The organism is Methylosinus sp. Ce-a6 (genome assembly GCF_009811655.1).
Classification (GTDB): Bacteria; Pseudomonadota; Alphaproteobacteria; order Rhizobiales; family Beijerinckiaceae; genus Methylosinus.
The window spans coordinates 1-55895 of sequence record NZ_BGJX01000020.1 but is presented as its reverse complement, the minus strand read 5'-3'; the positions used below and the strand labels follow the sequence as shown (position 1 = coordinate 55895).

Genomic DNA, 55895 nt, shown 5'->3' with positions numbered 1-55895 from the left:
GTTTCTCTCGTGAGGGCGCCCAGGCTTGAGCTTCCGATCCGACATTTCCGCGCGCGATTCCGGTGGATCCGGCCTGCTGGCCCGGATCGCGGAACGGCTGCGCCTGCGTCGGCGCGCCGCGCAAGCTGGGTCTGCGGCCCGCCTCGAGGCCGAAATCGACGTCTGGAAAGGAGACGGCGCCGAAAATTTAGGCGCCGAGGAGACCCCGGCGGGTTTCGCGGCGCGCGAGGCGTCCGAGGCGGTCGAGAACGGCGTGTCGGCGCATGAGGGCGTGCTGTCGGTCCAGCACCTCGCCAAATCCTACAAGTCCCGCCGCGTCGTCGAGGATGTGAGCCTGCATGTCGCGCGCGGCGAGGCGGTGGGGCTGCTCGGCCCCAATGGCGCCGGCAAGACCACGGTTTTCTACATGATCACCGGGCTGGTGAAGCCGGACCGCGGCATAATCGCGCTCGACGGCTATGACGTCACCGGCCTGCCCATGTATCGCCGCGCGCGACTCGGCATCGGCTATCTGCCGCAAGAGGCGTCGATTTTCCGGGGCCTCAGCGTCGAGGACAATATTCGCGCCGTGCTGGAGATCACCCAGCCGGACAAGAAGCTGCGCGAGCAGGAGCTCGACGCGCTGCTGGAAGAGTTCCGCCTCGAGCGGCTGCGCCGCACGCCGGCGATCGCGCTCTCGGGCGGCGAGCGGCGGCGCTGCGAGATCGCCCGCGCGCTCGCCGGCCGCCCCTCTTTCATGCTGCTGGACGAACCCTTCGCCGGCATCGACCCGATCGCCGTCGGCGGCATTCAGGATCTCGTGCGCCATCTGAAGGCGCGCGGCATCGGCGTGCTGATCACCGACCACAGCGTGCGCGAGACATTGGGTCTGACCGACCGCGCCTACATCATCTACAACGGCCATGTGCTGACCGAGGGAACGCCCGAAGAGATCGTCGCGCATGCGGACGTGCGGCGCATCTATCTCGGCGAAGATTTCCGCATGTGATTGCGGAGCGGGAGCGTCGCAGCGATTAACCGCTAGGCGGTTTTCCCCGTGGGCGCCGAATAAATGGTCCTGCGCCGGTTCCCACCCCGTGCTATAAGCAAGAAACAGGCCGAGAACGGCCGCTGCGCGGACCTTCGCGCCGCGCGCAACGGCGGGCAGTTTCGAGTAGGCGGAAAATGGCGATTTCCACCAAACTGATGATGCGTCAGGGCCAAGCCCTGGTGATGACGCCCCAGCTCTTGCAGGCGATCAAGCTCCTGCAATTCTCCAATCTCGAGCTTTCCGCCTTTCTGCACGAGGAACTGGAGCGCAATCCGCTGCTCGAGGCGGTCGAATCGGACGATTTCCCGGACGCGCCTCAGGAGCGCGGCGAGGGCGACGGCGGAGAAACGGGCTTCGACGGCGTCGGCGAGCCGCGCGAGGGCGACTGGGCGCAGGACAGCCTCGCCGTCGACGCCGGCCAGCTCGCCGCCGAGCTCGGCACGGAGATCGGAAACGCCTTCGAGCTCGAGGGCCAGCGCGGCGCGTCCGCCGACGCCTCCGGCTCGCTCGAGGGCGCGGGCCTCTCGGCCAATTCCTGGACCGGCGCGAGCGGCGTCGGCGGGGACGGAGAGACGCCCAACCTCGAGGCCTATGTCGCCGCCGATGCGAGCCTGCACGACCATCTCGCCGAGCAGCTCGCGCTCGCCTCCTCCGACCCGCGCGACAGGCTGATCGGCCACGCCATCATCGACGCGATCGACGAGACCGGCTATCTGCGCGAGGACATAAACGAGATCGCCGCGCGTCTCGAGGCCGATTTCGAACGCGCCGCCGCCGTGCTGGCGACGATCCAGACCTTCGACCCCTCCGGCGTCGGCGCGCGCGACCTGCGGGAATGTCTCGCGATACAGCTGCGCGAGCGCGATCGTCTCGATCCGGCGATGCAGATCTTCATCGCCAATCTGCCGCTGCTCGCCAAGCGCGACTTCCCCGCTCTCGCACGTCTCTGCGGCGTCGACGAGGAAGACATTGCCGATATGGCGGCGGAGGTTCGCCGCCTCGATCCCAAGCCCGGCCGCGCCTTCGGCGGCGCGCCCATCCAGCCGCTCGTCGCCGACGTCATCGTGCGCCCGGCGACCGACGGAAGCTGGATGGTGGAATTGAACTCCGACGCGCTGCCGCGCGTGCTGGTGAACCATTCCTACGCCGCGCGGGTGAGCGCCGGCGCCAAGCGCGACGGCGACAAGACCTTCATCTCGAGCTGCCTGCAGAACGCCAATTGGCTGACCAAGAGCCTCGAGCAGCGCTCCCGCACAATTCTCAAGGTCGCCTCCGAGATCGTGCGGCTGCAGGACGCTTTCCTCGCCAAAGGCGTCGAGCATCTGCGCCCGCTCAATCTGCGCACCATCGCCGACGCCATCGGCATGCACGAATCGACGGTTTCGCGCGTTACCTCCAACAAATATATGATGACGCCGCGCGGCATATTCGAGCTCAAATATTTCTTCTCGGCCTCCATCGCCACGACGAGCGGCGGCGAAGCGCATTCGGCGGAGGCGGTGCGCTACAAGATCAAGCAGATGATCGACAAGGAGAGCCCGCTCGACGTGCTGTCCGACGACGCCATCGTCGCGCGCCTCAAGGAGATCGACATAGACATCGCCCGGCGCACCGTCGCCAAATATCGCGACAGCCTGCGCATTCCCTCCTCCGTGGACCGCCGCCGCGCCAAGCAGGCGATGATGCGCGAAAATGCGCCGGCGCTCTGAAGGCGCGAGCGCCACGCCGATGCAGAGGCGCCTGGGCGCCGCAGGATTGAGCAATTCGCTCGCCCATTGACTTCATTGGCAGGGACACTTAGAGCCTGTCGCCGAAACGGGGCGGACGCTCAAAGTGTCGTCGGCCCGTCTTCCGCCATGTTCGAAGGGCAAGAATGACGCTCGGACGCTGGACCGACGGTTCGATGCTCACGAGACCATCCCGCGAGATTTTTTGAGCAACGCGCTTCCGCGCCCCGCCGCGAGCGCTCGAATGGACGAGGCAAACCTCACATGTCGTTGCGCGTGTCGGGCAAGAACATAAATATCGGCGAAGCCTTGCGGACCCATGTCGCCGAGCGGTTAAAGACGGCCGCAGGCAAATTCTTCGACGGCGAGATCAGCGGTCATGTGACGATCTCGCCGGAAGGATCTGGTTTTCGGACCGATTGCAGCCTTCATCTGGTCTCTGGCGTCGATGTTCAAGCCGACGGCCGCGCCCAGGAGCCCTACGCCTCCTTCGACCAGGCCGCCGACCGCATCGAGAAGCGCCTGCGGCGCTACAAGAGCCGCCTGAAGGATCATCACCCGATCGTCGCCCGCGAGGGCGAGGGCGAGGTCGCCCTGAGCTATGTGCTGGAGGCGCCGGATCAGGAGCAGGACGCGCCCAAGGACTTTGCGCCGACCATCGTCGCCGAAGCGACATCGCGGCTGCGCCGGCTAGCGCTTTCGGCCGCGGTGCTCGATCTCGATCTGACCGGCGCGCCAGTGGTGGTTTTCCGCAACGCCGACACGGGCCGGCTCAATGTTGTCTATCGGCGCAGCGACGACCATATCGGATGGATCGACGCGCCGGGCGGCGAATAGGACGGCATATATCTTGCCTTTCGAATGGATGCGACAGCTGTGAGGGCTGCTATGCTCATTATGCGCGAGCGAGGTTCGCCCGGGGCCCCCGAGAACGGCGCTAACCGCCGCAAAGGGTCGCGGCGCAGCGGCGGAACGCGACGCATTCTTTAAAAGAAATCGAACTCGCGCGCGCGACACGCGCGGCGGCGGAGCTCGGCCCGGACAAGGCTCGAATGGGATAGACGCCACATGCGGCTCGCGGATTTGCTCTCCACCGAAGCGGTCATTCCCGCGCTCAAGGCGAACAACAAGAAGCAGGCGCTCCAGGAGCTGAGCGAGAAGGCGGCCGAGATATCCGGCCTGCCCGCCCGCGAGATATTCGACGCGCTGCTGCAGCGCGAGCGCCTCGGCTCCACGGGCATAGGCGACGGCGTCGCCATTCCGCACGGCAAGCTCGCGCGAATCAAGACGATTTTCGGGATTTTCGCGCGGCTCGAGCGGCCGATCGACTTCGACGCGCTCGACGGCGCGCCGGTCGACCTCGTTTTTCTCCTGATCACGCCGGAGGCGTCGGGCGCCGATCATCTGAAAGCGCTGGCCTGCGCGGCGCGCGTGCTGCGCGACCCTGCGATCGTCGCGACGATTCGCGCGACGCGGGACTCTTCGGCCCTCTATTCGATCATCGCGCAGACCTCCACGCCCCACGCCGCCTGAGGCGTCCGGGTCGGCGACGCTCGGCGGCCGCGCCGCGACGAGCGAACGGGCCGCGGATTACTCCGCGGCTGTTCTCGGCTTGCTGTGCGAGGCGTGACCGCCCTTGCGTCCGGCTTCGGAGGCGAGCTGGTGATCGCGGGAAAAGCTCCGCTTCGTCGGATCGACGCTCTGCCCGCCCTTGCGTCCGGCCTTGGCCGCGAGCTCGGGGTTCTGGGAGAAGCTGCGCTTTTCGTCGGGGACGTTCTGGCCGCCCTTGCGCGCGATCGCCCGCTGCTTCTCCGGATCCATCGAAGCAAAGCCACGGTTCGACTTTTTCTGTTCCTGGATCGCCGTCATCTTTTCTACCTTCTCTTATCCCCCGGGAGTCAACGCCCGAGTCAAGACAAGGTTGCGCTCTATTCGCGCTCGATAGAAGTTTTTTTTGCCGCAATTTGGCCTGTGGTCTTTACGTACGAAATCGAGCTATTACCTAAGCTATGGTCTATTTATTCACTTGTGCTTATCATTGTATTTGAGATGCGAGCGTCTATCGAAAAACAAAGCTTGGCTGATGATGGCTTTCAAGCTGTCGACACTGAATGGCTTGGCGATCAGAAAGGCCGGCTCCGGCGGCTCGCCGGTCAAGAATCGCTCCGGATAAGCGGTGACGAAGATCACGGGCGTCGAGAGCGAGCCCAATATTTCATTGACCGCCTCGAGGCCCGAGCTGCCGTCCGCCAATTGAATATCGGCCAGAATGAGGCCGGGGGGAGTCCTGGAAATGGCCTCGACCGCCTCTTTATGGGTGCGCGCCACCGCGACGACGCGATGGCCGAGCTCCTCGACGAGGCCGCGCAGATCGAGGGCGATCAGCGGCTCGTCCTCTATGATCAGCACATCGGTCGCCAATTGGCCCGCGATCTCCGAGCTCGCCGTGTCGATCAGCGCCGCCGCGCGCGTCTCGGAGATGGAGAGCGCGCGGGCGATCTCGCCGAGCGAGAAGCCCTCGAGCGCGCCGAGCAGAAAAGCGATGCGCGGCTGCAGGGAAATGGCGTCGAGGTTCCGCCGCGCGCCCGCCTCGTCGCCGGGCGCGACGCCGGAGGTGTCCGTATGGGCGTTGATCGGGCTCGACGTCCAGATTTCCAGAAACAAGCGATAGAGGGAGATTTTCAAATCCTCGTCCGCGACGAGGCGGGTCGGATCGGCAATGGCCGTCTCGAGCGTCGCCAGAACATAGGCGTCGCCCCCTTCCTGGCTGCCGGACAGGGCGCGCGAGAAGCGCCGCAGATAAGGCATGTGCCTTAGAATCGCCTGAGAAATGGACATGATGTCCCTCGTTTCGCGTTGCGAAAATCACGCCGTCATGGCGCGCCCCTGCTGCGTCAAATCGCCGCCATGAATATAGGAACCATAGATACGGGAACTATTTGGTAAAATTAACGTTGTGAGTTGGTCGGCGCAATGCAGTACTAGCGCGGCCGCGTCCGCTCGCCAGAGTTGGGCCTCACGATAATTCTCGAGGAGCAGATGGTAAAAAGCAGCCGGAAGTCCACTGCCGCCGCCTTGAGCACAACCGAAACCCGAAACACAGAGGACGAGACCACGGACGACATCGCTCCGCCGCCGGCGGAAAGCGGCGCCGAGGGGCTCGTGGTCTTGAACTCCCGCCGCCCATTGCGGAGCCTTCGCTCCAACCAGACGCGCAACGACGTCGGCGAGCAGATCGGCGAGCAGCTTCGCAGCCTCTATGAAGACGTTCTCAACCAGCCCATTCCGGATCGATTTCTCGAACTCTTGAACCGGCTGGAGAGCGACCCGATATCCCCGACACGGTCGAAAACGCCCGGGGAGGGATAGTGTCGACGTACGAAGCGGCGAAAGCCGGAGGAAAGGGGACGAAAGCCGACCTGGTCGCGGCGATCCCCAATCTGCGCGCATTCGCTGTTTCGCTCTGCGGCAACGCGGACCGCGCCGACGACCTCGTCCAGGAGACCTTGGTCAAGGCCTGGAGCAGCCTCGCCTCCTTCACCGAAGGCACCAATCTCACGGCCTGGCTGTTCACCATTCTGCGCAACATCCATTACAGCGACTATCGCAAGCGGCGCCGTGAGGCGCCGGATCCCGACGGCGCCATCGCCGCGCGGCTCGTCTCGCTGCCGGCGCAGAACGCCCATATGGATTTTCTCGACTTCCGCTCGGCGCTGCAGAAGCTTCCGCTCGACCAGCGCGAGGCGCTGATTCTGGTCGCGGCGTCGGGCCTCTCCTATGAGGAGGCGGCGTCGATCTGCAATTGCGCGCCCGGCACGATGAAGAGCCGCGTCAACCGCGCCCGCAACCGGCTCGCCGAGGTTCTCTCGCTCAGCTCGACGAGCGACATAGGCGATTGCTATTTCATCGGCGAGCAATCGATTCTGCCGCGCACGGGCAATGATTGATAGACGGGACGAAATGCCCCATAGGGAAGCTCGAGCCTGAATTTTTCAAGCGAGCGAGACCCGGGCGAGACCAATGACCGAAAAGACGACCGAATTTCGAACCGAGCGCGATTCCTTCGGCGACATAGAGGTTCCCGCCTCCGCCTATTGGGGCGCGCAGACGGAGCGGTCGCGGCGGAATTTCCCGATCGGCGTGGGCCATATGCCGATCGAGATCGTCCATGCTCTGGCGCGGGTCAAGCTCGCCGCCGCCGAGGCCAATCTCGAGAAGGGTCTGCTGAAGGGCGAAGTCGCGGCCGCGATTTCCGCCGCGGCGCGCGACGTGATCGACGGGAAGCTGGACGAGCATTTTCCGCTCGTCGTCTGGCAGACCGGCTCCGGCACGCAGTCCAATATGAACGTCAACGAGGTCATCGCCAATCGCGCCAACGAGGCGCTGGGGGCCGGCCGCGGGGCCAAGTCGCCGGTTCATCCGAACGACCACGTCAATCTCGGCCAATCCTCCAACGACAGCTTCCCGACCGCGATTCACGTCGCCGCGGCCATCGCCATCTCGCAGCGGCTGCTGCCGGCGGTGGAGCGGCTGCGCGCCGCGCTCGCGGCCAAGTCCGAGGCCTTCGCGCATATCGTGAAAATCGGCCGCACCCATTTGCAGGACGCGACCCCGGTCACGCTCGGCCAGGAGTTTTCCGGCTACGCCGCTCAGGCGGAGTTCGGCGCCAAGCGCCTTCGCCAGGGGCTCGAGGATTTGTTCCTGCTCGCCCAGGGCGGCACCGCCGTCGGCACCGGCGTCAACACCTATAAGGGTTTCGCCGAGGCCGTCGCGGCCAGGATCGCGGCGCAGACGGGGCTGCCGTTCAAGACGGCGCCGAATAAATTCGAGGCGCTCGCGGCGCATGACGCGGCGGTCTTCGCCCATGGCGCGCTGAACGCCCTCGCCGCCGGCCTCTATAAGATCGCCTGCGACATTCGCCTGCTCGGCTGCGGCCCGCGCGCGGGGCTTGCCGAGCTGAAGCTGCCGGAGAACGAGCCCGGCTCCTCCATCATGCCGGGCAAGGTCAATCCGACCCAGGTCGAATCGCTGACCATGGTCTGCGCGCGCGTCTTCGGCAATCATGCGACGATCACCTTCGCCGCGTCGCAGGGCCATCTCGAGCTGAACGTCCTGAAGCCGGTCATTGCCGCGGCGCTGCTCGAATCGACGATCCTGCTCGCCGACGGCATAGACAGCTTCATCACCCGCTGCATCGACGGCATCGAGCCGGATGAGGCGAACATAAAGAATTTCCTCGATCGCTCGCTGATGCTGGTGACGGCGCTCGCGCCCAAGATCGGCTATGACGCCGCCTCCAAGATCGCCCGCGCCGCGCATCACAATGGCACGACCCTGCGCGAGGAGGCGCTGAGGTCCGGCAAGGTGACGGAAGCGGAGTTCGACGCGCTGGTGCGGCCGGAGAATATGCTCGCGCCCAACGATTGAGCATCATTGCGAGCGCGACCCGCACTTTCAATCTTCCAATCATCTTTCCGTCATTGCGAGGAGCGCAGCGACGAAGCAATCCAGGGGGCCGCCCCGCGGCTCTGGATCGCTTCGCTCCGCTCGCAATGACGGCCCTGAACAAAAACTATTTTATCACGCAGGCGCGCGCGATTCTCTCGAGACGCGCGCGTCCTTCGTCTGTCGTCGCATCTGGAAGAGCGTCTTGCCGCGCCGCTTCGCGCGCCGCGCAATCGCAAGCCGTCGCGCATCTTCGAGCGTCGGCCCCCGAGGCGACGCATTGCCCGCGGCAGGCCTCCTCGAATCGCGAAGCCTGCGTCGGCGCCGCCAGCATCGCCACGGCAGTGAAGCCCGCGAAGAACACGGGCTGGTGGAGGAGATAGAGGGCGAGACTGCGCCGCCCGAGAAAGGCGAGGCCCCGCGTGACCGCGCCGGCGCGCAAGTCCATGGGGGCCGTCAGGCGCAAGCACGCGAGCTTCCCCGCGCCGACGCCGAAGAGCAGCGCGCCCGCCCATGGCGCGAGCGGCCGATAGTCATTGGTCAACGGCTCGAAGGTGGAAAGCCCCGTCCACCAGAAGACGGGCGCATCGAAGCAAGACGCCCGCGCGAAGAAGGACGCAGCGATCAGCGCGAAGCCCGCGACGAAAGCGGCCGGCCAGGGCCAGAACAAAAACGGCAGAGCGAGAAGGCTCGCCGCCGCGATGCAATGCAGAATGCCGAAGAAGACGAAGCTCGCCGGGAAAGCGACATAGGTCGCGCCGCTCACCAGCAGCGCCGCGCCGAGGACGAGCGCGAGCCTGCGCCAATAGGCCCGCGCGCCAAAGACGGCTCCATGCGCGAGCGCCAGCGAAACGCCGGCGATGAAGAGAAAGCTCGCCGCGATCGCATGGCCGAAAGCCTTATAGGCTTGCGTATAGGGAATATCCGGATCGATATGGCCGAAATGGCCGAGATCCCAGCCGAAGTGATAGGCGAACATGGCCAGCACGGCCAGGCCGCGCGCCACGTCGAGCCATAAGAGCCGCGCGGTCATTTGACCGCCGTCGTCGCCGCCGACTGGAATTTGCCGAACACCATATCCGGCGCCGAGAGATTATGCCGCGAGGGCGTATGGCGGCCGACCCATATTTCCGTCGCCGGCGCGCCGGGAAAGCCGATGACGGGCGATTCCTGCCAGCCGACGCCGCGCTTCGTCCGCCAGGCGACGAGCGCGGCGTCGCTCATCGATTGCGTCGTATACATGGACCGCAGCGATGCGAAGGGCAGGCCTTTCGGCATGGCTTCGGCATAGGAGACGTCGAGCACGATGCGATCCTGATCGATGGAGGCGATGCGCAGCTTCGCCTCGCCGCCGCGCCGAAAACGCAGGGTGAAGCTGCGCGTGTCGGGATCGAAGACGATGTCCTCGAACGCCACGATGGGGCGCTCCTGCACCTCCACCGGGCCGATGAGGAAGGACGAGCCATAGGCCGTCCAGCGCATGTCCTCGAAGGGCAGGGGGCGCGCGCGCCAATAGCCGTCCGGCGGATAGAAGACGAGAATTTCTTCGGCGCGCTCGCGATAGCTCATCCAGAGCTGCACGAGATGAATGCCCTTCTCCACGCGGTCGCCGACGCGCACGGGCACGTCATTGGGCCGCCAGAAAGAGGGGAAGGTGTAGCCGACCAGCCAGAATTCCGGGGTCTCCCAGAAGGTGACCCGGCGCGCGTCGGCGGCGAATTTCGGATCATGCGAGAGATCGCAGCTCGTCCAATCCGGCGCCCAGCGATCCGAGCCGATCATGCCGATGTAGGACGGATGAACCGCCTGCACGCGCATCCGCCGAACGTGCGGCGAGACGAAATCGAGCTCGATATTGTCCTTCTCGGCGCAGAGCTCGGGCACGGATTTGTTCTCGATCCGCACTTGCAGATCCTCCTCCGCCTCCAGCGGCTGCTGCGCGAAGGACCGCCCGGCGAAGGGCAGGCTCGAGGCGGCGAGGAGAAGCCGGCGGCGGTCGATGAGCAAAGCGGACATGGCGGGTCGGGGTTTCCTGTTGCGGCGGGCGCCGCAGATATTATTGCGCAGGGCGCAGGGCGAAAACATGGAAAGGCGAGTGCTCGAGTGGGATTTTCTCGAGGAAGGGAAAGCGCTCGCCGCGCGACAGCGCCGCCGCGAGCCCGTCAGGCGCGCGTTCGACGAGAGCGTTTCCGGTCTCCCCGCCGGAACACCAGAGCACGAGCTCCGCGCCCGCCGCGCGCAGCAGGCGCTCGGCCGCGGCGGGCTCGGCGAGAAAGACCTCCACCGCGAGGCGATTGCCGCGATTGTCGCGATGATAGGGCGCGGCATAGACGCTATGCGGCGTGAAGGCGAGAATATGCGCGCCCATGTCGATGGGCGCGACGATGCGGGCCGGCGGCAAGGCGGCGAGGGACGAAAAGGCGGAAGCCTCGAGGCAGGCGCGGCGCGTCTCCTCAGGCGCGGCGCCGCCTTCCGATCGCAGCGCCAGCGCGAGGCCCATGGGCGAGACGCAAAGGCAGAAGAGGCCGACGGCGAGCCCGCGCAACAGCGGCGTGACGCCGGCGAGCCGCGCGGAAATCGCGGCCGCCGCGCCGGCGAGCCCCATCATGGCGAGCGGCATGACGGAAGAAAAGACGCGGATCTGCCAGAGCGCCGCGCAAAAGCCGACGAGGATCGCCGCCGCGAGCAGCGCCCAGCGCCCCCGTGCGACGCCCTTTTCACGCCAGGCGAGGACGAGCGCCGCGAGCAGTCCCAGCAGCGCCGGCGCCGCGGTGGAGACGACCAGGGTCGTATCGGTGAGAAAGGCCTTCAGCGGCTTCGCTTCCGTGACATGGGCGAGCCAGAGATCGCGCAGCAGCGGATCGAGCCCGACGAGCGGATCGCCGAGACATTGCGGCGCGCTGGCGACAAAGGCGCCGAGCGCCGCCGCGCCGACGAGGCCGAGACCGACGATGCGGCGCGAAAGCGTGTCGAGACGCGGCGCGAAGGCGGCCAATGCCGCTAGGCCGAGCGCGCCGACGAGGATCGCGCGAATATGGACCGCCGAATAGGCGTCGCAAGCGGAGAGCCCATAGCGCGACGGCGCGACGGTCGCCGCAAAGGCGAGCGGCGCGAAAAGCAGCAGGCCCAGAGCGAATGAGCGCAGGCGCCGCGACGCGGCTTCGCCTTCGAAGAGAAAGAGGACCGCCGGCGCCGGCAGCAGCACGACGAAAAAAGGGAGGTTTTCGAGGCTGATCGAAAGCGACAGAGCGAGAGGCGCGGCGGCGGCCGCGAGCGCCGAGGGACGCTCCGCGTCGAGGCCGAGCGCGACGAGGCCGAATGTCGCCATCAGCAGAACGATCTGCGGCGCATGATGGTCGATGCGTCCCGGCGAGAATTGCATGAGCATCGGCGCCGAGAGAAAGACGAGCCAGACGGCGACGACGCGTGCGGAACGATCGGCGAGAACGCGCGCGACAAAAGCCGCGAGCGCGAAGAGAAGAGCGAGGCAGAGGAAGGGAAAGACGAGCCGCGTCGCCCGCTCCGCCATCTCCGGAGCGAGAAAGACGCGGAACGCGAGCTCCAGCCCGGCGAGCGGCGCATCGACGACGCGCGACCAATGCATGAACAGCCCGTCCGGCGGATCGAGCCGGGGCGCCGTCATATCGAACCAGGACTGGCCGGCGATGAGATCGCGGACCTGCGCCGCGCGCATGGCGTCGTCGGAATCGTAGAACTCGCCCGCGCCCCATACGGCGCGCGCACGGGGCGACGAGAGCAGAGCGGCGCCGGCGAGCGCTGGAAGAATGGCGCCGAGAAGTGGAAATTCGCCGCGGGTCCCCGTGCGAATCTCCGCCGTCCGGCCGGCGAGCGTCGTCACGCCGAGCCTCTAGAGCGTTTCCAGCCGAAGTGGAGGCCGGTTCGGCGTTGGAAACGCGTCAAAATCGAAACCATAGAGTCTTTCCATGTTTCAATGAAACATGGAAAGACTCTCGCGACGGGCGTCGGCGCGGCGAACAAAAGAGCGCGACGCGCAGTGAAGTTGAACAGGAAGACGAGCGCCGCCGTCGGGATTTTCGCGAAGGCGGGATCGACGCCGAAACGGCCGACGAGAAGGAGCATCAGCGCCTCGGTGAGCAGCAGGCCGAGAAGGCCGATCGCGCAAAAGACGGAAAATTCCGACGCCGGCCGCACGCTGCGCCGATCGCGGAACACGATCGAGACGCTGAGCGCATAGATGAGCGCGAGCCCGCTCGAAAAGCCGATCGCCGCCGCGACGAGATAGGGAAGCCCGAGCGTCTTGTGACAGAGCAGCAGCAGGCCATAGTCGAGCGCCAGCGCCGCGCCGCTCGCGAGCCCATAGGCGATGAGATCGCGCAGCAGGCGCGCGGCGGCGAAGACGCGGCGCGGCGACACCTCAGGCGACACGCTTGGGCGCGAGCCGCTCGCTCGCGAGCGCCTGCCGCGCGCCGGAGACGCCGGCCTCCGAATATTCGGCGTCCTCGTTCACGCCCCAGACGTCATAGATCGCGCGGCCGGCGACGATGTTGAGCGCGGTCAACATGCCGGTCATCATCGCATGATCCTGATTATTGTATTTGTGCATTCCGTTGCGGCCGACGAGATGCAGACCTGGATAGCGCGTCGAAAGCTCGAGGCGGATCGCCTGCACATTGGCGGCGTAGCAATCGTCATAGACGGGATAGGCCTTGGGCTGGCGCACGACGCAGGCGTCGCGCACATCCTCGGCCTTCATCAGCCCGATCTTCTCGATTTCCCGCGTGGCGAGCGCGACGAGCTCCGCGTCGGCGCAATTCCACAGCCCGTCGCCCTCGAAGCAGAAATATTCGAGCCCGAGACAAGTGGAAACGCCGTCGGCGATCATTTCCGGCGACCAGGATTTGAAATTCTGCACGCGGCCGACCTTCACCGACGGATCGTGAATATAGACCCAATTGTCGGGGAATTCGTTTTGCGGCCGGCCGATCAGCACGACGGTGAGAAAATCGCGATAGGCGAGCGAGCGCGCATTGAAGAGGCTCAAAGGCGTCGGCGTCAGCGCATTCATCACTTCGCGCAGCGGCGCGGAGGAGAGCACATTGCGCGCACGATAGGTCTCGGTCGCGCCATTGGCGTCGCGCGCGGTGATCGTCCACAGCCCGCTCGCTTCGTCGAAGGCCAGCGCCTCGACCTCGCGTCCCATTTGCAGCCGGCCGCCGAGCTTCTGCATCTTGCGCGCGGCGGCCTCCCACATCATGCCGGGGCCGCGGCGCGGATAGCGGAAGGATTCGATCAGCGTCTTCGCCGTCTCGCCCGATTTGCCGAGCTTCAACGAACGGCGCAAGCCGTCGACGATGGCGGCGCCGAGGCTGAGACCCTTGATGCGCTGCGCCGCCCAATCGGCGGAAATCTGGTCACAGCCCATGCCCCAGACCTTTTCCGTATAGGTCTTGAAGAAAATGCCGAAGAGGCGCTCGCCGAATTGATTGCGCACCCATTGATGGAAGCTGCGCGGCTCCTTCACCGGAAAGGCCTTGGCGAAGGCGAAGGACGCCATGCACAGAGCGCTTTCGACGAGGCCGAGATTTTTCAGCGCCTCGAAGGCTCTGAGCGGATAGGCGTAGAATTTGTCGCGATAATAGATGCGCGAGAGCCGCGGCCGCTCGATGAAATCATGCGGGAGAAGCTCATCCCAGAGATCGACGATCTCCTTCGACTTGGAAAAGAATCGATGGCCGCCGATATCGAAGAGAAAGCCCTTGTAGCTCGCGGTGCGGCTGATGCCGCCGACATATTTCTCGTCCTGCTCGAGGACGAGAACCTCGTGTCCCTGCTTGGCCAGGACATAAGCGGCGGTGAGGCCGGCGGGCCCCGCGCCGATCACTATCGATTCGATGATCTCGCCCATGACGGCCCTGAAATGCGTGGCGCGCGCCGGCCGGCCGCGTCACACGGCGAGGCTCACGGCGCATAGGGGACTATGGATGCGCTTTGGTTAATGCGCTGTTACGCTCGCGTTGCCTGGGGGAGGCGCAAGCGGGCGCTGCGGTCGACCGGGAGACCATCATTCTCTGTGTGCATTGGCGCTCTAGAGTCTTTCCATGTTTCAATGAAGCATGGAAAGACTCTAAGCTTTTGTTTTAACGCGCTTCCAACGCCGAACCGGCGTCCACTTCGGCTGGAAGCGCTCTCGAGCGCATTCAGACATGATTTGTCCGAATGCGCTCTAGATAGGAAACGGCGAAGCCAAAAGGGAACCGAGACGGAGCGACGCAGTGGACCTTCCTTCGCCGACACTCTTTTTCGCGCCTCCCCGAACGCATTTCGCGATGATGGACGCGCAGCGCCGCGCCCTAGGCCGACTCCTGGAATTGTGCGGGTTCGGCCCCGATGAATGCGCCTATCGCGTTGTTCTCGAGGGCCGCCATTGGCGGCTGCGCGAATACGCCTCCGTCGACTGCCATGCCGCTGTGCTCATCGTCCCTGCGCCGATCAAACGGCCCTATGTGTGGGACTTGTCGCCTTCGACGAGCGCCGTGCGCGAGTGCCTCGATCGCGGTTACGAGGTCTACCTCGTCGAGTGGACGCCGGCCTCGGATGATTGTCCTCCGCTCGGCATTCTCGATTATGCGGGCGAAGCCGTCTCGCGATGCGTCGCGAAAGTGCGGGAACGCACGTCGGACGATCCGTCGCTCTTCGGCCATTCGCTCGGCGGAACATTCGCGGCGATCTACTGCGCTCTCGAGGGAAACATTCGAAGCCTCGTGCTCCTGTCGGCGCCGCTGTGCTTCGAGGTCGGATCCAGCCGCTTCCGAGACTCCCTCGTGACGTTGTTTCCGCAAGTCATGTCCGACTCGGGCGCAACGTCAGGCTCGTTTCTCTCGCAAGTGAGCGCTCTCGCCTGTCCCCAGGCTTTCGTATGGGACAAGCTCGCAGATGCGGCTCTGAGCGCTTTCGATCCTGCTTCGCTCGAGATCGAGGGGCGTGTCGAACGTTGGATACTCGACGAGTCGTCGCTTCCGGCGAAGCTCGTCTCGGAGATCGTTCAGCTCCTGTATCGGGAAGACCGTTTTTGTCGCGGGGCGCTCGAGATCGGCGGCCAAACGGTCGGTCCGAAAAACATCGAAATTCCCACGCTCGCGGTCGTCGACGCCGCGGACGACATCGCGCCGCTCGGCTGCGTCGCGCCATTCCTGAACGCGATGGCGTCCGCGGAGCGGCGCATCATCGAATATCCCGGCGAGAAGGGCGTCGGCTTGCAGCATCTCGCGCTGCTCGCAGGTCCGAAGGCCCATGCGGAGATCTGGCCACAAATTCTCGGTTGGCTCGACACGCAGCATGAGAGCCTCGAGTAGCGAGCGCGGAGGCCGCTTTCCTGCCTGCGGAGCCGCTGGCGCCGGCGTTCCCCTTCGACTTTCCGGAACGGCTTCGCGTCTCTCTCACCGAGGGGAGCTCGCGACGCCTTTCGCCTCGGCGACCGCGCGCTCGGCCTCCTCGATCGCCGCCACCGTGCCGACATGCAGCCATTTGCCGTCGAGCGGAACGCCGAACAGCCGGCCCTGCTCCGCCGCCCGAAAGAAGAAGGGCGCGAGCGGAAACACGTCTTCCTCGACGCTCTCGAAGAGCTGCGGTTTCACAATTCCGACGCCGGCATAGACGTAATCGGCTGTCTCGCCCGCGGCGCGCCGCGTCAGCCTGCCGTCTTCCGCCCGGTGGAAGTCGCCGTCCCATTCGACGCCGACGCTGCCGAGGCGCGGCGCGAGCAGCAGCGCGACGTCCATCGTCTCCGCGTTCCAAATGGCGGCGAGACGGCGCAGATTGTCGTCTCGCGCGCCGATCCAGAACGCGTCGGTGTTGCAGATGAAGAAAGGCCGTCCCTCGAATTTCGCCAGGACCTTCTTGATGCCGCCACCCTGATCGAGCAGCTTCTCGCGCTCGTCGGAGACAATGATGCGCGGGCGCCGCCGGCCGTCGAGACGCGTCTCGATCTGGTCGGCGAGGTGATGGATATTGACGATCGCCGTGTCGACGCCCGCCTCGGCGAATGCGTCCAATGCGCGATCCAGCAGCGTTGCGCCGGCGATCTCCACCAACGGCTTGGGCAGGCGGTCGGTCAAAGGCCGCATACGCGAGCCGAGGCCGGCCGCGAAGACGAAGGCCGCGTCAGGCATGAAACAGCGCGGGGAGGTTGGCGACATACCAGGCCTCGAGATCGGCCAGCGCCGGATGGCGCAGGCCTTTGCGCAGATAGGCTTCGACGCGCGGCAGATGGACGAGATATTGCGGCTTGTGGTCGCGCTGGTCGAGCCGCGCGAAAATGCCGAGGATTTTCGTCGCGCGCTGGGCGCCGAGAATGGCGTAGGCGCGCGCGAAAGCCGGCATGTCGAACAAAGGGTCGGCCTCGCGGCGGCTGCGGGCGTAATGGCCGAGCAGGCGCATCTCGAGATCGTCCGGCACGTCGACGCGCGCGTCCTGCGTCAGCGAGACGACGTCATAGGCGGGATGGCCGAGCACGGCGTCCTGAAAATCGATGACGCCGACGCGCGCCGTTCCCTCGCGATCGGCGAGCCAGATGAGATTGGGCGAGTGAAAGTCGCGCAAGGTCCAGGTCGGCGCGGACATGACGATCTCGATCAGCGCCTGGCGCCAGAGATTGACGAAGGTCGCCTTGGCGCCCGACGAAAGGCCGCCGCCGACGCGTGACGCATACCATTCGAGCAGCAGCTCGACCTCTATGAGCAGCGCGTCGAGATCATAGGGCGGAATATGATAGGGGCTCGAGCCTTCGACCGGCAGGACGTCCGGCAGGCGGCGCGCATGCAATGGCGCGAGCGCCGACAGGGCCTCGAAATAACGATCGGCGACCGGCGCGCCGCCGGCGGCGACGCCCTCGTGGCCAAGGTCTTCGAGCAGCACGAATCCGGCCGAGAGGTCATAGGCGTAGATTTGCGGCGCCGAGAGGCCCTGGGCGCGCAGCGCGTCGGCCATGGCGACGAAGGGCTTCACCGTCTCGGCGAGCCGCGCGATCGCGCTATAGGGCTTGCCATAGCGGATCGGCGGACCGTCCGGCCGCGCCGGAGCGATCATCAATATGGCCTGCGCGCCATCCGGCCGCCGCAGCGCCTCATAGACGCGCGAGGAGGCGTCGCCCTGCAGATATTCCCGCGAGGCGTCGCTCCAGCCGGCGCGCTCCAGAAACTCCCGCATGGAGCGGAAGGCCTTGAGCCGCCCCGCCGCCTTGCCATGCGCGAGTATGCCGATCCGGCGCGCGTCGGGCGTCTCGGGGGAGGCGAAGGAAAGTCGCACATCCAGCCGCTCGCCGGTGAAGAGGCTCGGCGCGCGCTCGGGCCATTCGACGAGCACGAGCGCATCCTCGCTCGCCTCGTCGAAGCCCATCGCCTCGAGCTCCGCCTCGCCGCCGGAAATACGATAGAGATCGGCGTGCAGAATGCGGCAGGCGGGCGCCTCATAGAGCTGCATCAGCGTGAAAGTCGGACTCGGCGCCTCCAGCGTCGGGTCCTGCGCCAATGCGCGGATCAGCGCCCGCGCGAAAGCCGTCTTGCCCGCGCCGAGATCGCCGGAGAGTGTGACGAGCCGCACCGTGTCGAGAATGAGCGGAGCGAGCTTGGCGGCGAGCTCCGCGGTCTGCGCTTCATCGGCGACGTCGATCAGCCATTCGGCCTCTTCGCTCATGAGGCCTGTCCTTTTTCACGCGGCGCGAGCTCCTGCCGGCCGCTGCCCTCGGGCGCCGGGAAGATGCAGGTGACGGTGGTGCCTTCGCCGAGCGCCGAATCGATGAGCACGCGCCCGCCATGCAGCTCGGTGAAGGCGCGCACGATGGAGAGCCCGAGCCCGACGCCTCTGTGGCGCGAGCCGGAGGTGTGCGACTCGAAGCGGTCGAACACTTTCTCGAGGACGTCCGGGGCGATGCCCCGCCCCCGATCGGCGACCTTGAACACGATTTCCCCCTCCCGCCGCAACGCCGCGAGGGTAATCGTTTGTCCCGGCCGAGAAAAGCCGATCGCATTGGCGAGCAGATTGAACAGGATCTGGCGGATGCGCTTGCCGTCGCCGCGGAAGGAGCCGACGTCGCCCGTGGCGACGATCTTGAGCTCTATGTCGTTTTCGGCGAGCCGGTCCTGAACGCCCTCGGCCGCGGCGCGCATGGCGTCGGCGGCGTTCACCTCCTCGAGCTCGAGCTCCATGGCGTCGCTGTCGATCGTCGCGAGATCGAGAATGTCGTTGATGATGGCGAGCAGCGCCGCCGAGGACTTGGCCACATAGCCCAGATATTCGAGCTGCTTGACGTTGAGCTCGCCGGTCGTCTTCTCGCCGAGCAGATGAATGAAGCCGATGATGTTGTTGAGCGGCGAGCGCAGCTCGTAGGACACGTGATGGACGAAGTCGTTGCGGATCTTCTCCGCCGCCATCAGCGCCTGATTGCGCTCGGTGAGCGCGCGCTCGACATTCACGCCCGCCGTCACATCGACGAAGGTGAGCAGCGCCGCGCCTTCCGGCAATGTCTGCGCCGTGCAATCGAGCACGATTCCGTCGGAGCGCTCGATGCGCCGCGTGAAGCCCTGGCGCATTTCCTGAAGGCCGGTGACGAAGCCGCGCAATTCGCTCCAGGTCTCTTCGTTGAGATGCAGCGGCCGGCAGAGATTGGCGACGGCGTCGAAGCGCGGCTTTTCGTCGAGAATGCTCTTCTCCAGCCCCCAGAGCGCGAGAAAGGCCGGATTGCAGAAGCGTAAGCGGCCGTCGGCGCCGAAGACGGCGACGCCCTCGCGCAGATTTTCGAGCGTCTCGTTCTGCATGCGGTCGAGCGCGTGGAAACGCGATTCGAGGAAATAGCGCTCGCTCACATCGTCGTAGAGATAGGTGACGCCGCCCTGCGGATTGACGTTGACGACGACGCGCAGCGTGCGTCCGTTCGGCATGTGCCAGACATGCTCGTGATGTTCTTCGGAGGATCGATAGGCCTCGTGCAGGCGCGCTTTCCAGTCTTTGTAATCGGCTTCGACGGGCAGGCGCTGCTCGGCGCGTAGACGATCGAGTATCTCGCCGTCGCTCGGCCCCTGATCGAGAAAGGACCGATCGAGGGGCCAGAGGTTCTCATAGGCGGCGTTGCGATAGACGAGGCGCTTGCCGCGATCGAAAATAGCGACGGCGATCGGCAATTGGTCCAGCGTGCGCGAATGCGCCTGCATCTGCTGCTCGAGGTCGGCGCGCGTCTTGTCGATCTCGTGCCGGTCGATGGCGAGAGCCGCGCCCGCGCCATGACAAGGCGCCTCGACGACATCGAGACGATGCCGCTCGCCGGCGACGACCGCCGTCACGCGCGCGCGCCAGACCTCATCGCGCGCGCGCGCGGTTTGCGCCTGCATGCGCGCGTCATTGTCCAGAAGCTCGATCTGGCGGCGCAGGGCCTCGGCCGGATTTTCCGCCTCCACCGCTCGAGCATAGGCGGCGTTCACGAAAATGATCCGCCCTTCGGCGTCGCGCATCCACACCGGCGTCGGCAGCGCTTCGAGCAGCGCGCGCAGGCCCTCGACCTCGGCCATGCTGCGCGTATGCCGCTCACGCAAGGACAAGAGCTCGAGCCGCTCGCCGGAGACTTCACGAATGCGCAGCACGGCGCGACCGGCGACGGCGCGGCCTTCGGCGTCGAAGCGCCGGCCTTGCAGGCTGGCGAGCGACAGATGGAAAGCTTCGCCGCTCTGGCGCAGGCGATCGACGCGCTCCTGCAGCGCGGCCGCTTCCTCGGGCCCGAGCCAGGAGCCGAAGGCGAGCACGCGGCGCGCGAAAGCCGGATCGTTGAGGCCGTTCTCTATGTCCGGCTCGCTCCCGGCGCCATCCCAGGAGACGAAGAGCTGCGGCTCGCTCGACAGAAAAATCTCGGCGCGGTCGAGCCGCGTTCGCGTCGCTTCGAGCTCGGCCGAAAGACGCGCCTCGCGACGGCCCCACGCCTTGCGTTCGCCGAGATGAGTGAAGGCGACGACGACGGCGAAGAGGGCGAGGCCGCCGGTCAGAGCGAGATTGACGAATTCCGCGTTATTGGTTGTCGTCAGCAGATTGGCGAGCGCCTCCGCCCGCGCCTGCCCGCCGAGGGGTAGCAGGCTTGCCGTCGCGAGCCCGCGCGTCACGCCGCGGACGAGCGTCGAGGACGCTCCCCGACGCCGGGCGGACGGCAAGGCTTTCGGCCCGAAAGCCGCATCGTGACACATGCGAACCGGTCTCCACGTTCGATTTGCAAAGGCTCATCGCAAACAAACGCCGTAAGCCGTCCGCGCGCCACCGAGGCGCCGTCTCGAATCGCGTCTAATCTAAAACGCGCCGTCGAAAAGTGGAACGCGGATCGTGACCGGGAAATTGGCGCCTAAGGGTTTCGCCGAACTGGCGTCGCGCAAAAAAAACGGCGGAGCGATTCTCTCGCTCCGCCGTGTCGCTCTCGTTCGAAAGAGATCAGTAACGATAGTGGTCCGGCTTGAACGGGCCGTTCTGCGGCAGGTTCAGATAGGCGGCCTGCTGCTCCGTCATCTTGGTCAGCTTCACGCCGATCTTGTCGAGGTGCAGCGCCGCGACCTTTTCGTCGAGATGCTTGGGGAGCGTGTAGACGCCCACCGGATACTGGCCCTGCTTGGTCCACAGCTCGATCTGCGCCAGCGTCTGGTTGGTGAAGGACGCGGACATCACGAAAGACGGATGGCCGGTCGCGCAACCGAGATTCACGAGGCGGCCTTCGGCGAGCAGAATGATGCGCTTGCCGTCGGCGAACTCGACCTCGTCCACCTGCGGCTTCACATTGTGCCATTTGAGATTGCGCAGGCCGGAGACCTGAATCTCGCTGTCGAAATGGCCGATGTTGCAGACGATGGCGCGGTCCTTCATGACGCGCATGTGCTCGGTCGTGATGACGTCGACATTGCCGGTCGCGGTGCAGAAGATGTCGGCGCGCGTCGCCGCGTCTTCCATCGTCGTGACCTCATAGCCTTCCATCGCCGCCTGCAGGGCGCAGATCGGATCGATCTCGGTGACCAGCACGCGGCAGCCAGCGTTGCGAAGCGAGGCGGCCGAGCCCTTGCCCACATCGCCATAGCCGGCGATGCAAGCCACTTTGCCGGCCATCATCACATCGGTGGCGCGGCGGATGCCGTCGACCAGCGATTCGCGGCAGCCGTAGAGATTGTCGAACTTCGATTTGGTGACCGAATCATTGACGTTGATCGCCGGCCACAGGAGCTTGCCGTCCTTGTGCATGACATAGAGACGATGCACGCCGGTCGTGGTCTCCTCTGTCACGCCGCGGATCGCCTCCGCATTGCGCTTGTAGAAGCCCGGATTGGCCTTGAGGCGTTTCTTGATCGCGGCGAAGAGGACTTCCTCCTCCTCATTCGTCGCCTTGTCCAGGAAGGCGGTGTCGCCATTCTCGGCGCGCAGGCCGAGATGGATGAGCAGCGTCGCGTCGCCGCCATCGTCGAGAATCATATTGGGCGTGCCGCCATCGCCCCATTCGAAGATGCGGTGGGTGTAGTCCCAATAATCCTCGAGGCTCTCGCCCTTGATGGCGAAGACGGGCGTGCCGGCGGCGGCGATGGCGGCCGCGGCGTGATCCTGCGTCGAATAGATGTTGCACGAGGCCCAGCGCACATCCGCGCCGAGCGCCTTCAGCGTCTCGATCAGCACGGCGGTCTGAATGGTCATATGCAGCGAGCCGGCGACCCGCGCGCCCTTCAGCGGCTGCGAGGGGCCAAATTCGGCGCGCGTCGCCATGAGGCCGGGCATTTCGGTCTCGGCGATGGCGAGTTCCTTGCGGCCCCAATCGGCGAGGCCGATGTCGGCGACGACATAATCATTGAAATGGGTGGTCATGACGCTCCCTTCAGGCGTTGTCTCGCCTCCGCGGGAGGCGAGCGCGACGGGCCTGGACGCCTATAGCAAGGCGGCGGAGCATATGCAATAAAGATATAAACAAGTCTTTATGTCATGCCGAGCCGCCGCTCAGGCCGGCTTTCGCTCGCGCAAAAAGACGAATGCGCCGAAACCCGCGATCACGGCGACGATCAGCAGGATCAGCAGCGTGGACGCCTCGAGCCAGGCGATGGCGGGAACCGCGAGGGCGAGCAGCAGTCCGACGAGCGACACGCGCCAAGCGTCTGCGTGAACGCCGGCGGTGAAGGAGCCGAGCGCCAAAATCGTGAGCACGGTGAGCGCGCTGCTGTCGGAGTTCATCATCTGCTTCACATCGCCGATGAAGATGAGGCACATGGCCGCGAGAACCGCGCCCCAATGGAGAAACTGCGTGCGCACGAGCCGCCATTTCTCTTCGCCATTCTCCGTCTCGCCCCAGCCGCCCGCTATGCTGATGAGACCGAAGATCGGGGCGAGGACGACCCAATAGGTCGTCATGCCCTGGCGCGCCACGCTGGCGTAGGCGACGCCGAACAGCGCCAGCACGAGCATGACGAAATAGGGCCATTGCCGCAGGAGAAAGGACGCCGCTCCGCGCGGATGCGCCTCGGGCGAAAGAATTTCGGGCGCTCGCTGGATCACTTTCAGGCTCCGTTCGATTCGCGCCTATCGACGGGAGGGAGAATCGGCGGTCCCTCCGAGAAAAATCCTCGATGCGGAAATGGCGCCGTCGGCCGCCGCGGCGCTCGATAGTCAATATAATTGTCGTTTCGCCTATGACGAGACGCGCCGGGGCGCGTCTCGCATTTTCGGCAGGCTTTCGCTCAGGCCGCGATCTTCTTGCACTCGTCGGCGCAGGCTTGGCAGGCGTCGCCGCAAGCCTTGCATTCCGCGATATTCGGAAACTTGTCGCATTCCTTCTTGCAGGCCACGCAGACCTCGGCGACGACCTTGGCGAAGGCGGGCGTGAAGCCCGAATTGGTCCCCGCGAAGCTCGCGAGGGTCTTGCAGGCGGCGACGAGCTCGAACGTCGATTTGGTGCAGGCGCCCATGCTGGCGTCATTCGCCGCCAGCATCTCGAAGCAATGACGCAGGCATTCTTCGCCCGTGGTCACGCATTTGCCGCTCGTTTCGAAAAGAGCTTTATATTTCGCGCCGCCGCCGTGATGATGCGCGTGCGACTCTTCCGCCGCCAAAGTCCTCGAAGCGGCGCTCGCTGCGGCCAATGCGCCGATCGCTGTCACAAATTGCCGACGTTCCATGAATTTCCCCCGAGTGTAGGAAGAAGAACAACGCCGTCGACTTTAGGGATTCGAGAGCAAGATTCAATCGTAATGCGTTCTCATGGTGGAAAATTCGTCGCGAAACCCTGCGATCCGCTCGGAGGAAAGACAATAATCGAGCGAGCCGCGCAAGACGCTCATCGGAGAATATACGGATGCAGAATATAGCGGCCATTGCGAATTTCAACGCGACAGATTTTCTCAATTCATTGATCTCATTGATTATTGCATTGCTTCTGGGCACATTGATCGGCGCCGAGCGGCAATATCGCCAGCGCACTGCGGGGCTGCGCACCAATGCGCTCGTCGCGCTCGGCGCCGCAGCCTTCGTCGATCTCGGCATGCGTCTCAACGCCAATGTCGGCGCGACTCAGGTGCTCGCCTATATCGCCTCGGGCGTCGGCTTTCTCGGCGCAGGCGTCATCATAAAGGACGGCGGCAATATCACCGGCCTCAACACCGCCGCCACCATTTGGTGCTCGGCGGTCACTGGCGCTTTCGCCGGCGCCGACCATGAGGCGGAGGCGATATTGATGGCCGTCTTCACGCTGGCCGGCAATATGCTGTTGCGCCCGCTGGTCCATCTCATCGAACGCGCGCCGATCGACGAACGCGCGACCGAGGCGATCTACCGCCTGCATGTCACCGTTTCGCAGACGCGGCGCGACGCCTTGCGCGATCTGATGGTTGAGAAGCTCGAGGCTGCGAACTATCCCGTGCGCGAGATCGAGGAATTGGAGCGCGGCGAGGGCGAGGTGGAGCTCGTCGCTATTCTGACCTCGACCAGCGTGGACCCGAAGGAACTCGACGCCGTCGCGACGGATCTGGGCAAGATCGCCGGCGTCGAACATGCGAGCTGGACGGCGCAGACGAGTGAGTGAAAAAGTGAGTGGTGAGTGGTCAGTGGTCAGTAGTGAGTTGAGCGACTACTCACTACTCACCACTCACTACTGACCACCCTGCGCTACTCACCCCGTCAACCTACGGCACAGGCCGTCGAGCTGCTCCAGCGTCGCATAGCGGATGCGCAATTCGCCGCTCTCGCCGCGATGATGGATCGACACGTGGAGGCCCAGCGCATCGGTCAGCAATTTTTCCATCGCCATTGTGTCGGCGTCTTTTTCCACGCGCGGCTTGCGCGATTTCGTCTCGATCCTGGCGGAATCCTCCTGCGCGAGCCGTTCGACGTCGCGCACGGTGAGGCCTTCCTCGACGACCCGCCGAGCCACGGCGTCCGGATCGTCGACGGCGAGCAGCGCGCGCGCATGGCCCGCCGAGATCGCGCCTTCCGTCACCAGGCGGCGGCTCGCCTCCGGCAGGTTGAGGAGACGCAGCGTATTGGCGACATGGGGGCGGCTCTTGCCGATGATCTTGGCAAGGTCGGACTGCGAATAGCCGAACTCCTTGCTCAGCCGTTCATAGCCGCGCGCTTCCTCGATCGCGTTGAGATCGGCGCGCTGGACATTCTCGATGATGGCGAGCTCGAGCGCCTCGCGATCATCCGCCTCATGCACGACGATCGGCACATCGGCGAGATTGGCGAGCTGGGCGGCGCGCCAGCGGCGCTCGCCGGCGATGATCTCATAAGCGTCGGCGACGCCCGGCACCGTGCGCACGACGATCGGCTGGATGATGCCTTTCTCGCGGATGGAGGCGGCGAGATCGGCGAGATCCGCCTCATCGAAGGCGAGGCGCGGATTGCGCGGATTGGGCCGCAGGAATTCGATCGGCGCCCGGCGCTGGCCGCGCGCGCGCTCCACTGCCGGCGCTTCCTCGCCGGCGTCCCCGATCAGAGCCGCGAGTCCTCGCCCCAATCTTCTGCGCGTTGCGTCTTCGGCCATTTCGAGAGAGGTCCTTCGATCGGCGTCCGGGGGATCGCCCGGACAGGGTCCGCGTCAAGCGGCCCGCAATTGCTTCTCGCGCTGGATGACTTCCGTCGCGAGTTTCAGATAGGCTTGGCTGCCGCTGCATTTGAGATCATAGAGCAGCACCGGCTTGCCATGCGACGGCGCTTCCGACACGCGCACATTGCGGGGAATCACCGTCTCATAAACCTTGTCGCCCATGAAGCGCCGCACATCGGCGACGACCTGGGTCGCGAGATTATTGCGCGGATCGAACATGGTCAGCACAATGCCATGGATCGACAGCCGCGGATTGAGCGACCGCTTCACCTGATCCACGGTCGACAGAAGCTGCGACAGGCCTTCGAGCGCGAAGAATTCGCATTGCAGAGGCACCAGCACGGCGTCGGCGCAGGCGAGCGCGTTGATTGTCAGCAGATTGAGCGACGGCGGGCAGTCGATCAGAACATAGGTGAAGGCGGGCGCCTGCTCGTGCCGATCCGCCGCAATCAGCTCGGCGACGGCGCGCTTCAAGCGAAAGGCGCGATTCTTGTCGCCGGCGATCTCCAGCTCGACGCCGAGCAGGTCCAGCGTCGAAGGCGCGATCGACAGCCGCGGGACGGCGGTGGCGACGATCGCCTCGGCCAGGCTGCTTTCGGCGAGCATCACATCATAGGTCGAAATCCGGCGCGCCTTGCGGTCGACGCCGAGCCCGGTCGAAGCATTGCCCTGCGGATCGAGATCGACGACGAGCACGCTCTCGCCCACGGCGGCGAGGGCGGTTCCGAGATTAATTGCGGTCGTCGTCTTGCCGACGCCGCCCTTTTGATTGGCGAGGACGAGAATCCGGGGCTTGGGAACGTCGGTCACGTCAGGCTCCAAAATCCCGCGCCAATGCGATAATGCGGCCGGTCGAATGTGTTCGACTTTGCAATGTCGAGAGCTGCAAACTATCTGCGGCGCTCGAGTCGGTCAATTCGCTCGCCCAATCTTCGCCCTTCAAAAACACGGCTTTGACGTTTTTCAACAGAAGATCGCGGGACCACTCGATCAGTTGCGGCAAAGGCGCCAGGGCGCGCGCCGTGACGCCCTCGACGCGATCGGCGAGCGGTGGTAGCTCATTCTCGATTCGGCCGACGTGAATTTCGGCCACCGCCCCTGTTTCACGTGAAACGGCGCGCAGAAAGGCGGCCTTGCGCTGATCGCTCTCGATGAGATGAATCTTCGCGCCCGCATGATCCTTCAGGCAGATCGCCAGCGCCATGCCGGGAAAGCCCGCGCCAGAGCCGAGATCGACCCAATTCACGATCCCAGGAAAGCGCTCGTGAATCTGCGCCGAATCGGCGAAATGGCGCGTCCATATCTCGTCCAGCGTGCTCTCGGCGACGAGGTTGATGGACTTCTGCCATTTGCGCAGCAGCGACTCATAGATTTCGAACTCGCGGATATAGGGCTGCAACGACGGCGCGAGCTCGAGCGCGATTTGACGATCGCTCGAGCGATCCTTCGCCTTGCCTTTCATTTCTCGCTCACCCGTCTCGCTCACCCGCGTCGCGCCCGCGCGGCCAAAAGAGTGAGCGCGGCCGGCGTCACCCCCTCGATGCGTTGCGCCTGGCCGAGCGTGCGCGGACGCAGGGCCGATAGTTTCGCGCAGAGTTCCGCCGAGAGCCCGCCGATCGCGCGATAATCCAGCGTCGAAGGCAAAGCGAGCTGCTCGTCCTTGCGATAGGACTCGATATCCGCGTTCTGCCGGTCCAGATAGACGGCGTAGCGCGCATCTGTCTCGACGCGAGCCGCGGTCTCTGAATCGATCTCGCGAAGTTCCGGCCAGATCGACGCGAGCCGCGCCAGATCGACGCCGGGAAAGGACAGCAGCGCATAGGCGCTGCGCCGCTGCCCATCCTGATTGATCGGCAGACCTGCGCGAGCCGCCGCCGCGGAGGTCAAGGACAATTGCTGTAGCAGCGCCCGGGCGCGTTCGAGCCGGTCCATCCGCGCGCGATGAACAAGCTCACGCTCGCGCCCGACGCAACCGATCTCGAGCCCCCTACCGGTCAATCGCTCATCGGCATTATCCGCGCGCAGCGATAAGCGATATTCGGCGCGGGAGGTGAACATGCGATAGGGCTCGCTGACGCCGCGCGTGACGAGATCGTCGATCATCACGCCGAGATAGGCCTCCGCGCGATCGAAGACGACCGCATTCTTTCCCGCCGCCCGCGCCGCCGCATTGAGGCCGGCGACGAGCCCCTGAGCCGCGGCCTCCTCATAGCCCGTCGTGCCATTGATCTGGCCGGCGAAAAAAAGCCCCTCGACGCGCTTTGTCTCCAGCGTGGCGTCGAGCTCGCGCGGATCGACGAAATCATATTCGATCGCATAGCCCGGCCGCAGAATGCGCGCCGCTTCGAGACCTTCGATCTGCCGGAGGAAGGCCAGCTGCACATCTTCCGGAAGCGAGGTCGAGACGCCGTTTGGATAGATGGTGTCGTCATCGAGGCCTTCCGGCTCGAGGAAGATCTGATGTGCGTCGCGGTCGCCGAAACGCGTGACCTTGTCCTCTATCGAGGGACAATAGCGCGGCCCCGGCCCGGAAATCGCGCCGCTGCGCAGCGGCGAATGCTGGAGATTGTCCAGAATCACGCGATGCGCCGCCGCATTGGTGCGGGTGATGTGGCAGACGATCTGCGGATTGACGATCGCCTTTGTGAGATAGGAGAAGGGCTCCGGCGTCTCATCGCCCTTCTGTTGTTCGAGGCGCGCCCAATCGATCGTGCGGCCGTCGAGACGGGGCGGCGTCCCCGTCTTCAGCCGGCGGGTCGCAAAGCCGATCCGCCGCAAATTCTCGGCGAGCGCGATCGACGGTTGCTCCCCCATCCGCCCGGCCGACACCTGCGTCGCGCCGATATGGATCACGCCGTTCAAGAAAGTGCCGGTGGTCAGGACGACGGCGGCGGCGCCGAACGATCGGCCGTCGACAGTCACGCCGATCACGCGACCGTCCTCGACGACCAATCCGTCGGCCGAGCCCTCGATGACGTCGAGACCGTTCGCCGCATCGATCGCCGCCTGCATAGCCGCGCGATAGAGCTTTCGATCGGCCTGAGCGCGTGGGCCGCGCACCGCCGGGCCTTTGGAGCGATTGAGCAGCCGAAATTGAATTCCGGCGGCGTCGGCGACGCGCCCCATGAGTCCGTCGAGCGCGTCGATCTCGCGGACGAGTTGGCCCTTGCCGAGGCCGCCGATCGCTGGATTGCAGGACATGGCGCCGATCGTCGCGCTTGCGTGGGTCACGAGCGCAGTGCGCGCGCCGCGTCGCGCCGCCGCCGCCGCTGCCTCACAGCCGGCGTGGCCTCCCCCGATCACGATCACATCATAGTCGGTCCGGCTCACCTCTTCGCCCTCGAAGCTGTTTCACGTGAAACTCAGAGTTTTTGTTTGACGCGTTTCCGACGCCGAACCGGGGTCCGCTTCAGCTGGAACCGCTTTACTTGCCGATGCAAAACTGCGAGAAAATCGCATCCAGCACCTCCTCGACACCCACGGCGCCGACGATGCGGCCGAGCGCCCGGCCGGCAGAGCGAAGATCGTCCGCGACGAATTCGAGCGGCTTGCCGGGATCGAGACTGGCCTCGATCGCCGCCTTCGTCTCCTCGACCAGCCGCCTGTGCCGCTCGCGCGTCAAAAGCGCGCTCGAGCCGTCGCCCAGCCGCCGCTTCGCGCGATCCGCTATCTCGTCCAGAAGTCGCTCTATTCCAAACCCTGTTCGAGCGGAAATTGCAAGATCGGCCGACTCGCATGCGTTCACATCCGCCTTGGTCACGAGCCGAATCAGCTCGACGCCATTCCCCTCCTCATCCAGACATGGCGCATCCGCGCCGCCCTCCGAGAGCCAGAGCAGGAGATCGGCCTCGCCGATCCGCGCGCGTGTCCGCTCGACGCCGATCCGCTCGATCTCGTCTGTTGCCTCGCGCAAGCCGGCCGTATCGATCAGAGTGACCGGCATTCCGCTGAGATCGAGATGAACCTCGATCATATCCCGCGTCGTGCCGGGAAGCGGAGAGACGATCGCCACATCGCGCCGGGCCAGAGTATTGAGCAAAGTCGACTTGCCGGAGTTCGGTGGGCCGAGCAGCATCACGATATAGCCGTCGCGGAGTCGCTCCGTTGCCGCGCCGCTCGACAGCTCTGTCGCCATTTCTGCGAGCAGAGGCTCGAGCAGCGGACGGAGCGCCGACGCAGGCTCGAACACATCCCCCTCGTCGGAAAAATCCAGCTCCGCCTCGACCAGCGCCAGCGCGCGTATCAGCGTCTCGCGCCAGCTTTCCACGCGCTTGCGCAGAGCGCCGCCCAACGCCCGGATCGCCTGCCGGCGCTGAAATTCCGTTTCCGCGTCAATGAGATCGGCCAGCCCTTCGACCTGTGACAAATCCATCTTGCCATTGGCGAGGCTCCGTCGCGCGAATTCGCCCGGCTCCGCTTCCCTCAGGCCGGGAAATTCGTGCAAGACATGCAGAAGCGCCCGTGTCACCGCGCGGCCGCCGTGGATCTGCAGCTCGGCATAGTCCTCGCCGGTCGGCGAATTCGGCTGCGGAAAAAAGAGCGCCAGACCCCGGTCGATCGTCTCGCCCGTTTTCGGGTCGCGGAGCAAGGCGTAATGCGCCAACCGCGGCTGCGGAACGCGCCCGGCGAGCCCCTCGAGCACGCTGCTAACCATTGGACCGGACAGCCGAATCACGGCGATCGCCGCCCGCCCGGCGCCTGTGGCCGAGGCAAAGATCGTTTCACTCGACATCGCCCGCCCGTCATCCGCCGAAAGACGGCGCCGGTCTAATCGAATTTTCGCCATAGAGAAAGCGTCGTCCGCCGATCCTCGCGGACAGGCTTACGAGAGCTGTGCGGCAAGAAAAAAGAAGGACGCGGTTTTCCCCCTTTGCTGCGAGGGCGAGAACCGCGTCCTTACTCGAACCTACGCCAGAGGCAGGACGCGCTCAGGTGTTCATCGAATCGAAGAAGCTGGCGTTGCCCTTCGGCGTCTCACGCAGCTTGCCGAGCAGGAACTCGATGGCGTCCACCGTGCCCATCGGATTGAGGATGCGGCGCAGCACATACATCTTCTTGAGAATATCCGACGGCACCAGCAGCTCTTCCTTGCGGGTGCCGGAGCGGGTGATGTCGATCGCCGGGAAGACGCGCTTGTCGGAGACCTTGCGGTCGAGAATAATCTCCGAATTGCCGGTGCCCTTGAACTCCTCGAAGATCACCTCGTCCATGCGCGAGCCGGTGTCGATCAGCGCGGTGGCGATGATCGTCAGCGAGCCGCCCTCTTCGATATTGCGCGCCGCGCCGAAGAAGCGCTTCGGCCGCTGCAAGGCGTTGGCGTCCACGCCGCCGGTCAGCACCTTGCCCGAGGACGGAACCACGGTGTTGTAGGCGCGGCCGAGACGGGTGATCGAGTCGAGCAGAATCACCACATCGCGGCGATGCTCGACCAGGCGCTTGGCCTTCTCGATCACCATTTCCGCGACCTGCACGTGACGCACCGCCGGCTCGTCGAAGGTCGAGGACACGACCTCGCCCTTCACCGAACGCTGCATATCGGTCACTTCCTCCGGACGCTCGTCGATCAAAAGGACGATCAGATAGCATTCCGGGTGATTGGTGGTGATCGACTGCGCGATATTCTGCAACAGCACGGTCTTGCCGGTGCGCGGCGGCGCGACGACCAGAGCGCGCTGGCCCTTGCCGATCGGCGCGACGAGATCGATGACGCGAGCGGAAAGGTCCTTGCGGGTCGGATCCTCGATCTCGAGCTTCAACCGCTCGTCGGGATAGAGCGGCGTCAGATTGTCGAAGGGAACCTTGTGCCTGACCTTCTCGGGGTCTTCGAAATTGATCGAATTGACCTTGAGCAGCGCAAAATAACGCTCGCCCTCCTTGGGGCTGCGGATCATGCCCTCCACGGTGTCGCCGGTGCGCAGACCGAAGCGGCGAATCTGCGAGGGCGACACGTAAATATCGTCCGGCCCTGCCAGATAATTGGCGTCCGGCGAACGCAGGAAGCCGAAGCCGTCCTGCAGCACCTCGACGACGCCTTCGCCGACGATCTCGACGTCGCGTCCGGCGAATTGCTTCAGTATGGCGAACAACAGCTCCTGCCGGCGCATGAGCGAAGCGCCTTCGACCTCATGCTCCTCCGCGAAGGCGAGAAGCTCGGCGGCCGACTTGGACTTCAGGTCCTGAAGCTTGATTTCCCCCATTTGGGACAATCCTCGACGATATTCGGATGAAACTCGGGCCAGGCGGGATGGGCAGAAGGGAAGCGGGAGCCGACGCCCCGGTGAGCCGGTCTTGCTCCGGCTGTCGTGTGAAACGACGATCTGCCTTGAGGTGAGTATTCTGCAATTAATCCGTTTCGGGCGGAAACGCAAGCCATACGCCCGAAACTCATGACAATCGGGTGAAGGTCGGGGAAAACCCCGGCCGTCAGAACGGTTTCACGATCACCAAAATGACGATGCCGATCATCAGCAATGTCGGAACCTCATTGACGAAACGGAAGAATTTCGCCGGCCGACGATTTTCGTCACGCTCGAAGGCGCGCTGCGTCACGCCGAAATAGAAGTGAACGCCGGTGAGCAGCACGACGAGCGCCATTTTAGCGTGCAGCCAGCCGGCGCCATGGAACGAGCCGAGATAGATCAGCGCGAGGCCCGCGAGCCAGGAGACGATCATCGCCGGCGCCATGATGTAGAGAGAGAGCCGGCGCTCCATCTTCTTGAACAGTTCGGCGGGCGCGCCCTGCCCGACTCCCGCGTGATAGACGAAGAGCCGCGGCAGATAGAGCAGCCCCGCCATCCAGGCGATCACCGCGATCACATGCAAAGCTTTGATCCAGAGATACATGGCTCAATTTCCCGTTCCGCGAATACGCGCCGCCAATTGCGAGACATGCTCGAGCGGGGTCTCCGGCAAAACGCCGTGACCCAGGTTGAAAATATGCGGGCGTCCTGAAAAGCAGCGCAAGATCGCGTCGATCTCGCGGTCGAGCGCCGCCCCGCCGGCGAGCAGAGCGAGCGGATCGAGATTTCCCTGCAACGCCGTCCCGGCCGGAATAGTCTCCGCCGCCCAGGCCGGATCGATCGCCGTGTCGAGGCCGAGCGCCTGCGCGCCGAGCCGTTCCGAAAGACCCGCCAAATGCGTCGCTCCGCCGCGCACGAAAGCGATGATCGGAACCCGAGGACGCGCCGCCTTCACCTTGCCGATGATCTTTTTCAGCGGCTCCGCCACCCAGCGCTCGAATTCCGACGGCGGCAGCACGCCCGCCCAGCTGTCGAAGAGCTGAAGCGCCTCGACCCCGGCGTCGATCTGGCGAATGAGATAGGCCGCCGAGGCCTCCACGAGCGTGTCGATGAGCCGCGCGAAAGCCTCCGGACGCCGATAGGCGAAGAGCCGCGCCGGCGCCTGATCCGGTGTGCCGCGGCCGGCGATCATATAGCTCGCGACGGTCCAAGGCGCCCCGCAAAAGCCGATGAAGGCGACAGATTTCGGCAATTCGCCTTTCACCCGGTCGATCGTCTCGAAAACCGGCGAGAGCTTTTCGATATCGAAGCTCTCGGCGAGCGCCGCAATTTCGGCGTCGCTCTCGACCGGAACGAGCCTCGGGCCGGACCCCGATTCGAACCAGACCTTCTGGCCGAGCGCGTCCGGAACGACGAGAATATCGCTGAACAGGATCGCCGCGTCGAAGCCGAAGCGTTCGATCGGTTGCAGGGTGATCCGCGCCGCGATCCGCGGATTGTAGCAGGTGTCGAGGAAACTCCCGGCTTTCGCCCGAAGCTCCTGATATTCGGGGAGATAACGGCCCGCCTGCCGCATCAGCCAGAGCGGCGGAACGGCTCGTGCTTCGCCGCTCAGAACGGCGAGGAGCGGCTTCAAGTCACCCATTTGCGTTTTGGCTCCGGCGAGGTCGGGGAAAGGACGAAACGCTCTTGACGGCATCGAGCTAGCCCAAAACGACACAAAAAGAAAATTCAATCTTTTAGAGATTTTTTTGCTTTTGTTAGGGCCTTCTTAACGAAGGTTAATTTCTGTCAACCTTTCGTCCACACCTTACGTAGCGTCGCCGTAGCTGTAGAGGAATTTCCACCAGGACTGTGGACAGGGCATTAAACTGATAAATATCATAATGATACGACGATATTAACAGAATGACGACGTTTGACGGTCGAGAATTGCGTGTTCCCACGCCCAGGCTGTCGCTTCGTTCGCCCGATGTTTCGCCTGTTGATCCCTTCGGCCCGATATGCGCAGCTGTCCACACGCTCCCGTCCGGGCGTCGTTCTTTTCCCCATAACACTCATGGTCGCGCCGGCCCTGTGGGCGGCGAACCGAGGAGGCTTCGATGTCGAGTCATCGCGATGGCGTCCTTTGGCTTCACCCGCAGCCGCTGATTCTCGCCTCCAAGAGCAAAGGCCGCCGCGCGGCGCTCGAGCAGACGCGCCTTCCTTTCCTCATTTGTCCCGCCGAGATCGATGAGCGCGCCGTCGAGGCCGAGGTCGTCGCGGCGGGCGGCGACGCCGACGCGGTCGCGGCGAGGCTGGCGCGGGACAAAGCCTCGGCCGTCTCGCTGGCGCGGCCGGGCGCGCTCACCCTCGGGGCGGATCAGGTCGCGAGCTGCGAGGAGCGGCGATTCGGCAAGCCGGCGACCACCGCCGCCGCCTCCGAGCAGCTGCGCTTTCTCTCTGGCCGCGCGCACCGTCTGCATTCCGCGGTCGCGCTCGCGCGTGACGGAGAGGTAATTTTCGAGACCGTCGCCTGCGCCGAGCTGACGATGCGTTCCTTCTCTGACGACTTCCTCGCCCGCTATCTCGAAATCATCGGCGAGGAGGCGACGGCCAGCGCAGGCGCTTATCAGATCGAGGGCCTCGGCGTTCATTTGTTCGAGCGCATCGTCGGCGATCACTGGACGATCATCGGCATGCCGCTGCTGCCCGTCCTGGACGCGCTTCGACGCGAAGGCGCGCTTCTCTCATGAGCGCCGAGACGCGACCTCTCGTCATCGGTCTCACCGGCTCCATCGGCATGGGCAAATCGACGACCGCCGATCTCTTCCGCGCGGAAGGCGTTCCCGTCTATGATTCCGATCGCGCCGTGCATGAGATCTACCGCGGCCCGGCGGCGGCGCGCATCGAAGAGATGTTTCCCGGAACCACCATCGACGGCGTCGTCGATCGGGCCCGACTCGCCGCGCGCGTGCTCGGCGACGTCGAGGCGCTGCGCCGGCTCGAGGCGCTGGTGCATCCGCTCGTCGCCGCCGGACGCGACGAATTTCTCGAAACATGCCGACGTGCGAAAGAGAGCGTCGTCGTCTTCGACATCCCACTGCTCTTCGAGATCGGCGCGGAGAAGGATGTGGACGCCGTCGTCGTCGTCTCCGCCCCGCCGGACGTCCAACGCGCGCGCGTGCTCTCGCGCCCCGGCATGACGGAGGAGAAATTCGCGGCGATCCTCGCCAAGCAGACGCCCGACGCCGAAAAGCGCGCCGGCGCCCATTTCATAGTGCATACCGACCGCGGTCTGGATTCCGCTCGAAGCCAAGTTCGGCTAATTCTCGACGAGCTGACGGCGCGGCGAAAAGAGTCGCGTTGATTTTCAAACGAAAGGTCGTTCGCGATGCGTGAGATCGTCTTCGATACGGAGACGACCGGCTTGGATCCGACCAAAGGCCATCGCATCGTCGAGATCGGCGCGGTCGAGATTTCCAATCTCATCCCCACCGGCCGCCGTTTTCACGTCTATCTCGATCCCGAACGCGACATGCCGGAAGAGGCGTTTCGCGTGCATGGCCTCTCCTCGGCCTTTCTCGCCGGCCAGAAGAAATTTCGCGAGATCGCCGAAAGCTTTCTGGAATTCGTCGGCGACGCCGCTCTCGTCGCGCACAACGCCGAATTCGACATGCGCTTCGTCAATTTCGAGCTCGGGCTGCTCGGGATCGAGGCGATCTCGTTCGATCGCGTCGTCGACACACTCACCATCGCCCGGCGCCGCCATCCCGGCGCGTCCAACACTCTGGACGCGCTCTGCCAGCGCTATGGCGTCGATCTGACGAAACGCGACAAGCATGGCGCTCTGCTCGACGCCGGTCTGCTCGCGGAGGTCTATGCGGAGCTGATGGGCGGGCGCCAAACCGCCCTCATTCTGCAGGCGGAAGCCGTGGCGCTCGCCGAACATGGCGGCGGCGATCTGCTACGCCGCCGTCCACAGAAGCTCGTGCCGCTCCTCACCGAGGAGGAGAGAGCGGCGCATGGGGCGTTCATCGCCAAGCTGGGAAAAGAGCCCGTGTGGCTGCGCTATCTCGCGCAGCCGGAGGAGGCGGAGGTCGAAGCGGAAGTCATGGAGAAGCGCGCCTGACGGCTCGCCTCTCGCGGCTCAATTGGCGTTGGCGGGAGCCTGCTGCGCGGCCTGGGCGGCGCGCTGCTGATAGAGCGCGAAAAAGTCGATCGGATCGATATAGAGCGGGGGGAAGCCGCCATTGCGCGTGGCGTCGGCGACGACCTGGCGCACGAAGGGGAACAGCAGCCGCGGGCATTCGATCATCACGATCGGATGAATCTGCTCGGCGGGAATGTTCACCAGCCGGAACACGCCGCCATAGTCGACCTCGAGCTTGAACAGCGCCTCGCCGCCCTCGGTCGCCGAGGCTTCGAGCGTCACCGAGACCTCGAAGTCGTCGGGCGACATCTGCTTGGCGTTCACATTGACCTGGATGCCGATCTCCGGCGGATTTTCACGCGGCTGCAGCGAGCGCGGCGCGTTCGGATTTTCGAACGACAGGTCCTTCACATATTGCACGAGCACATTGAGCGCCGGGGCGCCGGTCGGGCCGGAGCCGTTTCCATTCGTATCGGTCATCGTCGAACTCCCTGCCGATGTCGGCTCCCGACCGGCCAGAGGGGGTTGTCGCGCCGGTCACGGCGCCCGCCTAACACGTCCCCTCGCGTGCGACAACAAGGTTCGACTCTGTCCGATCAGACGGCTTTGACAGGAGGCGCGCGGCGCGAGCGCACGCGGCGCTTCGGCCCTTCGTCCGCGATCGCCTTCCATTCGCCCGGCGAAAGATCGATCGTCTGCGGACCCCGGCGCTCGGTCTTGCCGCGAATATGATCCGCGACTCGCGCGCGAATCGAGGGCGACTTCAGCGCGAGGCCGACGAGATCGGAGGCGAAGCCCGGCAATATCAGCAGCAGCGAGCCGACGGCCTCGAGCCCGCCGTCGAGGAGCGGGACGCCCGATTTCGTCTCGGCGCGCGGCTGGCCGATCCGGCCCCGCAGATAGAGGAAGAGTCGCTTGACGTCGGCGAGGCCGAGCAAAGTCGTGCCGACGCCGAGCGCGACCGCCGCCAGCACGCCGAGCAGCTGCACGACGAGAATGAAAGCGACGATCTCGACGAAGAGCCAGCCCGTCAGCACATAGGCGAGGAGTTTCGACTTGTTCACGTCGTAGCGCCCTCCATCCCTCGTCAGCGCGTTTCAAAAGTCCAGGATCTCCACCTCCCGAGGGGAGGGTGAAACGCCTCACCCGCTCGCTCGCCCCGCTCCGGGGCTTGATTCGTGACATCTGGGACGCGACATGATACCGGACAATCCCTGCGACTGGGAGACGCCCTTTGTCGGGATCCGATTTCGACCCCTCCATCTTGGTCTTTGCCGCTCTGGCGGCTTTCGTCGTCTGGAAGCTATGGTCGGTCCTCGGCGTGCGCGTCGACCGCGAACCCCCCGCTTCCGACCGGCTGCGAGGTTCTGCGCGGCGGATCGGCCCTGCGGCTCAGGGCTCGGCTTTCTCGCCGTCGCCGGCCTCCGCCGCCCTCGACGCCGACCGCTGGAAAGGCGTCGCCGAATCGGGCAGCGACGGTTGGCGCGGTCTGGATCAGATCGCCGCGGCCGATCGTTCCTTCTCCGGCCCCGCTTTCGTCGAGGGCGCGAAAAAAGCCTATGCGATGATCGTCGAAGCCTTCGCCAAGGGCGACCGCGAAACGCTGCGCAATCTCCTCTCGCCGGAGGTGTTCGACAGTTTCGCGGCCGAGATCGTCGCCCGCGAGCGGCGCGGCGAGACGGCCGAGGCTCATGTCGTCTCCATCGAAGCGGCGACGGTCGAGGCCGCCAAAGTCGAGCTCCGCAAGGCGCAGATCACTCTTCGTTTCGTCGTCGAGCTCCAATCCGTCCGCCGCGACAGCGCCGGCGCCGTGATCGAAGGCGATCCCGCTCGGCCGCTCCAGATCGTCGATTTGTGGACCTTCGCGCGCGATGTCGCCGCGCGCGATCCGAATTGGAAGCTCGTGTCGACCGAGACGGTCCATTAGGCGGACGTTGCTTTGCCGCCCGTCGATCTCGAACCCGTCGGATTCGATTCGATCGACGCTTTTCGTCAGGACGATCTTCGCGACGCGTTCCGCGTCTTTCAGCGCTCGGCGAAGACGATCCTCTCCAGCGACGCAGCCCTGCGCCCAGCGCAGCCGGCGGATGCGGCGCTCTCGCGCGTCTGCCGGGCGGCTCTCTCCATAGACGCGCCGGCGCTGTCGAACGACGCCGCGCGCGACTTCTTCGCTTCGCGGTTCCGTCCTTTCCGCATCCGCGGCGCAGGCTTCGTCACCGCCTATTACGAGCCTGTCGTCGCCGCGCGCGAGACGCCCGACGCCGAATTTCGTGCGCCCGTTCCGGCGCGGCCGGCAGATCTCGTCACCTTGAACGACGCGCCGATCAGCGGCGAAGCGGGCGAGCCGCTCACCTCGGCGCGGCGCCGGCCGGACGGCGGCCTCGAGCCCTATCCGGATCGCCGCGCATTGGAAGAGGGCCCGCCGGACCTGCGGCCGAGGCCCATCGCCTATGCGCGCGACCGGGTCGATCTGTTTTTGATCCAGGTGCAGGGCTCGGCGCGATTGCGCTTTGCCGACGGGCGCGAATTGCCGCTCACCTATGACGGCCGCAATGGCCGGCCCTATACGTCGATCGGCCGGCTGCTCATCGAGCGCGGCCTCGTCCCGCAGAACGAAATGTCGCTCGAGCGGCTGAAGGCGGAAATCCGCGCGCTCGGCCAGGAGGACGGCGCGCCGGGCGCGCGGCTGATGCAGGAGAACCGCTCCTATGTGTTCTTCCGCGCCGATTCGTCTCCCGAACGGCGCGACGGGCCCATAGGCGGGCAGGGCTGCGCGCTGACGCCGCTGCGCTCCATCGCCGTCGATCGCTCGCTGTGGAGCTACGGCCTGCCCTTCTGGATCGCTGGAACGATCCCGTGGCGCAGCGCCGGCGCGGAGCCATTCGCGCGATTGATGATCGCGCAGGACACGGGATCGGCGATTCTCGGGCCGGCCCGAGCCGATCTCTTTTTCGGCGCGGGGGAGAAGGCCGGAGCGCTCGCCGGCCTCGTCCGCCACTCCGCCGAATTCACGGTGCTGCTGCCGCGGGACGCGGAGGGCGGCGATGACTGATCCGCCGCGCGAATCGCGTCGCTCACGCTTTCTGTCTCCCGAAGAGATCGAGCTCTGGAACAAGGTGACGGCCGATGTCCGGCCCTCGCGCGGCCGTCGTCGTCGCCCGCCGGAGGAGCCCGTCGTCGAACGTCCCGAGCCCAAGAAGGGAGCGGCCGCGACGGTCGCCGCGCCTTCGCCGCCGCCGGAAAAGAAGCCGCGTCCCCGACCGGCCCCGCCGCCGGCGGAAATCGACCATCGCACACGGACGAAATTGCGCCGCGGCAGGCTCGAGGTGGAGGCGAAGCTCGATCTGCACGGGCTGCGTCAGGCGGAGGCGCAGACGGCGCTCTATGATTTTCTGCGCCGCGCGCAGGCGGCGGGGGCGCGCATGGCGATCGTGGTGACGGGCAAAGGCGTTCGCAACGAGGAGGGCGGCGTGCTGCGCCGGCTCGCGCCCATGTGGTTGAGCTCGCCGGCGATGCGCGATCTCGTCGTCGGCTTCGGCGAGGCGGCCCGCCACCATGGCGGCGAAGGCGCGCTCTATGTGCAGATCAGGCGCCCGCGCGGAGCGAAGGCGTGAGATAGACCGTCATCGCTACGCTCCTCGCAGTGACGGATGTCATATCAGGCGGTCGCGCCTTCCTCGATCTTGCTTTCCAGCAGCCGTTCCGGCCGCGTCAGAAAGGCGGCGGGAATATCGGCCTTGGCGTCCTCGGTCGCGGCGCGGACCGGCTCGGGCGGCGTCGCCCAGACGAAGGCGTCGAGCTTGCCGGTGACCGGCGAGGCCGGGGCCCAGCGCCTGGAGATGACGCCATCGGCGATCCAGGCCGGATCGCGCGGGGCGCGCGAGCCGCGGGCGAGCCATTCGCGCACCGGACCGCTGGGGCCGTTTTCCGCATCCTCGACTTCCGCCATCAGCAGGCAGACCTGGGCGGTCGGCGTCTTGCCCTCGGCGACGAGCGGCGCCAGCGCCTTGCGCGCTGTCGCGAAATCGCGCGCCGCCAGCGCCACGCGCGCGACGAGAATTCCGGCCTCCGGCGAATGGGAGGCGCCGGCGGCGAATTTCTTCACCCGCGCCAGCCGTTCGGCGTTGGATTCGCTCGGCGCCACCTCGAGAAACGCTTCGGCGATGTCGGGATGCGGCTGTTCGGCGAAGGCTCTCTCCAAGAGCTTCAATGCCTTGGCGCTGTCGCCATGGCGGGCGAGCAATCGCCCGATCAGCGCGACGGTCGGCGCGAGATCCGGCGCGCGCTTCATCGCCTGACGGGCGAGATGCAGCGCCTCGCTCGGATGCTCCTCCTGCTTTTCCAGCGCCATGGCGGTCTCGACCACGGCGCGCAGGCGTTGCGCGGTCGGCAGATCGATGGCCTTGGCCTTCAGATTCGCTTCGATGGCGACGCGCGCCTCGTCCCAATTCGCCTGCGCGCCATGATGCTCGAGCAGCGCATGTCCGGCCCAGGGGAGCGGCGCGAGCCGATGCGCCTGATCGGCGAAATGATGCGCCGCCTCGTCGTCCTTGCGCCGCTTGGCCTCCATGTGCAGGCCGCGCAGGCCGAGAAGCCGCGTCTCGGAGAGCTGCGTCATCTCGTGGAAGGCGGTCTCGGCGCCGACGCGGTCGCCCTCGAGCTGAGCGACCTGCGCGCGCAGAAGATAGGTCAGCGGCTCCTTGTCGAGATATTTGACCGCGTCCTTGGCGGCCCGCTTGGCTTCGCCGAGATGGCCTGCGCCGGCCGCCACAATGCCGCGGGAGATCGCCTGAAACCCTTTTTCGCGGCGCTTGGCGCGGGAGCTCTGCTTGAGCCGCGCCGGCGCCTGGAAGAAATAGGCGATGATCGCCCAGGCGATGATGATCGCCGCGACCGTCGCGATCAGCGCGGCCGCGCCGACGACGAGCGTCGTCTCTATGTGATAGCCGCCCCAGTCGAGCGCGACCGAACCCGGCTGCTCGATGAGCCAGTGCAGGCCGATGGAGAAAGCGGCCAGAGCCGCCAGGAAAATGAGCAGCAGAATCATGGGTCGTCGATCCTCGCCTCGGCTGCACAGCGCATTCGGACGATCATGTCCGAATGCGCTCTGCGGCTATTCGAATTCGCATGTTCTTCTCCGAAAACCGCTTCGCGCTTTTCGGGGACATGCTCTAGTTCTTTGATTTTGCGAGCGCGTCGAGCGCGCCCGAGAGAATGGACGCGGCCGCCGTCTCGGCGGCGATCCGCCGCCTCGCCGTCTCTTCCCACTCGCGCGCGACGGTTTTGGCGTCGTCCGGGAATTCCCCGAAGGTCGCGAGCGCCGCTTCGATCTCGCCGCGATCGAGGGCCGCCTCCACTTTGGCGGCGATCTCGCCGATCGACGCCTTTTCCTTCTCGGCGGCGGTGCGGATCTTCACGAGCTTGGAGGCCCCGTGCAGCAGGCGGTCGGCCAGCGGCGCGTCCGGCTTCAGCTCGGCGGACTCCTCGAGATTGCGCGTGAGGGAATGGAAAGAGACGCGCAGCGCGCGGGCGTCCGGCGCGCCTTTCTTTGCGGAAGGGGCGAGCGCGGCGAGCGCCTCGGGGTCGGCGCCCTGCGCGGCGAGCGCGGCGAGCTCCGAGGCGTAAGGCGCGCCGCGGTCCAGCGCCCGCTGCAACGAGTTGACGACGACGAGAATATTCGTCGGATCGGGGCCCTTGGCCGGCTCGGCCGGGGGCGGTGGCGGCGGCTCCACGGCCTCGCGCGCGACGCGCGTTTCGCCCTTGGGCGCTTCGAGCTTCTCGCGCAGCTGGTCGAGCCGGTCGGAGAGCCAGTCGATGCGGCCCTCCAGGCCTCCGACATTATCCTCGATGTCCTGAAGCTTCGGGTTCACGCGAGGAGCCTCGCCGGCGGCGGCCGCCGCTCCCGAACGCGCTTGTTCGGCGAGCGCCAAGGCTTCGCGGGCGATTCGCTCCAACTCGTCCACGCGCCGCGCCAGCGCCTCCGTCGGCTCGTTGGAGAGCGCGGCGGTCGGCTTGGCCTCCGCCAAGGGCTTGGCGGGCGGCTCGGGAGCCGCGGCTGGAGCCGGAGCGACTGGCGCGGGGGCGGGAGCCGGCGTCGAGCCGGGCGCGGCCCAGGTGATACGATCGCCGCTGGAGCGCGGCGGCGCCGCAGGCTCCGGCGGCTTCGCCTCCATCGGCGGGACGGGCGCGGGAGCGCTCGTGTCGGCTTTGCCGAGATCGATCGGCGCAGGCGCTTTCGCGGGCTGGGCGGGCTTTTCGGCCTCGCCGGTCCATTTCACGACATTGTCGCGCAGCGCCGAGACGAGCTTTTCCGGCCGCGCGAAAGTCTCGTCCACCGCAGTGGCGAAGGCCGCGAGCTTCTCGTGCTTGTCGCGGAAGCGATAGGCGGCGATCGACCCCGCCGTCGCGAGGAGGCCGAGCGTCGCCGCGAGCAGCGTGAAGCGGTGCCAGTTCTTGCGGCGCTGCTTCGCCGGCGCAACCGGCTCTGCAACGGGCGCCGAAATTGCTTGGCCTTCAGAGCGCTCGGCCTCGGCCGGACGCTCGACGCTCGTCGTCGTCCAGACCTCGCCGGCCGTCGTTTCCGGGGCGTCGTGGCTTTCCGCTGCGGTGTCTCTGTCGTGCTGCGCCATGTTCCGGGGGCTCCTCGCCGCATCCTCTTATAGACGAGGCGGACTTTCCGCGAAACATCCGCCGCTTCGTTGCAGTCTCGGCGCGCCGGGAATTTCAGCCGCTCGCGAGCGCCAGCGTCCGCCGCGCGCCGTCGAGATGCAGCCGCTCCACCATGCGACCGTCGATCTGCGCCACGCCGATCGACGCATTTTCCGGCGCGTCGAACAGCTCGACGATTCTGCGCGCGAAGTCGACCTCGGCCGGCGAGGGCGCGAAAACCTCGTTGACGGTCGCGATCTGGCCGGGATGGATCAGCATCTTGCCGTCCATGCCGAGGTCGCGGCCCTGCTCGGCCTCCCGCCGGAGCCCATCGAGATCGTTGAAATCATTGTAGATACCGTCGACGATGTCGACGTCGTGCAGCCGCGCGGCGAGCACAGAGGCGGAGAGCCAGGAAACGAGCGCCGGCCGGCCCGGCGTCAACCGCGCGCGGGTCGATTTGGCGATGTCGTTCGGCCCCAGCATCATCGCCGAGAGCGGCGCCTCCTCTGCCGCGCTGGCGATTTTTTCGATATCGAAGAGCGCCCGCGGCGTCTCGATCATCGCCCAGAGCGTCGTATGGGCGGGCGCGCCCGCTTCCTTCATATCGCGCGCGGCGCGTAGAATGTCGTCGCGGCTATTCGCCTTGGGGACGACGATCGCGTCCGGCCCCGCCGCCGCCACGGCGGCGATATCGGCGGCGTACCACGGCGAATCGAAGACATTCACGCGCACGATGATCTCGCGGGAGCCATAGCCGCCGCCCTTCACCGCGGCGACGACCTGCTCGCGCGCCGTCTCCTTGGCGGCTTCCGCGACCCCGTCCTCGAGCTCGAACATCAAAACGTCGGCTGCGAGCGTCTTGCCCTTTTCCAGCGCTCTGGCGTTCGATCCCGGCATGGCCAGCACGCTGCGTCGCGGTCGCGAAATCATGGCTCTGTCTTTCTCCCCTTGCCTCGTCGGTCTCGCTCCACAATAAAGGAGCGGCCGCCGGCGCGCCATCGCCCGGCGCTTGCGACGGCGTTCTTTACAGAACGCGCATTGCGCCACGAGGAGCGACTATGACCGAAGCCGGCCCGAAAGAGCAGCCCGGCGACATTCTCCCCGCCCATCTCGCGAAAGGCTACGAGACCTTTCTCTCGGGGCGGTTCCGCGGCGAGCAGCAGCGGTTCCACGAGCTCGCGGCGGAGGGCCAGAAGCCGAGGACGATGGTCATCGGCTGCTGCGATTCGCGCGTCGCGCCGGAGGCGATCTTCGACGCCGGGCCGGGCGAGCTCTTCGTCATCCGCAATGTCGGCAATCTCGTGCCGCCCTATGCGCCGAACAACGACTATCACGGCACCTCAGCCGCGCTGGAATATGCGGTGATGGCGCTGAAGGTGCAGCATCTGGTGATTCTCGGCCACGCACAATGCGGCGGCGTGCGCGCCTATGCGGAGAGTCGAGCCGACCCGTATACGCGGCCGCTCTCGGCCGGCGATTTCATCGGCAGCTGGATCAAGCTGCTGGCCCCGGCGGCCGAGCGCGCCGGCGCCATTCCCGATCCGGTCACGCCCGACTATGTCGAGCGGCTCGCCTTCGAGTCGATCAAGCAGGGCGTCGCCAATCTGCGCAGCTTCCCCTGGATCGCCACGCTCGAGCAGCGTCATTATCTCTCGCTGCATGGCGCCTATTTCGGCGTGATGGACGGCAGGCTCCTCGTCCTCGACGAGGCCTGCGGCCAATTCTCGCAGATCGCGCCGCAGGCCCATGCCGCCGCCTTCGCGCAGCCGCGGTTCTAGTGGCTTGCATAAATGCAAATGAAGGCGCTCCGGCCCCCTCCCCACCCCTCCCCCGCGCGGGAGAGGGAGCAGATTCGGCGCTTCATCGAAGGTTCACGAGACGTTGCCGCCCCCCTCTCCCGCGCAGCGGGAGAGGGGGAGGGAGGGGGCCTTCGGGTCTTCCATTCGAGTAATCCAGACCATCCACTTCGGCTGGAAACGCTCTGAGGGCGAGAGGCTCATGTCGTCGCAAGCCGCTGCAATTCCACAGATTTCCGGCCTGTCGCAGCTCGCCGAGCGCTATGACGCGATCCTCTGCGACGTCTGGGGCGTGCTCATCGACGGCCGCTCGCATTTCCCCATCGCCGCGGCCGCGCTGGAGCACTTTCGCGCGCGCGGCGGAAAAGTGGCGCTCGTCACCAACGCCTCGCGGCCGAGCGAGGAGGTGCGCCGCCAGCTGGACGGCCTCGGCCTGCCGCGCGCCGCCTATGACGATCTCGTCAGCGCCGGCCAATTGACGCTCGAGCAGATGGTCGCGCGCAAGGGCGAGGCCTGCCATCATCTCGGCCCGCCGCGCGACAATGGGCTGTTCGAGGCCGCCGATCGCCTGCTCGGCGGAAAATTCCGCCGCGTTCCGCTCGCCGACGCCGATTATGTCGTCTGCACCGGGCTTATCGACGAGCGCCGCGAGACCCCCGACGACTATCGGAAAACGCTGGAGCTCATGCGCGAGCGCGGCCTTCCGATGCTCTGCGCCAATCCGGACGTTGTCGTCGCCATCGCCGGAGAGCTCGTCTATTGCGCCGGCGCGCTCGCCGAGCGCTATGCGGCGCTGGGCGGCGAGGTGGTGATGGCCGGCAAGCCCTATCCCCCGATCTACGCCGCCGCTTTGCGCAAGATCGCGGAGCTCTCGGGCGAGGAGCCTCCCGCCTCGAAGGTGCTGGCGATCGGCGACGGCGTGGCGACCGACCTGCTCGGCGCCGCGCGCGCGGGCCTCGACTCTCTGTTTCTGACCGAGGGCGTGCATCGCGACGATCTCTATCCGCCGCCGAAGCGCCGGCTGGACGCCGCCGCAATGGGCGCCCTTTTGGCGGGCGCCGGAGTCAAACCGGTTGCATTTGCGCCGTTTCTGGTGTGGTAGATGGAGAATCGGTCCGGCGGAGCCGCCGCCGGGCGAGAGTGAGCTGTGACCGGATCCATGTCGACGCCCTTCAAGACCTATTATTTCGAAGACCTCAGCGTCGGAATGCGCGAGACCTTGATGAAGGCCGTCATGGACGACGACGTCATCGCCTTCGCCGATCTCTCCGGCGACCGCAATCCGATCCATCTGTCGGACCATTTCGCCAGCAAGACCCGTTTCGGCGAGCGCATCGTGCACGGCCTCTACACGGCCTCGCTGATCTCCACCGTCATCGGCATGTATCTGCCGGGGCCGGGAGCGGTCTATCTGTCGCAGACGCTGAATTTCCGCGCTCCGGTCAAGATCGGCGACGTCATCCATGTCGTCGTCGAGATCGTCGAGCTGATCGAGAAGGGCCGCCGCGCGCGGCTGCATTGCGAGTGCCTGGTCGACGGCAAGGTGGTGCTGGACGGCGAGGCCTGGGTCATGGTGCCGAGCCGCGAGCAGGCGACCCGCGCCGCGCAATTGGCGAAGCCCGCCGCCTCGGCCTGAGACAGAACCTTTTCTCCGGCGGGGGAACGGGCGCGGACGGCGCCGGCGGCGCTTCGCGCCGGACTTACGCAATCGCGGCGCCGGCCGGCCGCCGCGGCGCCGAACAAGCGCCCTTTTTCGCCGCCACGCTCATGCAAGAGAAGCGCCTTGTCGGCCCACGGCATAGGGTCTTTCCGTGTTTCATTGAAACACGGAAAGACCCTGGGCTTTTGTCTCGACGCGTTTCCAGACGCCGAACCGGCGTCCACTTCGGCTGGAAACGCTCTAGTGGCTTGCGTCAATGAAAGTGAAGACGCTCGAACCCCCTCCCCAGCCCTCCCCCGCTGCGCGGGAGAGGGAGCAGATTCGGCGCTTCATCGAGAATACGCGAAACGTCGACGCCCCCTCTCCCGCGCAGCGGGTGAGGGAGGGGGCCTTCGGGTCTTCAGTTCGAATGACGCAGACCACTAGAAGCGCGGCGGGCGTCGCTCTTCCATCGATGTTCCGCCGAGGCGGCGCGCTCCGAATGACAGGAGCAAATCGCCTGTTCCGTGCTCGATGCGGCGATGAGGAGAAAGTCATGAGCGTGAGATTCCCGACGCTGCTCGGCGCCACGATGGGCGTCGGCCTCGCCTCGGCGGCCGGCGCGGGCGATCTCGGCTATCCGGCCTCCGCTCTCGGCGAGTTTTCGGCGAAGCCGCGCAGCTCCTTCGACAACGCGCCGCCGCTCGCCGCGGCCCCTCTCACTGCGGCCCCCTTGGCCATCCCGCTCTCCTCGGACCAGGCCGCGTCCCGGGGCGTGTCGCCCGCCCCGGTCGCTCAATCGGAGCCGGAAACGACCGCGCCGTCGCCCCAGGGGTCTTCGTCCCAGGAGGATTCGCCTCAGGAGACTTCGCCTCAGGAGTCTCGGCCCCACGACCAGACGCCCGCTTCGCCTGCGCCGGCGCCGCAGAGCCCCGCCACGCTCGATGAATATGAGGCGCGCTGTTTCGTGAAGATCGACGGCCGCGTTCTGATCGCCAAGACCTGCCGCATTCTGCGCGACAAGGACAAAGAAGTGATCTTCGAGATCGACGACGGTCCGCTGACGATCAAGCTGCGCCAGGGCCGCGTGTGGACCGCGCGGCTCAAGGACCGCGATTTCGGCAATGTCTATAAGACCGGCTCCTGCTGGGGCGCGCAGGGCTTCTACGCCTGCGACCGCGGGCGGATCTGAGCGCGGCCCTGCATCTCACTGCGATTTCACCCCGCGGCCTTCCTCCTGCGGCTCGCTGCGCAGCCCTTTGGGGCCGAGCGTCTTGGCGATGATCGCCTCGGTCGCCGAGGTCCAGCCGGGCTTGGCGTGGACGATCGGCGTCGGCCCCGCGCCCGGGACGAGGTGAACGAGGCGGAAGCCGCGCGTTTTGAGCTCCCGCAGAAACTCCGGCATCATCGCCGCCGTGGAGGGGCGCGGATCGTGGAACAGCACGATTCCCTTGCCCGCCGCCTCGAGCCGCGACAGGACGAGATCGAGCTCGGCGCGCGGCGTCATCTCCTGCCAATCGGAGGCCCAGAGATCGGCGCCGAACACAGTGACGCCCTTGTCCTCCAGCCAGCGCACGAGCTCCGGCGTGTCGGCGAAACCGGGAAATCGGAAGAAGGGAAAATGCGGATGCCGGCCTTCGAGGCCCGCCGCGGAATCGACGGCGGCGAAGCCTTTCTCGATGTCGGCTCTGGCCGCGCTCTCGCTCATCAGCCGCAGCGTGCGCGCCGGATGGCTGTAGGAATGATGGCCGGCGTTGTGCCCCTCGGCGACGATGCGCCGAACCAGCGCCGGCGCTTCGGCGGCATGGGAGCCGACGAGAAAGAAGGTCGCCCGCGCGCATTCCGCCTTCAGCGCCTCCAGCACCCGTTCGGTCGCGCCATGGGCGGGGCCGTCGTCGAAGGTGAGGACCAGCTCGCGATCCGCGAGCGCCAGCGTGCGCGGATAGGTCTGCAGGCCGAGGGCGAGCCTCTCGCCGCCGTCGATCTGGACGATGCGCGAGACGCCGAGCGCCTGCGGGCCGCACTCGGCGGCGCTCGCGGCCGGAATGATCGCGAGCAGGGCGGCGAAAGAGCAAAAGAGAGGGGAGAGTAGGCGCATCGACGGTTTGCTTTCCCGGCGCGGCGGGTTATGGGAGCCCTGCTCCCGGTCTCGCCGGCCGGGCGGAACCCTCGCGCATCGTTCAGGGCCCCATATGTCGCAAGACCATGAAAAATCGGCGCCTGCGGAAGGAAATTTTCGCGACGAAGAGACCGGCGAGCCGCGCGCCGATTTCGTCGCCGCGGTGGAAGAGGCCATCGCCGAGGGCGACTCCGGACATGTCAAGGAGCTCGTCGGTCCGCTGCATGAGGCCGATCTCGGCGCGCTCATCGAATTGCTCGAGCATGAGGAGCGCCCGCGCCTCGTCGAGCTGATGGGCGACGAGTTCGATTTCGCCGCCCTCACCGAGGTCGGCGAGTCGACGCGCGAGGACATTCTCGAGGAGCTGCCGGTCGAGACGCTCGCCGAGGCGATGCGCGAGCTCGAGAGCGACGACGCCGTCGCCATTCTGGAGACGCTGGAGCCCAAGGAGCAGGCGCAAGTCCTCGAGGCGCTGCCGGCGCAGGAGCGCATCGTGCTGCGCCGCTCGCTGGAGGCCGCCGAGGGCACGGCCGGGCGCCTGATGCAGACGACGCTCATCGCCGTGCCGCCCTTCTGGTTGGCGGGCGAGGTGCTGGATTTCTTCCGCGCGACGGAGCCGGACGAGCTGCCGGACAATTTCTTCGAGGTCTTCGTCGTCGATCCCGCCTATCGGCTGCTCGGCACCGTCTTTCTGGACGCGCTGGTGCGCGCCCATCCCAAGACGCGCGTCGAGGAGATCATGCAGGCGGACCGCCGCCGCGTGGAATTCGGCGAGGACACGGAAGAGGTGGCGCGGCTCTTCGAGCGATACAATCTCGTTTCCGTGCCGGTCGTCGACGAGGCGGAGCGGCTCGTCGGCGTCATCACCATCGACGACGTCGTCGACGTCATTCAGGAGGCGGCCTCCGAGGAGATCAAGGCGCTCGGCGGCGTCAATCCGCACGAAGAGCTCACCGACAGCTTCTGGTGGATCGTCCGGAGCCGTTTCCTCTGGCTGTTCATCAATCTCGGCACCGCCTTCATCTCGGCGAGCGTGCTGAAGGCGTTCGAATCTCAGCTTCAACAGATGGTGGCGCTCGCCGTGCTCGCGCCGATCGTGGCGAGCCAAGGCGGCAATTCGGCGACGCAGACGATGACGGTGACGGTGCGGGCGCTGGCGACGCGCGAGCTCTCGCGCTCCAACGCGATGCGCATCATCCTGCGCGAGCTGGCGACAGGCGCGTTGAACGGCGCGGCATTCGGGCTGATCACCGGGCTCGTCGCGGCCAATTGGTTCCAGAATGTCGGGCTCGGCCCGGTGATGGCGCTGGCCATGTTCACCAATCTCGCCGCGGGCGCGCTGGGCGGCATTCTCGTGCCCATGCTGCTCGATCGCTGGGAGGTCGATCCGGCCGTCTCTTCGAGCGCCTTCGTCACCACCGTCACGGACGTCGTCGGCTATGGTTCCTTTCTAGGCATAGCCACATTATGGTTCCACTTGGCGTGAATCGCGCGTCGCCCCGCGGCGAATCGCTCGGGGCGCGGTTTAACGCTTCGTTACCGGCTTGCGGGATATTTTCGCGCAATGCGATCGAACGAGATTTTCGCGGCCGCGGCCGCCGTCCTCCTCTCAACGGCCCTCGCCGGCTGCGGCAGCGGCGTCGACCCGACCTATCGCGGGCGCCCGCGCTTCTCCACCAGCGCGCCGCTCGTCAATGCGCGCAAGGACCCGAGCTATCTCGCCTATGCGGTGCCGGAATCGCAGCTCCACGCCTATCCGGCGACGCGCAGCGCCGAATTCTCCGTGCATGGCGTCGACGTCTCCAAATATCAGGGCGACATCGACTGGCAGGCGGTGAAGGAGTCGGGCGTCGCCTTCGCCTTCATCAAGGCGACGGAAGGCGGCGACGCGCTCGACTCCAAATTCCAGCGCAACTGGGCGGCCGCCAAGGCGGCCGGAATTCCGCGCGGAGCCTATCATTTCGTCTATTGGTGCCGGCCGCCGCACGAGGAGACGGGATTCTTCAAATCCGTCGTGCCGGCGGAGCCGGACGCGCTGCCGCCGGTGATCGACGTCGAGGCGACGCCGACCTCGCGGACCTGCAAGCGCACGCTCTATCGCGACGAGGTGCTGCGCGACATGCGCGTGATGCTCGAGGATTTGGAGCGCCACTACGGCAAGAAGCCGATCATCTACAGCTCGGTCGATTTCTATCAGGCGATCCTGCATTCGGGCGCCTTGTCGGACTATCCGATCTGGGTGCGCTCGACGAAATATCATCCGGCCGTGCGCTATGGCGACCGCAAATGGACCTTCTGGCAATATCGCTCCGACGGACGCGTGCCCGGCATTTCCGTCGCCGTGGACCAGAATGCGTTCAACGGCAGCCATCAGCAATGGCGCGAATGGCTCGCCGACACGACCGGCCTGAAGGCGCAGCCGGTCGTATCGGCGGCGGCGAAGCCGATCGACGATCGCGGCATCGAGAAGCTGATCGAGGACGATCCGGTGATGCTCCCCTCCGCGATGAAGAACGCGCAGTGAAATGTCTTTCGGCGTCTGGATGCGAGCTTGAAGGACGCGTTCTTCGCCGAAAAGACGCCCCTATTGACGCGCGCGGCCCCGCTCGCCACATCGGAGCGGGGCCTCGAGGGGCGGCCTCCTGAACCCGGTCGGAGCCGATGCGCGTCACCTCCCTCACTTTTTTCGCTATCGTCCTCGTCTCGGGCGTGGCGCGGGCCGAAGCGCCCGCCGCCGACTCCTCCCAGAGCGAGGCCGGACGATTCGCCATGAGCCCGGCCGAGGGCGGCTTGCTACGGCTCGACAAGCAGACCGGCGCGGTGTCCTTCTGCACGGTCGAGGGCGGGCTTTCCGTTTGCCGCGTCGCCGCCGAGGAGCGCGAGGCGCTGCAGGCGGAGATAGATCGCCTTTCCCGAGAGAACGCGCAATTGCGCGCCAGGCTCCCCGGCGCCGCTCCCGAGGCCGCGCCGCGCAAGGGCCTGCCCGGGGAGGAGGAGTTCGAGCGCGCGCTCTCCTTTACCGAAAGATTCTTCCGACGCATGATGAAGCTCTTCCGTGAGGAGGCGCCGAAAGGCGAGAGCCTCTGACAGGATTTTTCGCGTTGCTTCGCAGGCCGGGACGACCGCCGCCCCGGCCGTCATCGCGAGCGAAGCGAAGCGATCCAGGGCCGTGGCGCGGCTCCTGGATCGCTTCGTCGCTTCCGCTCCTCGCGATGACGGTCCCGCCCGGGAAGCGATCACGCGGAAAGTCGTGAGAGCACAACAGAGAGCGAAGGACGCGCATGGCCTCCAATAGTCGACTCCAGGATTTTCTCGGCGGGTCGCCGCTGCAGGTGCTCGTCAAGCTGCTGTTCGTGTCGCTCGTCGTCGGCGCGCTGCTGATGTGGCTCGAGATCGAGCCCATGGATCTGGTGCATGGCGCGCGGCGCTTCATCGACCGCATTTCCTCGCTCGGCTTCGGGGCGGTCCACACGGTCATCTCCTATGTGATCACCGGCGCGGCCATAGTGGTGCCGATCTGGTTCGTGCTGCGCCTCTTCAGCGCCGGGCGGCGTTGACCCGCGGTTTGCAGAAAATCCTTGCGCCCTGCCGCCGGCGAGAAGAATGAGAGCGGGAGCGCGGCCGCGGCCGGCCGCAAAACCATCGAGGAGCCGAAATGTCCACCACGCGAGGCAAGAGATCGACCGTTTTTCGCTATTTGACGGGGCCCGACGATGCGGAGTTCTGCAAGCGCGTGACCGAGGCGCTGAGCCAGGGCTGGTCGCTCTACGGCTCGCCCACGCTCACCTTCGACGCGACCAAGGGGCGGGTGATCTGCGGCCAGGCGATCACCAAGGACGTCTACGATTTCAATTATACGCCGGACGTGAATCTGTCCGACCTCTAGAGTCTTTTGTTTTGACGCGTTTCCAACGCCGAACCGGCGTCCACTTCGGCTGGAAACGCTCCAGATATGACGGGGCAGATGGAGTGGCGGGACGAAGGGCTCGTCATCGGCGTCAAGCGCCACGGCGAGTCGGCGGTCATATTGGAGCTGATGACGCGCGCGCATGGCCGCCATCTCGGCCTCGTGCGCGGCGGCGCCGGCCGCGCGCTGCGCTCCGTGCTTCAGCCCGGCAATAGCGTCGAGGCGCTGTGGCGGGCGCGGCTCGAGCAGCATCTCGGCGCCTTCGCCGTGGAGCCTCTGCGCGCGCGCGCGGCGCGGCTCATCGACCGCGCCTTCGCCCTGCATGGCGTCGGCCATCTCTGCGCGCTGCTGCGGCTTCTGCCCGAGCGCGATCCGCATGGCGATTTGCTCGATATGGCGGAGGTGATCGCCGATCGGCTCGATTCGCTCGAGCTCGCCCCCGCGCTGATGGCGCGCTTCGAGCTGGCGCTGCTCGCCGCGCTGGGCTTCGGTCTCGATCTCGAGCGCTGCGCGCTCACCGGGGAGACGGCCGATCTCGCCTATGTGTCGCCCAAAACGGGCCGCGCCGTGGCCCGCTCGGCCGGCGCGCCCTGGCGCGACAGGCTGCTGCCTTTTCCCGAATTTCTACGACAGCCGGCGCCGGCCGGGGCGGATGCGGGCGAGCTGGCGGCGGCCTTCCGCCTGACGGGACATTTTCTGGAGCGCGACGTCTTCGGCCCGCGCGGTCTCGCTGCGCCGCAGGCGCGCGCGCTCTATGTGGCCGCGGCGGCGGCGTCATAGGCCTTTTGATGCGAGCCTTCAGGCTCGCTCGACCGACATCATTCGTCGCAGACGACGCGCCGCTCGCGGCGGGTGACGCCATAGCCCTCGTCGAGCGGCACTTCGACCTCCTTGCACAGCGCCTGCGGCGAGCGGGCGCGGCGCGTGTCCTTTTTCTCCGCCGCATCCTCATGAAAAAAGGGAAGCCAGTCGAGCAGCGAGAATTCGACAGCCTTCGATCGGGCGCTGGCCGACGCCAAAGCGGCGCCGAGGGCGAATGCGAACAGCAGGGGCTTTTTCATGGGGGGCGGCTCGAAAGAACGGCGAAGCGACAATACGCCGAAAGCTCGGCTGTCTTAGTGGATGCGCCGCGGGACGGCAATGGTTCACGCCTCAGTCACGGCGGGATATAAACACGCGCGGCAAACGCCGAAAGGGCGGGATCGGGCGATATGGCGAAGAGCGGAACGACGGCGGAAGGAGGAGGCGGCGGGGATGCGGTGCCCGTCGAATTGCGCGCCGCGCTCGAGGAGCGCTATCTCACTTACGCGCTCTCGACGATCACCGGACGCGCGCTGCCGGACGCGCGCGACGGGCTGAAACCCGTGCATCGGCGCATTCTCTACGGAATGCAGATACTGCGCCTCGACCCCAACACGCCGTTCAAGAAATGCGCGAAGATCGTCGGCGATGTGATGGGCTCCTTCCATCCGCATGGCGATCAGGCGATCTATGACGCGCTGGTGCGGCTCGCGCAGGATTTCTCCTCGCGCTATCCGCTCGTCGACGGGCAGGGCAATTTCGGCAATGTCGACGGCGACGCGGCCGCCGCCTATCGCTACACCGAAGCGCGCATGACCGCGGTCGCGCGTCTGCTGCTCGAGGGCATAAACGAGGACGCCATCGACTTCCGCCCGAATTATTCGGGCGAGGAGCAGGAGCCGGTGGTGCTGCCGGCCGCCTTCCCCAATCTGCTCGCCAATGGCGCGCAGGGCATCGCCGTCGGCATGGCGACCTCCATTCCGCCGCATAATCTCAATGAGCTCTGCGACGCGGCGCTCTATCTGATCTCGCATCGCAGCGCCACCGCCGAGCAATTGCTCACCTTCGTGCAAGGGCCGGATTTTCCGACCGGCGGCATCGTCGTCGATCCGCGCGCGCAGATCGTCGAGACCTATCGCACGGGGCGCGGCTCTTTCCGCCTGCGCGCGCGCTGGAAAAGGGAAGAGAGCGCGCGCGGGCAGTGGGTCGCCGTCGTCACCGAAATTCCCTATGGCGTGCAGAAGTCCCGCCTCATCGAGAAGCTCGCCGAGCTCGTCGTCGAGAAGAAGGCGCCGCTCGCCGGCGATGTGCGCGACGAATCCGCCGAGGATGTGCGCATCGTCATCGAGCCGCGCACGCGCGCCGTCGATCCGGCGCTGATGATGGAGACTTTGTTCAAGCTCTCCGAGCTCGAGGTTCGTTTCCCCGTCAATATGAATGTGCTCGTCGACGGCGCCGTGCCGCGCGTCGTCTCGCTGGACGAGGCGCTGCGGCAATGGCTCGATCATCGCCGCGAGGTGCTGGAGCGCCGCTCGCGCCATCGTCTCGCGGAGATCGTGCGCCGGCTCGAAGTGCTCGAGGGCATGATCGTCGTCTTCCTCAATCTCGACGAGGTGATTCGCATCATCCGCGAGGAAGACGAGCCAAAGCAGGCGTTGAAAGCCGCTTTCGAGCTCACCGATGTGCAGGTCGACTATATTCTCGACACGCGCCTGCGCGCTCTGCGCAAGCTGGAAGAGATGGAGCTGCGCAAGGAACATGCGAAGCTCGGCGAGGAGAGGAAAGAGGTCGAGGCGCTGCTCGCCGACGAGGGCAAGCAGTGGAAGGCGATCACCGCGCAGATTCGCGAGCTGAAGAAGACGATCAACGCCAATCCCGTTCTCGCCGAGCGCCGCACCACTTTCGAGGACGCGCCCGAGGCGACCGACATCGATCTCGCCGAGGCGCTGATCGAGCGCGAGCCGATCACCGTGGTCGTGACGCAGAAGGGCTGGATACGCGCGCTCAAAGGCCATGTGGCCGATCTGACGCAATTGCAGTTCAAGGGCGACGATGGGCTCGACACCGCCTTCTTCGCGCAGACGACGTCCAAGGTTCTGGCGCTCGCCTCCAATGGCAAGGCCTATACGCTGGACGCCGCCAAGCTGCCGGGCGGGCGCGGCTATGGCGAGCCGATCCGCTTGATGGCCGATATCGACGAGGATGCGGCGATCGTGAAGGTTCTGCCGCAGACGCCGGACGCGCTGCTGCTGCTCGTCGCCGACGATGGTCGCGGCTTCGTCGTCTCGCAGAACGATCTCGTCGCGACGACGCGCAAGGGCCGCGCGGTCTTCAATGTCGAGCCGCCGTCGAAACTGAAAGTCGTCACGCCGGCGGAGGGCGACCATGTCGCCATCATCGGCGAGAATCGGAAGCTCCTGGTGTTCCCGCTCGCCGAGGCGCCGCAAATGGCGCGCGGCAAGGGCGTGCGTCTGCAGCGCTACAAGGACGGCGGCGTCGCCGACGCCAAGGTCTTCGCGCTGGCCGATGGCCTCACCTGGACCGATTCGTCCGGCCGCGTCTTCACCGTCGGCAAGCAGGAGCTGAAGGAATGGATCGCCCATCGGGCGGAGGCGGGGCGGCTGCCGCCGCGCGGGTTTCCGAAGAGCAATCGGTTCGGTTAGGACATCATTCTTGATCGTCGACCGCAAAAAAGTTTTCTAGCGGCGCAGCTTCAAGAACTTTTTGACTGTATAAAGGATCATCAACGCTTTTCCTCTTTTCGGCCTCGAAAAGTAAATCGGGGTCGAGAGGCGCCTTTAACAAAGCCAACGCGGCCGCTCGATATATACCTGCGATTGAGTCGGGTTCGTCTTTCGACGCGATAAAAAGAAATTTGGCGACGGCTCGCTCAAGTCCTGGATTGTCAAAGACGGATGCGTGATTCTCCTCAATGAGCGGCTAGCGCCATTCGTATTTTATTCGACAAAAATGAGCATCGCGTAATCCGAAGTCTGGGAAAAGGCCATGATTGGACGCAGCCACCGCAGCGACGCGCTTCGATCTCTTCACGAGATCGCAGCGGACCTGCATGCGGTCGGCGCGATCGACAAAGCGACCATGCGCCGCTTCGACATCGGCTGCTTGACGCCGGCCGAGCCGCTCTCTCCGGACGCCATCAAGAAAATTCGTGAAAAAGCCAATATGAGCCAGGCGACCTTCCAGGGCGATCGGGTGAAGAAATAGGTGACAAGACGCGTCTGAGCTGAATCTCTCGGCATCCTCTGATTCGATCTTTGGGGGATTGCGATGGACGCGAGCGGACGCGACTTCGAGGCTCTGGCCGAGACGACGGC

The 55895-nt window shown here is 65.8% G+C and carries 55 protein-coding genes; 27 read left to right on the top strand and 28 right to left on the bottom strand.

What is annotated here, in order from left to right:
• Window positions 1-76: 76 nt before the first annotated feature.
• From lptB to ptsN, 4 genes are all read left to right on the top strand, one after another.
• On the top strand, window positions 77-988 hold the full coding sequence (lptB, locus tag Mspo_RS13455; protein WP_159730569.1) for an LPS export ABC transporter ATP-binding protein: 912 nt from the start codon (window positions 77-79) through the stop codon (window positions 986-988).
• Between the two features lie 176 nt (window positions 989-1164).
• Window positions 1165-2739, top strand: a complete 1575-nt coding sequence (rpoN, locus tag Mspo_RS13450; protein ID WP_159730550.1) for an RNA polymerase factor sigma-54 — start codon at window positions 1165-1167, stop codon at window positions 2737-2739.
• Between the two features lie 282 nt (window positions 2740-3021).
• Window positions 3022-3594, top strand: coding sequence for a ribosome-associated translation inhibitor RaiA (gene raiA / locus Mspo_RS13445; protein ID WP_159730549.1), 573 nt, complete (start codon window positions 3022-3024; stop codon window positions 3592-3594).
• 231 nt (window positions 3595-3825) lie between these two features.
• Window positions 3826-4290: a PTS IIA-like nitrogen regulatory protein PtsN gene (ptsN, locus tag Mspo_RS13440; protein WP_159730548.1), complete on the top strand. Its 465-nt coding sequence runs from the start codon at window positions 3826-3828 to the stop codon at window positions 4288-4290.
• A 57-nt stretch (window positions 4291-4347) separates the two neighbouring features.
• On the opposite strand, the gene Mspo_RS13435 is transcribed toward ptsN, so the two are convergent.
• Together Mspo_RS13435 and Mspo_RS13430 are read right to left on the bottom strand one after the other, a co-directional pair.
• The gene (locus tag Mspo_RS13435; RefSeq protein ID WP_159730547.1) at window positions 4348-4626 is read right to left on the bottom strand and encodes a KGG domain-containing protein; all 279 of its coding nucleotides are present in this window, start codon (window positions 4624-4626) and stop codon (window positions 4348-4350) included.
• 153 nt (window positions 4627-4779) lie between these two features.
• Entirely contained in the window at window positions 4780-5595 is an 816-nt protein-coding gene (locus Mspo_RS13430; RefSeq protein ID WP_159730546.1) for a response regulator, read from the bottom strand.
• 201 nt (window positions 5596-5796) lie between these two features.
• Here Mspo_RS13430 and Mspo_RS13425 point away from each other — a divergent pair, with 201 nt between their 5' ends.
• The 3 genes from Mspo_RS13425 to fumC all read left to right on the top strand — a co-directional run bounded on the left by Mspo_RS13425 (window position 5797) and on the right by fumC (window position 8184).
• Window positions 5797-6126 carry a NepR family anti-sigma factor gene (locus Mspo_RS13425; RefSeq protein ID WP_159730545.1) on the top strand — a complete coding sequence of 110 codons (330 nt, stop codon included), beginning with the start codon at window positions 5797-5799 and terminating at the stop codon, window positions 6124-6126.
• The gene (locus tag Mspo_RS13420; RefSeq protein ID WP_159730544.1) at window positions 6126-6704 is read left to right on the top strand and encodes a sigma-70 family RNA polymerase sigma factor; all 579 of its coding nucleotides are present in this window, start codon (window positions 6126-6128) and stop codon (window positions 6702-6704) included. The genes Mspo_RS13425 and Mspo_RS13420 overlap by 1 nt, the downstream gene beginning before the upstream one ends.
• A gap of 73 nt (window positions 6705-6777) precedes the next feature.
• Entirely contained in the window at window positions 6778-8184 is a 1407-nt protein-coding gene (gene fumC / locus Mspo_RS13415; RefSeq protein ID WP_159730543.1) for a class II fumarate hydratase, read from the top strand.
• Between the two features lie 145 nt (window positions 8185-8329).
• Here fumC and Mspo_RS13410 read toward each other — a convergent pair whose 3' ends face one another.
• From Mspo_RS13410 to Mspo_RS13390, 5 genes are read right to left on the bottom strand one after another with little or no spacing between them, the layout of a single operon-like run.
• Window positions 8330-9235, bottom strand: a complete 906-nt coding sequence (locus Mspo_RS13410; protein WP_159730542.1) for a heparan-alpha-glucosaminide N-acetyltransferase — start codon at window positions 9233-9235, stop codon at window positions 8330-8332.
• The gene (locus Mspo_RS13405) at window positions 9232-10218 is read right to left on the bottom strand and encodes a hypothetical protein (RefSeq protein ID WP_159730541.1); all 987 of its coding nucleotides are present in this window, start codon (window positions 10216-10218) and stop codon (window positions 9232-9234) included. Before Mspo_RS13405 ends, Mspo_RS13410 begins: the two co-directional genes overlap by 4 nt.
• 40 nt (window positions 10219-10258) lie before the next feature.
• Window positions 10259-12061, bottom strand: a complete 1803-nt coding sequence (locus Mspo_RS13400) for a hypothetical protein (RefSeq protein ID WP_159730540.1) — start codon at window positions 12059-12061, stop codon at window positions 10259-10261.
• Complete coding sequence (locus Mspo_RS13395) at window positions 12058-12609, bottom strand: GtrA family protein (RefSeq protein WP_244613438.1); 552 nt, start codon at window positions 12607-12609, stop codon at window positions 12058-12060. The genes Mspo_RS13400 and Mspo_RS13395 overlap by 4 nt, the downstream gene beginning before the upstream one ends.
• Window positions 12599-14089: an NAD(P)/FAD-dependent oxidoreductase gene (locus Mspo_RS13390; protein WP_159730539.1), complete on the bottom strand. Its 1491-nt coding sequence runs from the start codon at window positions 14087-14089 to the stop codon at window positions 12599-12601. The genes Mspo_RS13395 and Mspo_RS13390 overlap by 11 nt, the downstream gene beginning before the upstream one ends.
• Window positions 14090-14510: 421 nt before the next feature.
• On the opposite strand from Mspo_RS13390, the gene Mspo_RS13385 reads away from it, so the two are divergent.
• Window positions 14511-15536, top strand: a complete 1026-nt coding sequence (locus tag Mspo_RS13385; RefSeq protein ID WP_159730537.1) for an alpha/beta fold hydrolase — start codon at window positions 14511-14513, stop codon at window positions 15534-15536.
• Between the two features lie 84 nt (window positions 15537-15620).
• Here the strand turns inward: Mspo_RS13385 and Mspo_RS13380 are convergent, their stop codons facing one another.
• From Mspo_RS13380 to Mspo_RS13355, 6 genes are all read right to left on the bottom strand, one after another.
• On the bottom strand, window positions 15621-16352 hold the full coding sequence (locus Mspo_RS13380; protein ID WP_159730535.1) for a nucleotidyltransferase family protein: 732 nt from the start codon (window positions 16350-16352) through the stop codon (window positions 15621-15623).
• Window positions 16345-17874: a tRNA (adenosine(37)-N6)-threonylcarbamoyltransferase complex ATPase subunit type 1 TsaE gene (gene tsaE, locus Mspo_RS13375; protein WP_159730533.1), complete on the bottom strand. Its 1530-nt coding sequence runs from the start codon at window positions 17872-17874 to the stop codon at window positions 16345-16347. Before tsaE ends, Mspo_RS13380 begins: the two co-directional genes overlap by 8 nt.
• Complete coding sequence (locus Mspo_RS13370; RefSeq protein WP_159730531.1) at window positions 17871-20405, bottom strand: PAS-domain containing protein; 2535 nt, start codon at window positions 20403-20405, stop codon at window positions 17871-17873. Before Mspo_RS13370 ends, tsaE begins: the two co-directional genes overlap by 4 nt.
• A gap of 238 nt (window positions 20406-20643) precedes the next feature.
• The gene (gene ahcY, locus Mspo_RS13365; protein ID WP_159730529.1) at window positions 20644-22050 is read right to left on the bottom strand and encodes an adenosylhomocysteinase; all 1407 of its coding nucleotides are present in this window, start codon (window positions 22048-22050) and stop codon (window positions 20644-20646) included.
• Between the two features lie 129 nt (window positions 22051-22179).
• Window positions 22180-22731, bottom strand: coding sequence for a hypothetical protein (locus Mspo_RS13360; protein WP_159730527.1), 552 nt, complete (start codon window positions 22729-22731; stop codon window positions 22180-22182).
• A gap of 182 nt (window positions 22732-22913) precedes the next feature.
• On the bottom strand, window positions 22914-23351 hold the full coding sequence (locus Mspo_RS13355; protein WP_159730525.1) for a four-helix bundle copper-binding protein: 438 nt from the start codon (window positions 23349-23351) through the stop codon (window positions 22914-22916).
• 185 nt (window positions 23352-23536) lie between these two features.
• On the opposite strand from Mspo_RS13355, the gene Mspo_RS13350 reads away from it, so the two are divergent.
• Window positions 23537-24253 carry an MgtC/SapB family protein gene (locus Mspo_RS13350; protein WP_159730565.1) on the top strand — a complete coding sequence of 239 codons (717 nt, stop codon included), beginning with the start codon at window positions 23537-23539 and terminating at the stop codon, window positions 24251-24253.
• An 87-nt stretch (window positions 24254-24340) separates the two neighbouring features.
• On the opposite strand, the gene Mspo_RS13345 is transcribed toward Mspo_RS13350, so the two are convergent.
• The 8 genes from Mspo_RS13345 to hemE all read right to left on the bottom strand — a co-directional run bounded on the left by Mspo_RS13345 (window position 24341) and on the right by hemE (window position 33160).
• Window positions 24341-25213 (bottom strand): ParB/RepB/Spo0J family partition protein, encoded by an 873-nt coding sequence (locus Mspo_RS13345; RefSeq protein ID WP_159730523.1) that lies wholly within the window; start codon window positions 25211-25213, stop codon window positions 24341-24343.
• Between the two features lie 54 nt (window positions 25214-25267).
• A complete protein-coding gene (locus Mspo_RS13340; protein WP_159730522.1) occupies window positions 25268-26086 on the bottom strand; it encodes a ParA family protein in 819 nt (272 codons plus the stop codon).
• A gap of 1 nt (window position 26087) precedes the next feature.
• Window positions 26088-26738, bottom strand: coding sequence for a 16S rRNA (guanine(527)-N(7))-methyltransferase RsmG (gene rsmG / locus Mspo_RS13335; protein ID WP_159730520.1), 651 nt, complete (start codon window positions 26736-26738; stop codon window positions 26088-26090).
• Window positions 26739-26758: 20 nt separating this feature from the next.
• Complete coding sequence (mnmG, locus tag Mspo_RS13330) at window positions 26759-28606, bottom strand: tRNA uridine-5-carboxymethylaminomethyl(34) synthesis enzyme MnmG (RefSeq protein ID WP_159730518.1); 1848 nt, start codon at window positions 28604-28606, stop codon at window positions 26759-26761.
• 94 nt (window positions 28607-28700) lie between these two features.
• Entirely contained in the window at window positions 28701-30008 is a 1308-nt protein-coding gene (gene mnmE / locus Mspo_RS13325) for a tRNA uridine-5-carboxymethylaminomethyl(34) synthesis GTPase MnmE (protein WP_159730516.1), read from the bottom strand.
• A 196-nt stretch (window positions 30009-30204) separates the two neighbouring features.
• Complete coding sequence (rho, locus tag Mspo_RS13320) at window positions 30205-31473, bottom strand: transcription termination factor Rho (protein ID WP_159730514.1); 1269 nt, start codon at window positions 31471-31473, stop codon at window positions 30205-30207.
• 226 nt (window positions 31474-31699) lie between these two features.
• Window positions 31700-32119, bottom strand: a complete 420-nt coding sequence (gene hemJ / locus Mspo_RS13315) for a protoporphyrinogen oxidase HemJ (RefSeq protein ID WP_159730512.1) — start codon at window positions 32117-32119, stop codon at window positions 31700-31702.
• 3 nt (window positions 32120-32122) lie between these two features.
• Window positions 32123-33160 (bottom strand): uroporphyrinogen decarboxylase, encoded by a 1038-nt coding sequence (gene hemE / locus Mspo_RS13310; RefSeq protein ID WP_159730510.1) that lies wholly within the window; start codon window positions 33158-33160, stop codon window positions 32123-32125.
• Between the two features lie 457 nt (window positions 33161-33617).
• Here hemE and Mspo_RS13305 point away from each other — a divergent pair, with 457 nt between their 5' ends.
• The 3 genes from Mspo_RS13305 to dnaQ are packed head-to-tail and all read left to right on the top strand — an operon-like array spanning window position 33618 to window position 35626.
• Entirely contained in the window at window positions 33618-34250 is a 633-nt protein-coding gene (locus Mspo_RS13305; protein WP_159730508.1) for a nucleoside triphosphate pyrophosphatase, read from the top strand.
• Window positions 34247-34864, top strand: a complete 618-nt coding sequence (coaE, locus tag Mspo_RS13300; RefSeq protein ID WP_159730506.1) for a dephospho-CoA kinase — start codon at window positions 34247-34249, stop codon at window positions 34862-34864. Before Mspo_RS13305 ends, coaE begins: the two co-directional genes overlap by 4 nt.
• Before the next feature lie 24 nt (window positions 34865-34888).
• Window positions 34889-35626: a DNA polymerase III subunit epsilon gene (dnaQ, locus tag Mspo_RS13295; RefSeq protein ID WP_159730504.1), complete on the top strand. Its 738-nt coding sequence runs from the start codon at window positions 34889-34891 to the stop codon at window positions 35624-35626.
• Between the two features lie 18 nt (window positions 35627-35644).
• On the opposite strand, the gene secB is transcribed toward dnaQ, so the two are convergent.
• A complete protein-coding gene (gene secB / locus Mspo_RS13290; RefSeq protein ID WP_159730502.1) occupies window positions 35645-36127 on the bottom strand; it encodes a protein-export chaperone SecB in 483 nt (160 codons plus the stop codon).
• A gap of 116 nt (window positions 36128-36243) precedes the next feature.
• Entirely contained in the window at window positions 36244-36711 is a 468-nt protein-coding gene (locus tag Mspo_RS13285; RefSeq protein ID WP_159730501.1) for an FxsA family protein, read from the bottom strand.
• Between the two features lie 170 nt (window positions 36712-36881).
• On the opposite strand from Mspo_RS13285, the gene Mspo_RS13280 reads away from it, so the two are divergent.
• From Mspo_RS13280 to Mspo_RS13270, 3 genes are read left to right on the top strand one after another with little or no spacing between them, the layout of a single operon-like run.
• The gene (locus Mspo_RS13280) at window positions 36882-37574 is read left to right on the top strand and encodes a Tim44/TimA family putative adaptor protein (RefSeq protein WP_159730499.1); all 693 of its coding nucleotides are present in this window, start codon (window positions 36882-36884) and stop codon (window positions 37572-37574) included.
• A gap of 12 nt (window positions 37575-37586) precedes the next feature.
• Window positions 37587-38699, top strand: coding sequence for a murein transglycosylase A (locus Mspo_RS13275; protein WP_159730497.1), 1113 nt, complete (start codon window positions 37587-37589; stop codon window positions 38697-38699).
• A complete protein-coding gene (locus Mspo_RS13270; RefSeq protein ID WP_159730495.1) occupies window positions 38692-39261 on the top strand; it encodes a Smr/MutS family protein in 570 nt (189 codons plus the stop codon). The genes Mspo_RS13275 and Mspo_RS13270 overlap by 8 nt, the downstream gene beginning before the upstream one ends.
• A gap of 44 nt (window positions 39262-39305) precedes the next feature.
• On the opposite strand, the gene Mspo_RS13265 is transcribed toward Mspo_RS13270, so the two are convergent.
• The 3 genes from Mspo_RS13265 to Mspo_RS13255 all read right to left on the bottom strand — a co-directional run bounded on the left by Mspo_RS13265 (window position 39306) and on the right by Mspo_RS13255 (window position 43228).
• A complete protein-coding gene (locus Mspo_RS13265; RefSeq protein WP_159730493.1) occupies window positions 39306-40694 on the bottom strand; it encodes a heme biosynthesis protein HemY in 1389 nt (462 codons plus the stop codon).
• 124 nt (window positions 40695-40818) lie between these two features.
• A complete protein-coding gene (locus Mspo_RS13260; RefSeq protein WP_159730491.1) occupies window positions 40819-42276 on the bottom strand; it encodes a COG4223 family protein in 1458 nt (485 codons plus the stop codon).
• Window positions 42277-42370: 94 nt separating this feature from the next.
• Window positions 42371-43228, bottom strand: coding sequence for a CoA ester lyase (locus Mspo_RS13255; RefSeq protein ID WP_159730489.1), 858 nt, complete (start codon window positions 43226-43228; stop codon window positions 42371-42373).
• Window positions 43229-43356: 128 nt separating this feature from the next.
• Here Mspo_RS13255 and Mspo_RS13250 point away from each other — a divergent pair, with 128 nt between their 5' ends.
• The 4 genes from Mspo_RS13250 (at window position 43357) to Mspo_RS13235 (ending at window position 46925) form a co-directional block, all read left to right on the top strand.
• A complete protein-coding gene (locus Mspo_RS13250) occupies window positions 43357-44076 on the top strand; it encodes a carbonic anhydrase (protein ID WP_159730487.1) in 720 nt (239 codons plus the stop codon).
• A 220-nt stretch (window positions 44077-44296) separates the two neighbouring features.
• Window positions 44297-45196 (top strand): TIGR01459 family HAD-type hydrolase, encoded by a 900-nt coding sequence (locus Mspo_RS13245; protein ID WP_159730485.1) that lies wholly within the window; start codon window positions 44297-44299, stop codon window positions 45194-45196.
• 57 nt (window positions 45197-45253) lie between these two features.
• Window positions 45254-45730 carry a MaoC family dehydratase gene (locus tag Mspo_RS13240; protein WP_159730563.1) on the top strand — a complete coding sequence of 159 codons (477 nt, stop codon included), beginning with the start codon at window positions 45254-45256 and terminating at the stop codon, window positions 45728-45730.
• A gap of 559 nt (window positions 45731-46289) precedes the next feature.
• Window positions 46290-46925, top strand: coding sequence for a hypothetical protein (locus Mspo_RS13235; RefSeq protein ID WP_159730483.1), 636 nt, complete (start codon window positions 46290-46292; stop codon window positions 46923-46925).
• A gap of 15 nt (window positions 46926-46940) precedes the next feature.
• Here the strand turns inward: Mspo_RS13235 and Mspo_RS13230 are convergent, their stop codons facing one another.
• On the bottom strand, window positions 46941-47831 hold the full coding sequence (locus tag Mspo_RS13230; RefSeq protein ID WP_159730481.1) for a polysaccharide deacetylase family protein: 891 nt from the start codon (window positions 47829-47831) through the stop codon (window positions 46941-46943).
• 94 nt (window positions 47832-47925) lie between these two features.
• Between Mspo_RS13230 and mgtE the strand changes: the two genes are divergently transcribed.
• The 6 genes from mgtE (at window position 47926) to recO (ending at window position 52539) form a co-directional block, all read left to right on the top strand.
• A complete protein-coding gene (gene mgtE / locus Mspo_RS13225; protein WP_159730479.1) occupies window positions 47926-49338 on the top strand; it encodes a magnesium transporter in 1413 nt (470 codons plus the stop codon).
• 78 nt (window positions 49339-49416) lie between these two features.
• Complete coding sequence (locus Mspo_RS13220) at window positions 49417-50376, top strand: GH25 family lysozyme (RefSeq protein WP_159730477.1); 960 nt, start codon at window positions 49417-49419, stop codon at window positions 50374-50376.
• 137 nt (window positions 50377-50513) lie between these two features.
• Window positions 50514-50939: a hypothetical protein gene (locus Mspo_RS13215; RefSeq protein ID WP_159730475.1), complete on the top strand. Its 426-nt coding sequence runs from the start codon at window positions 50514-50516 to the stop codon at window positions 50937-50939.
• Between the two features lie 194 nt (window positions 50940-51133).
• Window positions 51134-51409: a DUF6460 domain-containing protein gene (locus Mspo_RS13210; protein WP_159730473.1), complete on the top strand. Its 276-nt coding sequence runs from the start codon at window positions 51134-51136 to the stop codon at window positions 51407-51409.
• A gap of 98 nt (window positions 51410-51507) precedes the next feature.
• Window positions 51508-51738 (top strand): DUF1737 domain-containing protein, encoded by a 231-nt coding sequence (locus tag Mspo_RS13205; protein WP_159730471.1) that lies wholly within the window; start codon window positions 51508-51510, stop codon window positions 51736-51738.
• 78 nt (window positions 51739-51816) lie between these two features.
• Window positions 51817-52539, top strand: coding sequence for a DNA repair protein RecO (gene recO, locus Mspo_RS13200; protein WP_159730561.1), 723 nt, complete (start codon window positions 51817-51819; stop codon window positions 52537-52539).
• 38 nt (window positions 52540-52577) lie between these two features.
• Here the strand turns inward: recO and Mspo_RS13195 are convergent, their stop codons facing one another.
• Window positions 52578-52820: a hypothetical protein gene (locus Mspo_RS13195; RefSeq protein ID WP_159730469.1), complete on the bottom strand. Its 243-nt coding sequence runs from the start codon at window positions 52818-52820 to the stop codon at window positions 52578-52580.
• Between the two features lie 150 nt (window positions 52821-52970).
• Between Mspo_RS13195 and parC the strand changes: the two genes are divergently transcribed.
• Window positions 52971-55223: a DNA topoisomerase IV subunit A gene (parC, locus tag Mspo_RS13190; protein WP_159730467.1), complete on the top strand. Its 2253-nt coding sequence runs from the start codon at window positions 52971-52973 to the stop codon at window positions 55221-55223.
• Between the two features lie 343 nt (window positions 55224-55566).
• Complete coding sequence (locus tag Mspo_RS13185) at window positions 55567-55785, top strand: hypothetical protein (protein ID WP_244613437.1); 219 nt, start codon at window positions 55567-55569, stop codon at window positions 55783-55785.
• The last annotated feature ends 110 nt before the right edge of the window (window positions 55786-55895 follow it).

Excerpts from the sequence above, each read along its gene's own strand:
- Mspo_RS13250 (WP_159730487.1), top strand. The coding sequence starts at position 43,357 with ATGACCGAAGCCGGCCCGAAAGAGCAGCCCGGCGACATTCTCCCCGCC.
- Mspo_RS13210 (WP_159730473.1), top strand. The coding sequence starts at position 51,134 with ATGGCCTCCAATAGTCGACTCCAGGATTTTCTCGGCGGGTCGCCGCTG.
- Mspo_RS13235 (WP_159730483.1), top strand. The coding sequence starts at position 46,290 with ATGAGCGTGAGATTCCCGACGCTGCTCGGCGCCACGATGGGCGTCGGC.
- Mspo_RS13265 (WP_159730493.1), bottom strand. The coding sequence starts at position 40,694 with ATGATTCTGCTGCTCATTTTCCTGGCGGCTCTGGCCGCTTTCTCCATC.
- Mspo_RS13390 (WP_159730539.1), bottom strand. The coding sequence starts at position 14,089 with ATGGGCGAGATCATCGAATCGATAGTGATCGGCGCGGGGCCCGCCGGC.
- Mspo_RS13305 (WP_159730508.1), top strand. The coding sequence starts at position 33,618 with ATGTCGAGTCATCGCGATGGCGTCCTTTGGCTTCACCCGCAGCCGCTG.
- Mspo_RS13380 (WP_159730535.1), bottom strand. The coding sequence starts at position 16,352 with ATGCCTGACGCGGCCTTCGTCTTCGCGGCCGGCCTCGGCTCGCGTATG.
- parC (WP_159730467.1), top strand. The coding sequence starts at position 52,971 with ATGGCGAAGAGCGGAACGACGGCGGAAGGAGGAGGCGGCGGGGATGCG.
- recO (WP_159730561.1), top strand. The coding sequence starts at position 51,817 with ATGGAGTGGCGGGACGAAGGGCTCGTCATCGGCGTCAAGCGCCACGGC.
- rpoN (WP_159730550.1), top strand. The coding sequence starts at position 1,165 with ATGGCGATTTCCACCAAACTGATGATGCGTCAGGGCCAAGCCCTGGTG.
- mgtE (WP_159730479.1), top strand. The coding sequence starts at position 47,926 with ATGTCGCAAGACCATGAAAAATCGGCGCCTGCGGAAGGAAATTTTCGC.
- Mspo_RS13215 (WP_159730475.1), top strand. The coding sequence starts at position 50,514 with ATGCGCGTCACCTCCCTCACTTTTTTCGCTATCGTCCTCGTCTCGGGC.
- Mspo_RS13410 (WP_159730542.1), bottom strand. The coding sequence starts at position 9,235 with ATGACCGCGCGGCTCTTATGGCTCGACGTGGCGCGCGGCCTGGCCGTG.
- ptsN (WP_159730548.1), top strand. The coding sequence starts at position 3,826 with ATGCGGCTCGCGGATTTGCTCTCCACCGAAGCGGTCATTCCCGCGCTC.
- rho (WP_159730514.1), bottom strand. The coding sequence starts at position 31,473 with ATGGGGGAAATCAAGCTTCAGGACCTGAAGTCCAAGTCGGCCGCCGAG.
- Mspo_RS13195 (WP_159730469.1), bottom strand. The coding sequence starts at position 52,820 with ATGAAAAAGCCCCTGCTGTTCGCATTCGCCCTCGGCGCCGCTTTGGCG.
- Mspo_RS13220 (WP_159730477.1), top strand. The coding sequence starts at position 49,417 with ATGCGATCGAACGAGATTTTCGCGGCCGCGGCCGCCGTCCTCCTCTCA.
- Mspo_RS13405 (WP_159730541.1), bottom strand. The coding sequence starts at position 10,218 with ATGTCCGCTTTGCTCATCGACCGCCGCCGGCTTCTCCTCGCCGCCTCG.
- Mspo_RS13345 (WP_159730523.1), bottom strand. The coding sequence starts at position 25,213 with ATGGCCGAAGACGCAACGCGCAGAAGATTGGGGCGAGGACTCGCGGCT.
- Mspo_RS13435 (WP_159730547.1), bottom strand. The coding sequence starts at position 4,626 with ATGACGGCGATCCAGGAACAGAAAAAGTCGAACCGTGGCTTTGCTTCG.
- Mspo_RS13205 (WP_159730471.1), top strand. The coding sequence starts at position 51,508 with ATGTCCACCACGCGAGGCAAGAGATCGACCGTTTTTCGCTATTTGACG.
- Mspo_RS13430 (WP_159730546.1), bottom strand. The coding sequence starts at position 5,595 with ATGTCCATTTCTCAGGCGATTCTAAGGCACATGCCTTATCTGCGGCGC.
- hemJ (WP_159730512.1), bottom strand. The coding sequence starts at position 32,119 with ATGTATCTCTGGATCAAAGCTTTGCATGTGATCGCGGTGATCGCCTGG.
- Mspo_RS13230 (WP_159730481.1), bottom strand. The coding sequence starts at position 47,831 with ATGCGCCTACTCTCCCCTCTCTTTTGCTCTTTCGCCGCCCTGCTCGCG.
- Mspo_RS13245 (WP_159730485.1), top strand. The coding sequence starts at position 44,297 with ATGTCGTCGCAAGCCGCTGCAATTCCACAGATTTCCGGCCTGTCGCAG.
- Mspo_RS13240 (WP_159730563.1), top strand. The coding sequence starts at position 45,254 with ATGTCGACGCCCTTCAAGACCTATTATTTCGAAGACCTCAGCGTCGGA.
- Mspo_RS13425 (WP_159730545.1), top strand. The coding sequence starts at position 5,797 with ATGGTAAAAAGCAGCCGGAAGTCCACTGCCGCCGCCTTGAGCACAACC.
- Mspo_RS13260 (WP_159730491.1), bottom strand. The coding sequence starts at position 42,276 with ATGGCGCAGCACGACAGAGACACCGCAGCGGAAAGCCACGACGCCCCG.
- Mspo_RS13185 (WP_244613437.1), top strand. The coding sequence starts at position 55,567 with ATGATTGGACGCAGCCACCGCAGCGACGCGCTTCGATCTCTTCACGAG.
- fumC (WP_159730543.1), top strand. The coding sequence starts at position 6,778 with ATGACCGAAAAGACGACCGAATTTCGAACCGAGCGCGATTCCTTCGGC.
- Mspo_RS13385 (WP_159730537.1), top strand. The coding sequence starts at position 14,511 with ATGATGGACGCGCAGCGCCGCGCCCTAGGCCGACTCCTGGAATTGTGC.
- hemE (WP_159730510.1), bottom strand. The coding sequence starts at position 33,160 with ATGGGTGACTTGAAGCCGCTCCTCGCCGTTCTGAGCGGCGAAGCACGA.
- rsmG (WP_159730520.1), bottom strand. The coding sequence starts at position 26,738 with ATGAAAGGCAAGGCGAAGGATCGCTCGAGCGATCGTCAAATCGCGCTC.
- Mspo_RS13370 (WP_159730531.1), bottom strand. The coding sequence starts at position 20,405 with ATGTGTCACGATGCGGCTTTCGGGCCGAAAGCCTTGCCGTCCGCCCGG.
- tsaE (WP_159730533.1), bottom strand. The coding sequence starts at position 17,874 with ATGAGCGAAGAGGCCGAATGGCTGATCGACGTCGCCGATGAAGCGCAG.
- mnmE (WP_159730516.1), bottom strand. The coding sequence starts at position 30,008 with ATGTCGAGTGAAACGATCTTTGCCTCGGCCACAGGCGCCGGGCGGGCG.
- coaE (WP_159730506.1), top strand. The coding sequence starts at position 34,247 with ATGAGCGCCGAGACGCGACCTCTCGTCATCGGTCTCACCGGCTCCATC.
- Mspo_RS13355 (WP_159730525.1), bottom strand. The coding sequence starts at position 23,351 with ATGGAACGTCGGCAATTTGTGACAGCGATCGGCGCATTGGCCGCAGCG.
- Mspo_RS13270 (WP_159730495.1), top strand. The coding sequence starts at position 38,692 with ATGACTGATCCGCCGCGCGAATCGCGTCGCTCACGCTTTCTGTCTCCC.
- dnaQ (WP_159730504.1), top strand. The coding sequence starts at position 34,889 with ATGCGTGAGATCGTCTTCGATACGGAGACGACCGGCTTGGATCCGACC.
- Mspo_RS13255 (WP_159730489.1), bottom strand. The coding sequence starts at position 43,228 with ATGATTTCGCGACCGCGACGCAGCGTGCTGGCCATGCCGGGATCGAAC.
- raiA (WP_159730549.1), top strand. The coding sequence starts at position 3,022 with ATGTCGTTGCGCGTGTCGGGCAAGAACATAAATATCGGCGAAGCCTTG.
- ahcY (WP_159730529.1), bottom strand. The coding sequence starts at position 22,050 with ATGACCACCCATTTCAATGATTATGTCGTCGCCGACATCGGCCTCGCC.
- secB (WP_159730502.1), bottom strand. The coding sequence starts at position 36,127 with ATGACCGATACGAATGGAAACGGCTCCGGCCCGACCGGCGCCCCGGCG.